The following is a 56133-nucleotide window of genomic DNA, read 5'->3' on the forward strand; positions in this document are numbered from 1 at the left end:
CAGCACGCCGCGCGGGGCCCCGCCGGTGCCGCTGGTGTAGATGATGCAGGCGGTCTGATCCCGGGCAATTCCGGCGATGCGGGCGTCCACCGCCCGGCGCGCCGCGGCCGCGTCGCCGCTGGTCATCTGCGACCAGGCATGACAGCGCAGATTGCCGCTCTGATACGGGCGAACGTGATCGATCGGGATGATGTGCTCGACCAGACCGGTGCGCATGATCGCCGGGATGAGCGGCTGCGCCAGCCGGTCGGAGGAGACTATCGCCGCCCGTGCGCCCGAATTGTCGAGGATGTGCTGGTGATCGCGCTCGGTGTTGGTGGTGTAGGCCGGAACGGTGATGCAGCCCGCCGCCATGATGGCCAGATCGGCGATGCACCACTCGGGGCGGTTCTCGCTGACCAGCACGACGCGGTCCCCGTCCGCCAGCCCCAGCGCGCGCAGGTTCTGCGCCAGGATGCAGACCTGGTCGGCCGCTTCGCGCCAGCTGATCGTTTGCCAGGCACCGCCCCGCTTGGCGCCGAGAAACGGCTGCGCGCCCCGGGCGTCGGCGCGCTTGAGGAACAGTTCCACCAGATTCCTGGCGCCGTCGATGTCTGCCAACATGGCTGCTCTCCACATGGGGCCGGCGTCTGTCGCGCCGCTGGGCGGAGCGTCTAGGCCGCCCCGTGGCGACCATCAAGCGGTGGCGTTGGGGCGCGGCAGAGTTCAGGGGGTGGTGGCCAGCGCCTGATCGAGGCGGGGATCGCTGGCCGCAACCCATCCCTCCGAGGAACGCACCAGCGCGTTCGCCTTGAGACCGACGTCGCGGACCACGGTGCGGCTGTGGCCGAGACGCTGAAGCGCCGGCACCAGCTCTGCCAGCCACGTGCCCTGCTCCACCAGCAGCGTGTCCCCGCTGGTCATCAGGAACGGCAGGCCCAGCGCCTCACGAGCGGGGAGCTGGAAGTCGATCACCCCGATGATGGCGCGCGCCGTCTGCACCGGGATGGTGGGACCGCCCGCGGCACCGATGACCATGAACGGTTCTCCGGCCGGGTCGTAGATCACCATGGGCGCCATGGAGCTTCGCGGCCGCTTGCCGCCTTCGACCCGGTTGGCGACCGGAACGCCATCCCGCTCGGGCGCGAAGCTGAAATCCGTCAGCTCGTTGTTGAGGAAAAAGCCGTTCGTCACCAGCCCGGAGCCGAACGCCGCCTCGATGGTCGAGGTGTAGCTGACCATGGTGCCCCCCGCATCGACCACGGCGAAGTGCGAGGTGCCGTGTTCGGGCGCGGCGTGGCCGGCTCGGACGGACGTCACGGCGCCCGCGGGCTGGCCGGCCGGGGCCTGTGGCATCCGACGGTCCGGTGCGATCAGGGCCGCTCGGCGGGCGAGGTAATCCGGCGCGATCAGCCCGGCGACCGGCACGGCGACGAAGTCGCTGTCGGCGACATAAAGCTCGCGGTCGGCATAGGCGAGCCGCTGCGACTCCGTGAACAGGTGCCAGGTCACCGGGTTGCGGACGCCAAGCCCGCGCAGATCGAAGCGTTCGAGCTGTCCGAGGATCTGGACCACGGCGATGCCGCCCGAGGAGGGCGGCCCCATGCCGCAGATCCGGTATGCGCGGTAGGTGCCGCACACCGGTGCCCGCCGCGCGGCGCGGTAGGTGGCAAGATCGCTGGCGGTCATGCTCCGCTCGCCCGGCGTTGCGGCCCGCACCGTGGCCACGATCCCGGCTGCCGTCGCGCCGCGATAGAATTCGGCCGGTCCCTGGCGTGACAGCCGCTCGAGAGTGCGGGCGAGCGCCGGGTTGCGCACCCGCGCGCCGACCGCGACCGGCGCCCCACGCGCATCGCGGTAGAGTGCCCGCCCCGCGGCGGTGCTGTTCGAGCGTGTGCCGGCGTCACTAAGGGATGCATGCAGCCGCCGGTTCATCACGAACCCGTCACGAGCAAGGGCGATGGCCGGGGCGAACAGCGCACGCCAGGGCAGGCGGCCGCTGCGCCGGTGGGCCTCGGCCGCCAGCGCGATGTTGCCGGGCACCCCGACGCTCAGGCCCGTTCCCACCACCTCCGCATAGGGACGCGGCGCGCCGTCCGGGGTCAGGAACCAGTCGGGCCCGGCGGCCGCCGGCGCCGTTTCGCGCCCGTCGATGGTGTGCACGGCGCCATCGGGGGTGGCATGCACCAGAAAGCCGCCGCCGCCGATGCCCGAGGATTGCGGCTCCACCACCGTCAGCGCCAGCATGACGGCGATCGCCGCGTCGGTCGCGCTGCCGCCTTGAGCCAGGATGGCGAGACCCGCCTCAGCCGCGCGCGGGTCGGCCGCGCTCACCGCGCCGCCAGCCGGCGCAGCGGGCGCGGCCGGACGCGCCACCGGCGCGGACTGGCAGCCGCCCGCGAACAGGGCGAAGGCAGCAAGGATCACCCTGGCAGGACGCATGACGGTGACGCTATTGCGTGCCGACCGCTTGCGCAACCGACGCGAAGCCGTCCCGCCGCATCAGCCGCGCAAGGTCGCGCAGAATCCGGCGCGGGAGTCCGGGTCCGCCGTAGACGAGCGCGCTGTACAGCTGGACGAGGCTCGCGCCCGCACGGATCCGCTCCCATGCGTCCGCCCCCGTGGCGATGCCGCCGACGCCGACGAGGGGGATTGTGCCGCCGGTTGCCTGCCGCATGTCGCGCAGCGCCTGCACAGCCAGGGTGCGCAGCGGCGCCCCCGACAGGCCCCCCGCCTCGTCCCGCCAGCGCGAATGCAGGGGCGGCCGCGACACCGTGGTGTTGGCGACGATCAGGGCGTCGAGCCGCTCCTCGACCGCGACGCGCGCCACCGCGTCGATGCTGTCCGGAGACAGATCGGGCGCCACCTTGAGGAAGATCGGCACCGGCCGCGCTCCCGCCCCTTCCCGCACGGCCGCGACGACCTCCCGCAGGGCCGCCTCTTCCTGCAGCGCCCGCAAACCGGGCGTGTTGGGGCTGGAGATGTTGACGGACAGGTAATCAGCCAGCGGGGCCATCATCGCCGCCATGCGGCGGTAATCGTCCACCCGGTCGCGGCTGTCCTTGTTGGCGCCGATGTTGATGCCCAGCGGTCCGGGTAGCGGCCCGGCGCGCCGCAGCTGCGCCACGGTGCGCTTGGCCGCCGCCCCGCCGGCATTGTTGAACCCCATGCGGTTGACGATGGCGGCGTCTTCCTCGAGGCGGAACAGCCGCGGACGCGGGTTGCCCTCCTGCGCCTCGGGGGTGATGGTGCCTGCCTCGACCGAGCCGAAACCCAGGCCGAACAGGGGCGCGACCGCGACCGCGTTCTTGTCGAAGCCTGCCGCCAGCCCGACGGGGTTGGGGAACATCAGCCCGGCGATGCGCATGCTCAGCGCCTCGTTTGCGACGGGCCGCGTCGCCGCCGGCAGCGCGCCGCGCAGGCGCAGAGCGGCAAGCGTCAACGCGTGCGCACGCTCGGGATCGAGCTGAAAGAGCAGCGGGCGCAGCAGCGGATACATCGCCGCCCCTTGCCACGGGATCGCGGACCGCGACAAGCACGCCGCGAGCAACCGGCTGCGCGGCCGGATGTCGCATCCATACAATCCTCTCGCCCGGTTCTGCGCTAAGAGGACGCCGCGACCCGATGAACCTCGTGCTTTCGTGCGGAGTTCACCAACTCGAGGCGGCTTCGTTCCGGCGGAGCCGCCTTTTTTGTTTAGGCCGCGCCCGCAATGGATTAGTGTCACGTGCGGGGTTTGCGGGGGCGCAGCATTGGCAGACGGCGATTCGGGCGCAAAAGGCGACGGCTCAGCGGAGCTGACCCGCCGTTCAAGCATCAGTCTGACCTACCTGCCCGTCGGCGCCGAGCTGTCTCCATACATCACCACCTGCTATCATTTCCGCTGCGACGAACTGGAGGTGCACGACGTGCAGCCGGCGGCGGTGGGGCAGCTCACCGTGTTTCCGTACGGCAAGGGCTTCATGCGCTTCCGCGACGGGCGAAGCGAACCGTCTCACCGGGTGAACGTGCTCACCCCGTTCAGCGTCGCCGCGCCTTTCCACATGCGCGGACCGTTTCACGCGCTCGGGGCCGTGCTCAGCCCGCTTGGCTGGGCGTCGCTGACCGGGCTGTGCGCCGCCCGCCACGGCAACCGGCTGATGGACGCCTGCGATCTGTGGGGCGACGCCGCGCGCGATCTCGGCGACGTGGTGTGCGACCGCTACACGGCGGCCGGGGCCGATCCGCAGGAGCTGACCCGCCTCATCGGCGCCTTCATCGCCGAGCGGCTGCGCCCGATTGCGCCGGAGCACGCGCAGCTCATCCAGGCGACCAACGCCTGGCTGTCGACCTCGCTCAATCCTCCCGTCGCCGCGCTGTACGACGCGCTGCCCTACAGCCGGCGTCAGGTGCAGCGGCTGGTGGAGCGCTTCTTCGGGCTGCCGCCACGCGCGCTGGTGCGCAAATACCGGGCCCTGCGCGCCGCGGCCTGGCTGTCCCTGCCGCAGCTTTCCGAAGAGGCCGAGGCACAGCTCAGCGAGGCGTTCTACGACCAGTCGCACCTGATCCGCGAGATCCACCTGTTTGTCGGGCGCACGCCGGCGCGGCTGGGCGATGCGGCAACCCCCTACCTCACCGAGCTTCTCGACCTGCGGAATTTCCGCGAGATCTCGGCGATTTGACAGGGGCTGGCGGACGGGGCCAAATGCCGGCCCGCTTCACCTTCTTCGCCCTGCAAAGGATTGTACCGCCCATGCCAGCACGATCGCTGCTCCTGTGCACCGCCGCCGCCATGCTCGCCGCCTGCGCAACGGTGCCCGCGCCCCAGGCCGCAGCGCCCCGGCCCGTGGCCGCGGCTCCCGTCGAGGCGCCGCAGCGGGCGATCAACGCCCTGTTCGAGGACTATGACCGGGCGCAGCTCGCCCTGTCGCCGGTGTCGCGCGCCTACCGGGGAATCCGCGACGACGACTACGGCCGGTGGGACGAATACACCCGGGCCGCGGACGAGCGCCGCGATGCGCTGCTTCAGGACACGGCGGCCCGGATGCGGGCGCAGTTCGATCCGGCAACCCTGCCCGAGGCGGACGCCCTTTCGTGGCGGCTGTTCGACGCCATGGCCCGCCGGTCGGCCAGTCTCGTCCCGTTTCGCGAGTACGGCTACATCTTCGACCAGATGAACGGGCAGCAGAGCCAGTTGCCGGCGTTCCTCATCAACATCCACTCCGTCGGCGACGCTGCGCAGGCGCGCGCCTATGTGAGCCGCATCGCCGGGCTTGGCACCGCGCTGGACCAGCTTGCCGCCGAGTCGCGGCGCCGCGCGGACGCCGGGGTGATGCCGCCGCGCTGGGTCTATGCCCACGTCCTGTCGGACATCCGCAACCTGCTGGACGCGGGCGACGGGAACGCCGTTCTCACCGACTTTTCGGGCAAGGTCGACCGGCTTGACCTGCCGGCGGCCGAGAAGAGCCGGTTGAAGGCGGCGGCCGTGGCGGCGTGGAACGCCCAGGCGCGTCCGGCCTACGAGCGTCTGCGCGCCGAGATGGAACGGCAGCAGGCGCTGGCCGGGACCGATGACGGCGTCTGGCGGTTCCCGCGCGGCGGTGAATATTACAGTGCGCTGCTCGCCAGCTACACCACGACCGACCTCACCGCCGACCAGATCCACCAGCTCGGCCTGGACGAGGTGGCGCGCATCCACGCCGCCATGCGGGCGATCATGCAGCAGGTCGGCTATCGCGGCACGCTGCAGCAGTTCTTCGAGTACACCCGCACCGATCCACGCTTCTATCACACCAGCCGCGAGGCCTATCTCGCGGATGTCGACCGGGTGATGGCGGCCATGACGGCGCGGCTGCCCGACTACTTCGCCACCCTGCCCACGCATCCGCTCGAGGTGCGGCCGGTCGAGGCCTTCCGCGAACGTTCCGCCGGCAAGGCCTTCTACTCCCGCCCGGCGCCCGACGGCTCGCGGCCGGGCATCTACTACGTCAATCTCTACAATCTGCGCGACATGTCGAGGAACGAGCTGGAAGCGCTCGCCTATCACGAGGGGGTGCCGGGCCACCACCTCCAGCTCTCGATCCAGACGGCGCTCGGCGAGGTGCCGCCGTTCCGGCGCTTCGGCGGCGTGACGGTCTACTCCGAAGGCTGGGGCCTGTATTCCGAGGAACTGGGCAAGGACATGGGGTTCTACACCGACCCCTACTCCGACTTTGGCCGGCTCGGCATGGAGCTGTGGCGCGCCGCGCGGCTGGTGGTCGACACCGGCATTCACCACAAGCGCTGGAGCCGCGAACAGGCGATCCGCTACCTTGCCGACAACACTCCCAACCCGCCGGGCGACATCGAGAAGGCGATCGAACGCTACATCGTCTATCCGGGACAGGCGACCGCCTACACCATCGGCAAGCTTGAGATCATGGCCCTGCGCGAACGCGCACGCCGCGAACTCGGGCCACGGTTCAACATCAAGGGGTTCCACGACGCCGTGCTGCTCAGCGGACCGGTGCCGCTCGACATCCTGCGCGAGAATGTCGACCGGTGGATCGCGGCGCAGCGCGCCCGCTGACCTCCACGACAACATGCTAACGACTCGCAACAGGCGGCGGCGAGTTGAAAGGAGGATGCGGCGCGCATAGATGCGAAGCGGAACGAATTGGTCCGATTAGCTCATGCGCCTGTCCAACCTCTGCGATTACGCCGTCGTCACCATGTCGGCCGCCGCCCGCCACTGCGGCGGTGTGCGGGTGTCGGCGGCCGCGCTGGCGCGCGAGACCGGCCTGCCGCCACCCACCGTGCAGAAGGTGGTGAGCCGCCTCACCGCCGCGGGTCTGCTGCGCGGCACCCGCGGGGCGGGAGGCGGGTTGCAGCTCGGGCGGCCGGCGGCGGCGATCACGCTGGCCGACATCGTCGAGGCGGTGGAAGGCCCGATCGTCCTCACCCCTTGCGCCGCCGGCGGTCAGTGCGGCTTCGACCATGCCTGCACCGTGCGCCCGCACTGGCCGATCGTGAATGCGGCGATGCGCGATGCGCTCGCAGGGATCAGCCTGGTGACGCTGGCCCGGGCGCCGGAAACACGGGAAACGACATGACCGATCACGCGACACTGGACGTCCCCCGCGAGGAAATGGACGCCGCGGCACGCGCCGCCGCCGCGCGCGTCGCCGAATACGAGCACGGCTGGTCGAGCGAGATCGAGACCGAGTTCGCACCCAAGGGACTCACCGAGGACACAGTGCGCTACATCTCGGCCAAGAAGGGCGAGCCGGAATGGCTGCTCGACTGGCGGCTGAAGGCGTTCCGCCTGTGGCAGACGATGGACGCGCCCAACTGGGCCAAGCTGAACGTCGCGCCGATCGACTATCAGGACGCCTATTACTACGCGGAGCCGAAGAAGAAGCCGGAACTCGACAGCCTCGATGCGCTCGATCCCGCCATCAAGGCGGTGTACGACAAGCTGGGCATCCCGCTGGCGGAGCAGGAGGTGCTCGCCGGGGTGAAGGGCGCGCGCAAGGTCGCGGTGGACGCGGTGTTCGACAGCGTGTCCGTCGCGACCACCTTCCGCGAGGAGCTGGAGTCCGCCGGCGTCATCTTCCGCTCGATCAGCGAAGCGGTGCGCGAATATCCCGATCTGGTGCGCCGCTGGCTCGGCCGCGTCGTGCCGATGCACGACAACTTCTTCGCCACGCTCAACAGCGCGGTCTTTTCCGACGGCACCTTCGTCTACATCCCCGAAGGGGTGCGTTGCCCGATGGAGCTGTCCACCTATTTCCGCATCAATGCGGAAAATACCGGCCAGTTCGAACGCACGCTGATCGTTGCCGAGAGGGGCAGCTACGTCAGCTACCTCGAAGGCTGCACCGCGCCGATGCGCGACGAGAATCAGCTGCACGCCGCTGTCGTCGAGCTGGTCGCGCTGGAGGATGCGGAGATCAAGTACTCCACCGTGCAGAACTGGTATCCGGGCGATGCCGAGGGCAAGGGCGGCATCTACAACTTCGTCACCAAACGCGGCCTGTGCCAGGGCGCGCGGTCAAAGATCAGCTGGACGCAGGTCGAGACCGGCAGCGCGGTGACGTGGAAGTATCCCTCCTGCGTGCTCAACGGCGAGGACTCCGTAGGCGAGTTTTACTCGGTCGCGGTGACGAACAACCACCAGCAGGCGGACACCGGTACCAAGATGGTTCACAACGCGCCCGGCACCCGTTCCACCATCATCTCCAAGGGCATCTCCGCGGGCAAGTCGAACAACACCTATCGCGGCCTTGTCCGCATGGGCCCCAACGCGGAGAACGCGCGCAATTTCACCCAGTGCGATAGCCTGTTGCTGGGCGAGCGGTGCGGGGCGCACACCGTGCCCTACATCGAGGTGAAGAACCCGTCGGCCACCATCGAGCACGAGGCGACCACCAGCAAGATCAGCGACGACCAGCTGTTCTACGCCCAGCAGCGCGGGCTGGGGACGGAAGAAGCGGTCGCCCTCATCGTCAACGGCTTCGCCCGCGAAGTGCTGAAGGAGCTGCCGATGGAGTTCGCGGTGGAAGCGCAGAAGCTGCTGGCGATTTCGCTTGAGGGGAGCGTGGGGTGAGGGTCGGCGCGTCGCGAACCCCTCCCCTTCAGGAAAGGGGCAAGGGGTGGGGCATGTCAAGGGACACGCTCGCCGTGCTGCAAGAGCGCGCGCGCGCAATGCGCAACAATCCCACGGAACCAGAGAAGCGGCTGTGGCGGCATCTGTCGAATGGCCAGCTCGGGGGCCACAAGTTCCGCCGGCAGGAGGTCATTGGGCATAGGATCGCCGATTTCGCGTGCCCGGTCGCAAAGGTGGTCGTTGAAGTCGACGGCGACGCGCATGATGCGGATGACGATGCTGTCCGCGACGACCGGCTCGAAGCGTTCGGCTATCGTGTCGTGCATGTGAGCAACGCGGACGTGATGAACAACATGGAAGGCGTGCTGGAGCGTATCCGGCAGGCTCTTCCCCACCCCGACCCCTCCCCTGAAGGGGAGGGGCTTGCACGGACCACCCTCCGCCTCCGCTCCCCCGGCGAGCACTCCACCGCCCCCGCGCTCAAGAAAAAGGGTCGCGGGTGGGAGATTTCGGAGTCGCGCCTCGACGCGCTGCACGAACGCGCGCGGGAGATGCGGCGGCATTCCTCGGACGCGCACAAGGCGCTGGCCGCGCGTTTCGCCAAGGCGGACCTTGGGCGCTACACCTTCAAGCGGCACGCCGTCGTCGGCAGCGCGATCGTCGACTTCAACTGCCACAACCTCGGCATGGCCATCGCCATCGACGAGGAGGAGCAGGACGACGCCATCGCCCGGCGCCGCGACAGGAGCCTGGAGGCGGTCGGCATCCGCGTCATGCGCCTCAAGGCCAGCGACATCCTGACCAACATCGACGCGGTTCTGGCGCGGATCACCGCCGGCATGCGGCTCCGCATCGCCGACAAGAAGGAAGCGGCACGGGCGCATCGCGACGCCACCCCGCGCCAGACCTACAACCGTCGAGAGGCGCGGCAGTGATGCCACCTTTCCGCCCCCACTCCGTCATACCGGACTTGATCCGGGATCCCGCTTTTCTTTCTTCCTGCGCCGTACAAGGCAGCGGGACCCCGGATCGGGTCCGGGGTGACGAAACAGGTAGAATGCCATGCTGACCATCGACAACCTCCACGCCGAAATCGACGGCAAGCCGATCCTGAATGGTCTTTCGCTCACCGTACAGGCGGGTGAGGTGCACGCGATCATGGGGCCGAACGGGGCCGGCAAATCCACTCTTGCCTATGTGCTTGGCGGCCGGCCGGGTTACGAGGTGACGCAAGGCAGCGTGACCTTCGCCGGGCAGGATCTGCTCGCCCTCGAACCCCACGAGCGTGCCGCCGCCGGCCTGTTTCTCGGCTTCCAGTATCCGGTCGAGATCCCCGGTGTGTCGAACGTCCAGTTCCTTCGCGAGGCGCTGAACGCGCAGCGGCGGAGCCGGGGCGAAGAGCCGCTGTCGGGCGGAGAGTTCCTGAGGCTCGCGCGCGAGAAGGCCGCCTTGCTCAACCTCGACATGGAGATGCTCAAACGCCACGTGAACGTCGGCTTTTCGGGCGGCGAGAAGAAGCGGGCGGAGATGGTGCAGATGGGCATCCTCGACCCGCGCTTCGCCATCCTGGACGAGACGGACAGCGGCCTCGACATCGACGCGCTGCGCGTGGTCGGCGAGGGGATCAACGCGATCATGCGCGCGCCGGCCAAGGGCGTGCTGCTGATCACGCATTACCAGCGGCTGCTCGACTATGTGCGGCCGGATTATGTCCACATCCTTTCGGGCGGGCGCATCGTGCGCAGCGGCGGGGCGGATCTTGCCCGCCGCCTCGAGGCCGAAGGGTATGACGCGGTGATGGAGCAGGCGGCATGACCGTGTCATCGTCAATCGCCGGAAAGACGCCGGAGGCGGCTTGGCGATGAGCGAATCCGTCATCCTCCCCACCCGCCGCGACGAGGCATGGCGCTATTCCGACACGGATGCGGTTGCGGGGATGGACCTCGGCCGCTTCGACCATTGGGACGATGTCGACGTTCCGGCCGGCGAAACGGTGCGCCGGTGCGTGGTCATTGCCGATGCCGGCGAGCCGTCCGACACTACCGAGCTGCGCCGCCTGCGCGTGCGGGTTGCGGATGGTGGACGCTGCGAGCTGTTCGTCGTGGTGTCCTCCGGCCGCCTCGGGCGGGTGGAGGTGGTCGCCATGCTGGGCGACGGCGCCCATCTGGAACTGGGCGGCGTAACGATCGGCGGGCGCGACACCACGCGCGAAATCGTCAGCCGCGTGGCGCATGAAAAGCCGAACGGAACCAGCAATCAGGTCGTGCGCGCTGTGCACTGGGGGCGCGGCACGGGCAACTTCCTCGGCCGTATCGACGTCGCCAGCGGGGCGCAGAAGACCGATGCGGCGCAGTCGTTCCGCGGGCTCATCCTGGAACGCGGGGCGAGCGTGAACGCCGTGCCGCAGCTGGAGATCTTCGCAGATGACGTGAAATGCGCGCATGGCGCGACCGTCGGCCAGCTGGACGAGCAGGCCCGCTTCTACATGGCGGCGCGCGGGCTGCCGCCAGAGGTTGCCCGGCGATTGCTGGTGCAGGCGTTCGTCGCTGACGCATTCGTCGCGCTGGACGACGCGGACGATCGCGAACGGCTGATGCGTGTCGTGCTGGGCAAGCTGGACAGGCATCTGTGATGGACGCGCCGGTGACAGCTCGCAAGGATGCGGACGCGGAACGGGCGGACGTCATCGTCGCGACAGGCCGCGCGCCTGGCGCGGCGCGGCTAGGCAGCAAGGCGGACTTCCCCGGCCTGCTGATGCCCGACGGGTCGCCCTGGCATTACCTCGACACCGCCGCCACGGCGCAGAAACCGCGCGCCGTGATCGACGCGATGGCGCGGGCGCTGGGCGAGGATTACGCCACGGTGCACCGCGGCGTCTATACGCGGTCGGCCAACATGACGCTGGGGTACGAGGCGGCGCGGCGGCGCGTGGCCCGCTTCATCGGCGCGGACGAGGGCGAGATCGTGTTCACCCGCGGGGCCACCGAAGCCATCAACCTGGTCGCGAACAGCTGGGGCAACGCGAACCTGAAATCCGGCGACCGCATCCTGCTGAGCCAGCTCGAGCATCATTCGAACATCGTGCCGTGGCAGCTGCTGGCCGAACGCACCGGAGCGGTGATCGACGTGTGCCCGCTGACGCCGGACGGGCGGATCGATCTCGATGCGGCGGAGCGGATGCTGACGGCGCGGCACAGGCTGGTGGCGCTGTGCCATGTGTCGAACGTTCTGGGCAGCGTCCTTGACGCACCGCGCGCCGCTGCCCTCGCCCGCTCCGTCGGCGCGAAGCTGCTGCTCGACGGCTGCCAGGCCGCGCCGCGCCTCGCCCTCGACATGGCGGCGCTGGGCTGCGACTTCTACGCCTTTTCCGGTCACAAGCTCTACGGCCCGACCGGCATCGGCGCGCTGTGGGCGCGCGCGGACCTGCTGGAGGCGATGCCGCCGTGGGAAGGCGGCGGGGCGATGATCGACAGCGTGACCTTCGCCCGCACCACCTACGCCCCGGCGCCGCAGCGGTTCGAAGCCGGAACGCCTGCCATCACCGAAGCTATCGCCTTGGCCGCTGCCATCGCCTATGTGGAGGAGATCGGCCTCGACCACATCCACGCGGCGGAACAGGCGCTGGTGCGGCAGACGCGCGAGGGATTGGCCGCAATGAAAGGGGTGACGCTGTTCGGCCCGGAAGACAGCTGCGGCATCGTCAGCTTCTGCGTCGAGGGGGTGCATCCGCACGATCTGGGCACCATATTGGACGAGGAGAACGTGGCGATCCGCGCCGGCCATCACTGCGCGCAACCGCTGATGGCGCATCTGGGCGTGCCGGCCACCGCCCGAGCCAGCTTCGGCCTGTATTCGGACGAGGCGGACGTGGCGGCGCTGATCCGGGGGATCGAGCGCACGAAAAGGATATTCGGATGACCGACGGCACAGACAAGACCTTCATTGCCGCCCCGTCGCCGGCCGATGCGCTGTCGCAGCTCGCCCCGCACCTTCCGCGCACGGATGAGCGTCCCGCCAAACCCCGCCGCGCCCGGGTCGAGGACGCAGTCGATCCGGACGAGGAGACCCCGCGCGACAAGCTGGAGCGCAAACGGGACTATCTCGACGGGTTCCTCGCTCGCAAACCGGAAACCGTCCCGGCCGGAGAACCCGGAGGCGCGCTTTATGAACAGGTGGTCGCTGCGCTCAAGGAAATCTACGATCCGGAGATTCCGGTGAACATCTATGATCTGGGCCTCATCTATGGCGTCGATGCCAGTGACGATGGCGACGTGGTCGTCACCATGACGCTGACGACCCCGCATTGCCCCGTCGCCGAGTCCATGCCCGCGGAGGTGGAGCTGCGCGCCGCCTCGGTTCCCGGTGTCCGCGACGCGCAGGTCAAGCTGGTGTGGGATCCCCCTTGGGGACCGGACAAGATGAGCGACGAGGCGCGCCTCGAACTGGGGATGCTGTGATGCAGGACGCGAAAACCCGCAGCCGTCCTGCCGCCGTGCTGCTGACCCCGGCGGCCGAAGCGCGCATCGCGCATTTGATGGCGCAAGCCCCGGCAGACGCCATTGGCGTCAAGCTGTCCACTCCGCGACGCGGCTGTTCGGGCCTTGCTTACTCGGTCGACTACGTGACGCAGGAAGCCACTTTCGACGAGAAGATCGAAACGCCCGGCGGCACCTTCTATATCGACGGTGCTTCGGTGCTTTATCTCGTCGGCAGCACGATGGACTGGGTAGAGGACGACTTCACAGCCGGATTCGTCTTCAACAATCCCAACGCCAAGGGGGCGTGTGGCTGCGGCGAAAGTTTCATGGTATAGCGGGGCATCATGAACCCCCGCGCACGACTCCGTCAAAAAATGCGCCAGATGGACGCTGCCATGCGTCACGCGAGGGTCGATGATGTAACGTGCCGGATCGTGCTTCAACACTTCGCGCGGCGAACCCGGCGTTCAGGGCGCCGCAAGCCGCCCGAGGCCGGGATCGCAGTGCCGGCTATACCTCCTCGCGGCCCGCTCCCGCTTCAGGGCGGCGCCGAAGCTCCGCTTGATTTCACGCCCTAGCGCCTGAGCGCACGGACACAGGCGGCACGGTCCACCTCTTCCGCGTCACTTGCCCGGCGCGCCTCGACATGGGTGGCGACCGGTTCGGCGCCCTCGCGCAAGGGATAAAGGTAGATGTCGAGCACGCAGCGCGGTCCCGCCCACTGCAGGATCAGCGCATCCCCCTCGGGCACGACCAGCCGCGCCGGACCGAACTGGCGCAGGAGGGCGGCGCGGTTCTGGCCGATGACGCCATCGAGACCCGGCCCCTGCATGACGGTCGGCGCGCGAAAGCCGGAGCGCGGCGGCGCCGGATCGGTGGCCGGAACTCCCGCCGGTGCGCGCGCGGCGGGCGGGGGACCGGACGTGCCCGGCTGCGGCACCACGGTGGCACATCCTGCGGCAAGGGGCAGCAGCACTAGCGCTGCGGCGCGGCGATGGTTCATCGGGCTCCTCTGAAACGGCTTTGGTGAACGAGATGTGTCGCGGCCGCCGCGCCGATCACGGGCGCAAGCAGTCCGGCCACCGGCACCAGCAGCAGCAAGGCGATGACGGCACCGAGAGCGAAGCGCATGCGGGCGGGGATCGGGTGCGTTCCAGCCGCGTGGTCAGGATGGCGAAGCCACACCATGTCCTGCAGCTCCCGTCCGAGCAGGGCCGCGTTGACCAATCCGAACAGGAGCGCCGGACCGATCGCAGTCGGGACGAGCAGCAGCGCGGGGACGAGAACGATGCCGTTCGCGGCGAGCGCGCGGCTGCTGGCCCGCATCGCCTGGGCAAGCTCGCGCCCAAGGGGGAGCGGGCGCATCCGCGCGGCAATGGCGGGATAGTGCCGCCCTTCCACCGCCCGCACCACGTCTTCGGCAAAGAACTGCATCACGGCGAGCGCGACGATGCGGAACAGCACCCAGCCGCCGAGAACGGCAGCGGCAAGGCCCAGCAGCGCACCGGCCTCGCGCGCCAGCGGCATCTGCACCCGGTCGAGCAGCCAGCCGAACCCGGCCGCGACCGCCACGCCGAGCGCAGCGAACGCCAGCACGGTGAGTGCCGCGACCTTGACCAGCACCGCCACGACGCGGCGATCGCCAAGCTGGGCCACCGCCAGCAGCAGCGCGCGGGGAAGGGACATCATCGCTCCGAGAATGGCGACCGCCGCGCTGCGAAGTCAACGCTTCCTCTTGGCCTTGTGACGCGCGGCGGCTAGGGCGCGCCTGTCCCTGATCCTCCCTGTCCCGGAGAACGCATGCCCCAGCCCCGCTACGACGTGATCGCCATCGGCAACGCCATCGTCGATGTCATGGCCCCGTGCGACGATGCGTTGCTGGAGGAGCTGGAGCTGCGCAAGGGCGGGATGACCCTGGTCGACACGGCGCGCGCCCGCACGCTCTATGACGCCATGGGCCCCGCGCGCGAGATTTCCGGAGGGTCGGCCGCCAACACCCTTGCCGGGCTGGCTGCGCTTGGCCTCGAATGCGCCTTCATCGGCCAGGTCGCCGACGATCAGCTGGGCGAGGTGTTCGCGCACGACATCCGCGCCGCCGGAATCGACTTCGACACGCCGGCCCGGGCCGGCGACCCGCCGACCGCGCGCTGCCTCATCTTCGTGACCCCGGACGGCGAGCGGACGATGAACACCTTTCTGGGCGCAAGCCAGTTCCTGCCCCCGGCGGCGCTGGACGAGGACACCATCGCCTCCGCCGCGATCCTCTACCTCGAAGGCTATCTGTGGGATCCCGAAGAGCCGCGCCGGGCCATGCGCCGGGCCATCGAGGTGGCCCGCGGGGCGGGACGGCAGGTCGCCTTCACCGCCTCGGAGAGCTTCGTCATCGAACGGCACGGCGACGACTTCCGCGCGCTCATCGCCGACGGGCTGATCGACATCCTCTTCGTCAACGAAAGCGAGCTGGCCAGCCTGACCGGCAAGGCGAGCTTCGAGGACGGAGTGGCCAGTCTGGCCGGCCAGGTCCCGGTGCTGGTCGCCACCCGCAGCGCCCGCGGCGCGGTGGCGGTGGCCGGGGGCGAGCGGGTCGACATTGCCGCCGAGCCGGTCGACCGGGTGGTGGACACGACCGGCGCGGGCGATCTGTTCGCCGCCGGCTTCCTTTCCGGCCATGTCTCCGGCGCGCCGCTGCGCGAATGCCTGCGCCGGGGTGCGGTCTGCGCGGCCGAGATCATCAGCCATTACGGCGCGCGGCCGGAAGCCGATCTTGCCCGTCTCGTCGCGGAGAGGACCGACAGCTTGCTCCAGGGTTAATGTTCCGTTCCGAAACATCCTGCCAGTTTGCTCGTTTGCCGGACATCCCCTCATTGCGAGCGACCGCTTCATGACCATCCGCACCATTCTCGTCGATGACGAGAAACTCGCCATTCAGGGCCTTCAGCTCCGCCTCGAACCGTTCGAGGACATCGAGATCATCGGCACCTGCGCCAACGGCCGCGAGGCCATCCGGCGCATCAAGACGGACAAGCCCGACCTCGTCTTTCTCGACATCCAGATGCCCGGCTTCGACGGCTTCTCCGTGGTCTCGGGCGTGATGGACATCGAACCGCCCCTGTTCGTCTTCGTGACGGCGTATCAGGAACACGCCATCCGCGCCTTCGAGGCGAACGCCGTCAACTACCTGATGAAGCCGGTCGACGAGGACAAGCTTGCCGACACGGTTGAACGGGTCCGCACCCGTCTCGCCGAGAAGCGTTCGGCCGAGGAGGCTTCCAAGCTGATGAACGTGCTGGCCGAAGTCGCGCCCGACGCAGCCGAGGAGCTGTCCGCCGACGCGGGCGAAAGCGCCGACCGGTTCGAGAAGCTCATCAACATCAAGGACCGGGGGCAGATCTTCCGCGTCGAGGTGAACACGATCGAGCATATCGAGGCGGCCGGCGACTACATGTGCATTTACACCGGCGACAATTCGCTGATCCTGCGCGAGACGATGAAGGATCTCGAGCGCCGCCTCGACCCGCGCAAGTTCCAGCGGGTCCATCGCTCGACCATCGTCAACCTGGACCAGGTGCGGCAGGTCAAGCCGCACACGAACGGCGAATGTTTCCTCGTGCTCGAGTCTGGTGCGGAGGTGAAGGTGTCCCGCTCCTATCGCGACGTGGTGGCGCGCTTCGTCCATTGACGGGGCGACAAGCCGCGGTTGCGCCCGCCGCACGGATGGCGCACGGGTCCGGTGCATGAGCACCTTTGCCCTTGTGGGTTTCGACCTTGACCGCTTCGTCGCCGACACGCTGGCCGAGGATCTGGGCACCGCCCACCCGGACGGCGGCATTGATGTCACCAGCACGGCGGTCATCCCCGCCGGAACGCGCTTTGCCGGAGAGATGCGCACGCGCGAACCCGTCACGGTGGCCGGCCTGCCGCTGGCCGAGGCGTTCTTTCGCGCGCTCGACCCGTGTGTGCGGTGCGAGCTCCGGATCGCGGAGGGAGAGGAGATCGCCGCCGGCACGGTCCTGCTGCGTCTCGAAGGAGACGCACGGGCGCTGCTGACCGCGGAACGCAGCGCGCTCAACACAGTGCAGCACCTTTCGGGCATCGCGACGCTCACCCGCCGCTACGTGCAGGCAATGAACCGCGCATCCTGCACCCTGCTCGACACGCGCAAGACCCTGCCGGGGCTGCGGGCGCTGGAGAAATACGCGGTGCGCATGGGCGGCGGGGAGAACCACCGCATGGGCCTGTGGGACGCGGCGATGATCAAGGACAACCACGTGCTCGTCGCCGGCTCCGTCGCCGAGGCGGTCCGGCGGGCGCGGGAGGCCGGCATTGCCGACATCATCTGCGAAGTCGACAGCCTCGACCAGATCGAGCCGGCGCTGCGCGCGGGAGCGACCCGCCTGCTGCTCGACAACATGGATGCGGACACGCTGCGCGAGGCGGTGGCGCGCGTTGCCGGCCGCGTGCCGACCGAGGCGAGCGGCGGCATCACGCTCGACACCATTGCCGCCAAGGCCGCCGCCGGCGTCGACTACATCTCGGTCGGCCGGCTGACGCAGAGCGCGCCGGCAGCCGACATCGGCCTCGACTTCACCCCGCTGTAAGGCTGCACGCGCGGGCGCCGCTTTCAGCCGGCGAGCAGATTGACCGACAGCGACAGCACGCCGAGGTTGAACACGAAGGCGAACAGCCCATGCCCGGTGACCACCCGGCGCAGCGCCTTGCCGGTGATGGCGATGTCGGCCGTCTGGCACGTCATGCCGATCACCGCCGCGAAGTGGACGAAGTCGGCGAAATCGGGAACGGCGGTGCCGGGGAACTCCAGCCCTGACCCGTGGCCCTCGTTCCAGAACAGGCGCGCATAGTGGAGGGCGAAGATCAGATTGGCGAAGACCCACGCCGCGGCGAGCGCCACGAGCAGCAGGATGCGCTCGAGCGCAGCGAGCGAGGCGCGCTCGAGCAGCAGCAGCGACAGCGCCACGAGCACCGTGCTGCTGATCGTCACCGTGAGCGCGAGGAGCAGCAGCCCGCCGGCATCGTCGCGTCGGGCCTCGCGCCGCAGAGTCTCCGGATCGCCTCCCCGCCACAGCGGGATGAAGGAGAGGGCAAAGACCAGCACGGCGATGCTGAAGCCGCAGAGAAGCGCCAGGCGCGTAGGCAGCACCAGCGTCAGCGCCGCGCTGCCGACCGCGCAGGTGACGAGAAACAGCAGATAGCGCGGGTGCTTCAGCACCGCCTGCCCGCAAAAAACCGGCGCAGCAGCGCGGCGCTCGCGCAGGCGCCGATGCCGCCGTAAATGTCGGGGCGGTGCAGCGTCTGGGGCTGCGTGAACAGCCGCGCGCCATGTTCCACTGCGCCCCCCTTCGGGTCGGAGGCGCCGTAATACAGCCGGCGGATGCGGGCGTGGGCGATGGCGCCGGCGCACATGGCGCACGGCTCGAGCGTGACCCACAGGTCGCACTCGCCCAGCCGTTCTGCGCCCAGCCGCGCGGCGGCCTGACGCAGCGCGAGGATCTCGGCATGGGCGGTCGGGTCGCTCAGACCGCGCGGCGCGTTGTGCGCCGCGGCCAGCACCTCGCCGCTGCGCACGATCACCGCGCCGACAGGCACCTCTCCTGCCGCGGCGGCCCGCTGTGCCTGCGCAAGCGCCTCCTCCATGGGCGCGGGCAAGGGCCAGCGCTCGGCACGCCGTCCGTTCCCGCTCCCGTGTGCACCGGTCATGCCCGCCTGCTAGCGCATGGCCGGTACGGGCGATAGTGCCGCATCGGCTTGACCTGACCGCCCGCCGCCGCTAAGCGCGCGGCTTTCCCGGCAACGCCGTCCTTATTCAGATTCGAACGAGAGCAACCATGTCGCGCATCTGCGAACTCACGGGCAAGGGCCGTCAGGTCGGCCACAATGTCAGCCACGCCAACAACAAGACGAAGCGCGTGTTCCTGCCCAATCTGCAGAACGTCACGCTGATGAGCGACACACTTGAACGCGCGTTCAAGTTTCGCGTGTCGACGCACGGGCTGCGGTCGGTCGAACACAATGGCGGGCTCGACAACTGGCTGCTTAAGACCGCGGACGACAAGCTGTCGGCCAGCGCCCTCAAGGTGAAGCGCGAGCTCAAGAAGGCGGCGAACACCGGCTCCTGAGAGCGGAGCCTCCGGCTTAGCGCGGAGGCACGAAAAGCAGCGGGTCGAGCCGCTCGCCATTCCACGTCAGACCCCAGTGCAGGTGCGGCCCGCTGGCGCGTCCGCTCGCCCCGACTGTGCCCAGCACCTGTCCCTGCCGCACCGTCTGCCCCTCGCTCACCGCGAGACTGTCGGCATGGAGAAAGGCGCTGCCCAGCCCCTGTCCGTGGTCGATCAGCAGGAGCTTGCCCTCGAGGGTGAAGTCCTCGCGCGCCGCCAGCACCACCACCCCGTCCGCCGGAGCGGTGAACGGCGTTCCGCGCGGCGTGGCAATGTCCAGTCCCGTGTGGTAGGAGCCCGGCTCCCCGCGATAGATCCGCTGCGCGCCGAACAGGCCTGAAATCCTTCCTTCTGCCGGCCAGGCGAACACCTGTCGCCACCCCTGCGCGCCGGTCCGACGTGCGCGGGCGGCGGCGATCCGCTCCAGCTCAGGGCGTCTGCGGGCAAGAAAGGTCTCGCTGCTCCCCGGCGGGCGGATTGCGGCATTGACATGCTCGATCCGCCATTCGCGCCGCTGCAGGACGACCTCGCGCCGCAGGGCGTCATCCTCGCCGTCGACGCCGATCGCCAGACGCAGGGGCGCATCACGGTCGAAGCCGGCGAAGAACTGCCCGTCTGCCTCCGGCTCGATGCGATGCCGCCCGAGCAGCACCGCGCCCGTTCCACGTGGAACCCGGCCGCGCATCCAGCCGCCCTGCTCGAACACACCGGAAAAGGTCAGGGCAGACTCCGCCGGACGCGGTGCCGCAGAGGTGTCGGGCGTGGGAGGAGGCGTCGGCGGCGCCCCATCCGCTGCTCGCCGCTCGGCCGCCACGCAGCCGGCCAGAATGGCGAGGCCGCCAAGACCGGCGGCCAGACGTGCGGCGCGGCGAAACTTCACGCCTGGCCTGTCATGCGCCGCGTCGCGAGAATGGCCGAGGCGTAGGGTTCCTGCGCCTCGACACTCCAGTAGCGCAGCTCCGCCAGCGGGATGGGCATGCCCGACACGGCACAAGTGACGTAACGGCCCGGTCTGAGCACCCGGAACCCGTTGGGTCCATAGGTCAGCTTGGCTTCTTCATCGGTCGCGTTCATCAGCATGCCCGCATGCCTATCACCTGCCGCTCAGCCGAACAAATCTTCCTGCGCGCCTGATGCTGGCGAGGGATGCGGCGGGCGCTCGCGAACGGACACGGGAACGGCCTCCACCCGGCCATCGGCGAATTCCAGCCACAGCCGCCGTTCGCGTTCCGCCTGTGCGCGACCCGTGACCACCCCGCCGCGGGCGCCGCGCACGAGCGCGAAGCCCCGGGCCAGCGGCGCGCGCGGATCGAGCGTCCGGTGTGTGCGGGCAATGGCGGCGAACCGCTCCATCTCCCTGCCGAAACGGCGCTCCAGCAGCCGCGGGTGCAGCGGCACACGGCCGAGTGCGGCCGCCCGGCTGCGCCACATCTGCCGCAGCAGCGGAAGCGACAGGCGGCCGGCTTGGCGCTGCAGCCGGTGGCGGGCGACGATCACCCGGTCCTGCAGGCCGCGGCGCAGCCGCTCGGCCAGCTCGTCGAGACGCTGCGCCTGGGGCTGAAGGACGCTTTCGAGGCGGGGCAGGCGCCGCGCCCGGGCCTCGAGCCGCTCCGCGCCCAGCGCAGTCAGGCGCAGCACCGCGCGCCGCATCCGCCCCGTCGCCTCCAACAACCCGGCCGCAAGATCGGCGCGCACGGGCACTGCCATTTCCGCAGCCGCCGTCGGCGTGGGCGCCCGGCGGTCCGCCGCGTGGTCGCACAAGGTTGTGTCCGTCTCGTGGCCGACCGCGCTGATCACCGGGATCGGGCTTGCCGCCACCGCGCGCACGACGGCCTCGTCGTTGAAGCTCCACAGATCCTCGATCGAGCCGCCCCCCCGCGCCACGATCAGCAGGTCGGGACGCGGCAGCCCTGCGCCAGGGCCGAGAGCGCCGAAGCCGCGCACCGCGGCGGCAATCTGGCGGGCGGCATCGGGCCCTTGGACGAGCACCGGCCAGACCAGAACCTCGACCGGAAACCGCTCCGTCAGGCGGTGAAGGATGTCGCGGATCACCGCCCCGGTGGGCGAGGTGACGACGCCGATCACCCGCGGCAGCAGCGGAAGCGGCCGCTTGCGTGCGGCGGAGAACAGTCCCTCCGCCTCCAGCCGCAGGCGCGTCCGCTCGAGCAGCGCCAGCAGCGCGCCCTCCCCGGCAAGTTCCATCGCGTCGATGACGATCTGGTACTTGGATCGGCCGGCATAGGTGGTCAGCCTGCCGGTCGCGACCACCTCCAGCCCGTCCTCAGGCTGGAAGGCGAGGCGCTGCACACCCCCGCGCCACATGACCCCGTCGATCACCGCCTTGTCATCCTTGAGCGCGCAATACAGATGGCCCGAGGATGCGTGTTTCACTCCGGACAGTTCGCCCCGCAGCCTGACGAGGCCGAACCGCTCCTCGATGGTGCGCTTGAGCAATCCGGCAAGCTCCGAGACGCCGAGCGGCTCGGCGTTGCCGCCCGGCTGCGGGCGCGCTACCAGCCGGGCGGCACTCTCGCCGTCGGTACGGGGATCGGAAGCAGGCATGAACATCCTTCTGGTGGGCGGCGGCGGGCGCGAGCATGCGCTCGCGTGGAAGCTGGCGCAATCCCCGTCGCTGACGACCCTGTACGCGGCGCCCGGCAACCCCGGCATCGCGCAGCATGCGCGGACCGTGCCGCTGGACATCGACGATCATGCGGCGGTCGGCGCCTTCTGCCGCGCCCACGCCGTTTCGCTGGTGGTGATCGGCCCCGAAGCCCCGCTGGTCGCGGGCCTTGCCGACGCGCTGCGCCGCGATGGAGTGGCCGTCTTCGGGCCCTCGGCGGCGGCGGCACGGCTCGAGGGCAGCAAGGGCTTCGCCAAGGACCTGTGCCAGCGGTCAGGGATCCCGACTGCCCGCTATGTCCGCACGGCTTCGCTCGAGGAAGCCCGCCGCGCCGTGCTGGCCTTTCAGGCGCCGTTCGTCCTCAAGGCCGACGGGCTGGCCGCGGGCAAGGGTGTGGTGATCGCCGAGACGCTTGCCGAAGCCGAGCTCGCGCTGGCCGATCTGTTTGCCGGTCCGGGCGGCGCGGAGGTGGTGATCGAGGAATATCTGCACGGCGAAGAGGTGAGCGTCTTTGCGCTGACCGACGGCACCCGCATCCTCCCCTTCGGCAGCGCGCAGGACCACAAGCGCGTGGGCGACGGCGACACCGGTCCGAACACCGGTGGCATGGGCGCGTACGCGCCGGCGCCGGTTCTCACCCCTGAGCTGTGTGAACGGGTTTACAGCCAGATCATCGCCCCGACGGTCGACACCCTGCGTGCGGACGGGAACCCCTATGTCGGCGCTCTCTACGCGGGAGTGATGCTGACGGCCAGCGGACCGCGGCTGATCGAATACAACTGCCGCTTTGGTGACCCGGAGTGCCAAGTGCTGATGATGCTTTACCGCGGCGATCTGGCCGCCCTGCTGCTCCGCTGCGCGCAGGGCGAACTGGACGACGCGCCGGCACCCGATGCTCATTTTGCGTCGCGATCGGCGCTGACGGTCGTGGTGGCGGCAAAAGGGTATCCCGGCCAGCCGCGCCTTGGCGGGCGTGTCGAGCTTGGCGGTGCGGAAGACGGCGGCGCCGTCGTCTTTCAGGCCGGCACCCGGCGCGAGGGCGATCACCTCGTCGCCAGCGGCGGGCGGGTGCTGGCCGTGACCGCAACGGGCGACACACTGCCGGAGGCGCGCGACGCGGCGTACCGCGCCGTGGAGCGGATCGGCTTCGCGGACGGGTTCTGGCGCCGCGACATAGGCTGGCGCGAGCTGCGGCGCGCGGCGTTGCGGAGCCGCTGACCCGACAATCAGGCGGGTTGCGCGGCGACGGGCCGGGCGGGTGCGGGCTCGCGCGGCGCGGTCTCGAACGGCAGTTCGATGGTCACGGCAAAGCCGCCTTCCTCGCTCCGCCCGATGGCGAAGCTGTGGTCCTCGCCATAGCCCTGCTCGAGCCGGTTGCGGATGTTGACGAGTCCCACGCCGGTCGACGTGCGCGCACGGTGGCCGAGTTCGGCCGCGGTCAAAGGCCCCGCAGCGGCCGGTCCCGGCCCGGTGTCGCTGACCTCGATCCGCAGGCGGTCACCGCGGCGCTGCGCGTCGATGGAGATGCGCGCGCCCTCTTCCTGCGCGCTCACTGCGTATTTGATGGCGTTTTCCACCAGCGGCTGCAGCAGCAGCGACGGGATCAGCCCGTCGGCAGCCTCGTGACTGACCCGGAAGGAGGTGCGCAGCCGTTCCTCGAACCGCATCCGCTCGATCTCGAGATATAGCTTCAGTGTCTCGACCTCCTGCGCCACCGTGTGCTTGGCGCTGGGCTGCGCGACCAGCGTGTGCCGCAGGAAGGCGGACAGGCGCGTCAGCATCGCGTTGGCCGGATCGGTCTGCTTCAGCAGCACCAGCGTGCTGATCGAGTTGAGGGTGTTGAACAGGAAATGCGGGTTGAGCTGGTAGCGCAGCATGGCGAGCTGGGCATTGGCGGCCTGAGCCTCCAGCCGCAGCAGCCGGTCGGCCTGCTGCTCGATCTTGAGGAAGAAATTGATGGCGAAATAGAGGCCCGACCACGCGCCAAGGAGGGTCAGCGGATAGATCAGGATGCCCACGAACAGCTGGGCAAAGCCGGTCGTCGACTCCGGCCGGTAGAGCGTGATCACCCAGGCGTCGATGGCGGTGAGCACCGTGACCGCAACCACCAGCGCCAGGACGGCGCCCGTCCACAGCAGGATCGGGCGCAGCTGCATCAGGTGCCGGTAGATGACCGCCAGAATGAGGCTGATGGAAAAGCCGCTCACCATCTCGATCAGCGTGATGATGAGGAAATCCCATTCCTGCCGGCCGGCGATGGCCGAAGCCGAGCGCAGCACGAAGGCGCCGGTCCAGCCGGCGAACTGGAGCTGCCAGAAGGCGCGGTTCTTGTTCTCGAAGAACGGAACGGGCTTGATCGGCAGGGCAACCATGGCTGCGGCCGGTCATAGCGCAATTGTGCCGGCGCTCGCCAGCGCGTAGTGTCCGGCTGCGGCGGCTGGAGACAGGGCGATGGACGAGGGCAACGACAGCGGGAAAGGCGCCGCGCCGCCGCGCGCGCGCTTCCGCGAAATGAAGGAAGGAACGGCGGCCGACTGGGCGATCATCGCCGGCGAATATGGCCGCTTTGCCAAGGGACTGCCGGACCGGGTGCTGGACCACCTGCGCCTCCTCGAGGGGGATTTCGGCGGTTTTCCGGTCTGCCGGCTGGAGCACTCCCTGCAGACGGCCACGCGGGCGTGGCGCGACGGCCGCGACGAAGCCTACACGGTGATGGCCCTGCTGCACGACATCGGCGACACGCTCGGCAGCTACAACCATCCCGACGTCGCGGCGGCCATCCTGCAGCCGTTCGTCTCGGACGAACTGCACTGGATCTGCAAGCATCACGGCGCCTTTCAGGGGCACTACTACTTCCACTTCCTCGGCATGGACCGCGACGCGCGCGACGCGTTTCGCGAGCACCCGCACTACGAGGCCTGCCGCACCTTCTGCGAACTCTATGACCAGGCAGCCTTCGACCCGGACTATCGAAGCGAGCCGCTGGAATTCTTCGAGCCGATGGTGCGCCGCGTGCTGGCGCGGCCGCTCCGCTCGCCGCTTGCCCGAGCGCTCGACGCCTAGCGGATGGGGGCGGGATCGGCGGCTGCGGCGGCGGGAAAACGCGCCCGCCAGTCGGCAGCGCCGGAACCCTCACGGGCCGCCGCAATGAGCGGCAGCTCGGCAGCGATGGCAGCCGCACGCTCGTCCCATCCGTCATGGGTCCGGCGCCGCATGATGCCTCCCAGCGCGCCCGCGGCGCTGCGCGGACCCCATTGGCGCATGAACTGCACCGCCGCCTCGGGAGGATAGCCGGCGTTGGCGAGAAGCCACGGCATCATCCGGTCGGCCTCGCGCTCGGTCGCACGGATCTTTGCCTGGCTGCGTCCGTTGGCATCAAGCCAGGCCCGGTGGCCCAGCAGGTTGTGCGCAACCTCGTGGGCGACAGCCGCCGCGAGCAGCGGGTCGGGCAAGGCAAAGCCGCTGAACCGGCGGCCGATCAGCACCCGCTCGCCATCGGCCATGACCCGGCGCCCGTCATGCAGCAGCTCGAACCGGCTGACGCAGGCCGGCACACCGGCGATGCGCGCATGCGCGGTGGCGCCATCCTGCCGCCGCCACGCGAGTTCCGCGACCCCGTCACGGCGCAGCGAGGCGTCGATGGCCTCGTTGATCCGCGCCATCCGCTGCCAGGCGGCCGTGTCCGCAGCCTGTTCCAGCGGCAAGGATTCGCCGTCCAGCGCCAGCACCGCATCGTTCGCCCGCAGTCCGGCAGCCTCGGCCGGCGAGGCGGGCGCAACCGCCTGCACCCCGATCGGCCCGGCAAGGCCCAGCGCCGCACGCACAGCAGCGGGATCGGTGTAGCTGCCCGCATCGTGCAGCAGCAGCCCGAGCGCCGGGTTCCGGCGGGCGCAGAAGGCCGCATTTCCCGAGACTATCTGCCAGCCGATGCGGTGAAGGCGGGCCTCCTGCTCCTGCCACGCCGACAGCGGCGCCGCGAGCGGAGCGCCCGGCCCGGTGTCATCGGTGTGAGCCACCACGGGAGCACTGGCGAGCACGCACGCCATCAGCATTATTGGCGCAGGCGTTCGCCGCCCGGATCGTGTCATCGCGCCGCCGTCCGCGTGCCCGCCAAAGCCGCCGCGAGAGCACGCTCGCCCACGGCTCCCTGGATCAGCTGGTCTCCCGCCACCCAGCTCGGCGTGCCGGTGAAGCCCAGCTGCGCGGCGAAGGCGCGCGTGCGTTCCAGCTCCTGCTCGATCTCGGGAGAACGCAGGGCGAGCCGGGCCGCGTCGAGATCGAGCCCCGCCGCGCGGGCGGCCGCAGCGATGCTCGCGTCATCGACCCGTCCGGCCGCGAACATGGCGTCGTGAAAGGCTGCGAACCGCCCCTGCCGCGCCGCCGCCAGCGCCCACCGCGCCGCTTCCTCGCTGCCGGGGAAGATGGCCCATTCGCGGATCACCACCTTGAGCTCGGGATCCGCGGCGACGAGACGGGCGACATCGGCGACGCTCGCCTTGCAGTAGCCGCAGGCGTAGTCGGTGAACTCCACCAGCACCCGCGAGCCGTTCGGATTGCCGAGCACAGCGCCGGGAAACGGGGTGGCAACGTCGTCGCGGATCGACTGGAGCCGGCTTTGCGCCTCGCGATGCTGCAGGTTCTCGACCATGGCCGGAAGCAGTTCGGGATGGTCGAGCAGATAGGACCGGATGTGCCGATCTGCAAAGCCGCCGGCAAACCACAGCATGGTGCCGCCAAACCCGGCCGCCAGCGCCAGGACAGCTCCCGCCGCCCAAGGAAGCACACGACGCGCGAACGTGCTCATGTCAGCGCCGCGGCCGTGAACGCTCGCGCTCCAGCGCCGCCTGCGCCGCCATGCCGATGTCCTGGGCGCGCAGCCAGTCCGGCGAGCCGACCGGCAGACCCGCCTCCGCCCCGCGGGCGTTGCGCAGGGCCGCGGCGTGGTCGCGTCTCAGCGCCTGCTGCTCGGCGCTGGCCAGCATGGCGCGTGCCTGATCCCCCTGCTGGGCGTAGATGACGCCGAGCTGATGCCAAGCAAAGGCGTTGGCGCGATCGCGCGCCACGGACGCGCGAAGCACCCTCAGCGCTTCCTCGTGATAGGCCGGATCTTCCGCCGCGATCAGGGCATGGCCGTAGATCGATCCGATCAGCGGCGCATTGCCTGTCAACCGCGTCGCCTCGCGCAGCGGCGCGATCGCCTCGCGCGGGCGCCCCGATTCCAGCAGCACCTGACCCTTCAGCTCGAGAAAATACGGATTGTCCGGCTCCTTCGCGAGCAGGGCACGCGTTTCGGCCAGCGCCTGCTCGATCCGCGCGTCCTTGTGAAAGGCGTAGGCCCGGGCATAGTGCGCCGCCACGCTCGTGTCGCTCGGGGGGTAGGCGCGCAGGATCTGCTCGGGCTGGCCAAGATAGCCGGCGAGCTTGGCCTTGACCGCTTCGAAGCGCGCCTGGAGGCGAGGATCATCCGGCGCGTCCCAGGCCGGGTCGGCGACATAGGTCTCGCGCAGCCGCTGGATCCGGTCCACCGACAGCGGATGGGTCTGCAGGAATTCCGTCTCGTCGTTGCGGCGATAGCCACGCATCGACAGCTCGCCCTGCAGCTTGCGGAAGAACGACAGCGACCCGCGGCCCGAAATGCCGGCAGCCGACAGATATTGCGCGCCGGCGGCGTCGGCGCTCGCTTCCTGGACGCGGCTGAAGGCGAGGAAGCTCCCGATGGCGGCCCGCTGTCCGGCCATCATGATCCCCGGCGCGACTTCGCCCGCCCCCGCAGCCGCCGCAGCAACGCCGAGAAGCAGCGACAGCAGGCTGACCCGCGCCGCATTGCCCATGCCTTCGTGGAGGCGGTTGATGTGGCCGCCGGTGATGTGGCCGAGTTCGTGGGCGATCACGCCCTGCACCTCGTTGGCCGTGTCGGCCGCTTCGATCAGGCCGCTGTGGATGTAGATGATCTGTCCGCCCGCGACGAAGGCATTGATCGACGGGTTGGCGACCAGCACGATCTGCACATTGCCCGGCTCGAGCCCCGCCGCCTTGACCAGCGGTGCGGCCATGTCGTTCAGCAGGGCCTCGGTCTCCGTGTCGCGCAGGATCGACTGCGCCAGCACCGGCCGGGCGGTGAGCATCAGCAGCGCAAGGCTGGCGAAGGCCGCGGCAAGCAGGCGCAGGGCGGTCGGGATGCGGTTCATGGCCGGTGCAACGCTAAGATGCCCCGGCATGAATGGGCGCTGAAGTGCCGGGCGAGGACGGGTCCGGGCGGTGATCGGGGACAAGGGCACGGTGGGCAGGGCCATCTGCGCCGAGCCCCAGCATCTCGAGGAAGCCGTGTGCGGCGGCGTAGTCCGGCCCCTGCCACAGCGGCACGCCGGCAGCGGCGATGGCGGTGGCAAGCGGTCCGTCGGCGGCGCGCGGCGGCCGTCCGGTTGTGCGGATGAAGATCCCGCGCACGCGGCCGGGATGCTCCTCCACGAAGGCGCCGAACGCGGGCAGGTCGTCCTGCGTGTCGTCGCCGACAAGAATGAAGGCAAGATCGGGGTAGAACGCCGCCAGGTGGCGCAGCGCATCCCGCTTGTGCGCGCCATGACCTGACCGGCCGAGAGTGGCGCGGTTGAACCCCCAGTCGCGCAGCAGCATGGGTCCGGGCGGCAGCGCCCTGCCCGCCTTGAAGGCGGCGAGATAGGGAAACAGGTTCCAGGGGCTGGAGGAGATGTAGAACACCGGATTGGCCGGCGCGGCCAGGCGGGTGCCGCCGGGAACTCCGCCGTGCCCCTGATCCGCGCTCCGGCTGCCGAGCGCGGCGTAGAACGCGTCGGCACCCGGGACGAGCAGGCGTTCGCCGGGCCGCTCCAGCAGCACGCGCCGCCAGTTGCGCGCGAGCGATCGCCAGCCCCCGGTGATGCCGGTTTCGATGATCGTGTCGTCGATGTCGGAGACGATGGCGGGGCTGGCGGCGCCGGGCGCGAGAACGAACGCCGTGCTGCGGCGCTCGTGCCGCCCGTCCCGCCAGCGCAGCGTCACCGTTTCCCAACGCGGAGAGAGATCCGGCGGCTGTGGCACGGGCGCGGGGATGTCCCACACGGCGAATCCTTCGTCATCGGTCGTCGCCTCGTGCACCGTGCGGGCCACCCCGTGCCCGAGTTCCAGCCGCACCGGAAGGCGAGGGACCTCGCGCGACAGGTACTGGCCGGCCATCAGCCTCAGCGTCCGCCAGCGCCCGGCGCGCGTGGCGTCGAAATCCGGCGGCGCGGCGCGCAAGGCCCGGGCGCGCAGCCGCAACCGCTCCGCGTTGCGATATCCGTGGAAGGGGTGCAGGCAGATGGAACGCAGCAGCAGGTCGGGCACCAGCCTCCCCTAGCCGCAACGATGCCGGGGAACCAGCGCGCCGACGGGCCGTCAGAGCATGTTCGCCAGCCGCCGCAGCAGCGTCATGTCCTCGGCGGCGCCGCCAACAACGGACACCGTGCCATCCGCATTGCGTCGCAGCATGGCGACAGCGAATTCCGCGCCGTCGTTCAGCACGTCGAGCGGGTCAAGCGCGGCGAGCGCCCGCAGCCGGCATATGGTTTCCTGAGGCAGCGCCGCGGTGCGTCCTCGGGCGGCATCCTGCCCCCGGCGCAGCGCCCGTTCCTCCGCGACGAGGCCCTTGAGCCCGCCCGCCGCGCCCTGCAGCAGGCCGGCAAGCTCGCCCTGCCCGACCTGCCGCCGCCGCGCGTGCATCAGCACCGCCGCGTATTCCGCAAGGCGTGTCTTGTCGTAGTCGGCGCCGAACACGAGCTTCACCACCGGGGTCATCGGCGCGCGAGGCGAGACGGCAAGGCCGCTGTCGGCGAGCAGTTCGCGCCACTCGTCCGGCGCCGCCTCGGCGGCGATGCTGACGTCGTAGGCACGGCTGATCGCCTGGTAGAGCGCCTGCCTCGTGCGGTCCTCGCTGTTGCGCGCGGCATGGGCAAGCTCGCGGGCGGAGGCGAGGCAGTCGTGAAGCCCGTCCGGCGCATCCGGCGATGCCAGCGCCGCCGCAATCCGCTCGATCATGGCTGCGGGAGAATCCGCCGGCGGTGTGGACAGGGCGGGATGCGCCTGCGCAGGCCCGGCGAGTGCCAGCGCAGTCTCAGACGCGCCGTCCGCGGGCACGGGAAGCGCGTGGACGACCGCCGCTTCGTGGGACACGGCGGCCGCATCGTCCGTGCTGTCGGCGTCGGGAAGCAGGGCCGCTTCGGCATAGTCGTCGAAGAGGGGCATCGGCGCGTTGACCGCATAGCGCGGCATGGCGCCCAGCGCGCCTCCGGCCGCGATGACCGGTGTCTTGCGCAGCCGGGGCCTGCTCCCCGGAGCGGCGGTCGTCGGCGCGGCGAGCGCCAGCACGGCGGCCGGTTCGCACCCCGCATCGGGCTCTTCGTCCTCGTCTGCTGCCGCGCCGCCGTTCTCCTCGCCGCTGGCCGCCGGCGCCGAAGCGGCCGTGTCGGGCTCGGTCACGAGCAGGTCGAACGAGGCGAGATCGAGCACGTCGGCGTCGCCATCGGTGCGGGCCGGTTCGGGATCGGCTTCGAGACAAGGTTCGCGCACGGCGAGCGCAGTCGTCAATTCATCGAGGAGCGCGTCAGCCGTCTGCGGGTCGGCCAGCTCCTTCCAGTTGATGACCCCGTAGATGAAGTCGATCGTCTCGTCGTCGCTCGAAAAGGGCAGCAGGATGCCGCGATACAGCACCGCGACTCCGCGCTCGTTGGTGAACTCCGCCTCGAACCCGATCGGCGCCTGGTTGGCGAGGATCTGCATGTAATGGTCGGTGATGCGGCTGAGGAGGGAGCGGCTCGGCACGTCGCCGAGCTGCGCCACCGTTCCTTCGGCGCCGCATTCGGCGGCAAGGCGGGCGCCGAGAAAGGCGACCAGGGGATCGTCGATGCCGCGGCTGAAATCGAGCAGGACGCTGTTCGGTCCGAAATCGGGCAGATTCGCCGGATCGAGATCATCGATCGAGGGGAAGTTCCGGTCGCCCAGCATGCTCGCCCAGTGATTGTAGGCGCGCACCTGCATGCGACGCTCGTCCTGCCCGACCGGCGAGGGCGGCGGGTCGCTTGGCGCGGCGTGATCCTCTTCTTCCGCGTCACTCCGGGCGATGAGGTCGGCGGTTGCGGACAGCGGGGGAGAGGCTTCGCTCCACTCGCCTGCGTCCGCTGCGCCGAACCCACCGAAAAATCCGCGCCAGCCGTCCATGCCGTTTTCCGCCCCTGCATCCGCGAGTCCATCGCCTGTGTGGAGGGGCGTGGTAAACATTTCGTGAAAATCGTGGCCGCTGACGCCGTGGCGGCTCGGCTGTTCAGAGCATGTAGCGCACCGTGATCGCCAGCCGCGTCTCTCCGCCGGAGGTCGTGAATGCGGCATCGTCGAACCGGGGCGGACCCATGCGCACCGGAGCATCGCGCGAAAAGCCGAATCCTTCGCGCGGGATCATGCCGAGCGACCGGTCCGCGCGGCCATTGCCGTTCTCGTCGTGAAGCAGGGCGACGGCGTAGCGTCCGGGTGCCACGTTGCGGAAGACCAGCGCGTGCCCCCTGCCCGCGGGGACGACGAGCCGCTGTGCGTTGGGATCGTCGTTGCAGCGCGGGAACGTCACCGGGTCTCCGGTGAGGCAAGCCATGACGCTGCCCCTGGCCGAACGCAGGTCGCTGACCGCCACCTCCACCCGGCCGCTGCCCGCCATGGCAGGCGGTGCCGGCGCGTGACCCGTGGCGGGCGCTGCAAGGAGTGTCGCCGCCAGAACGGCGGGCGCGATAAAGGCGCGTGTCGTCGAGTTCATCCCTTCTCCTCCCCGAGGGCGGCCGACAACCCCCGGTCGGTTCCGCACCATCGATCCCAGTGCCTGAAATACAGGCCGTAATTGCAGCGGTAGTTCTCGTGATGCCGCTGGTGGTGGCTGGCGGTGATGACCCATCGCCCGACCGGTCCTTTCACCAGGCGCCCCGGAAAGATTTCCCAGCCCAGGTGGTTGGTGGCCCCAAACACCGTCATGATCGTCAGCACCAGCCCGAGCACCGCGACGTGGACCGGCACCACGAACACCAGCGCGGGAAGGATGGCCGCACCGACGAGCGACTCGCCGGGGTGGAAGCTCATCGCCGTCCAGGCCGTCGGCCGGCGTCCCGCATGATGCACCGCATGATAACGGCGAAACAGCGCCGGCCGGTGCAGCAGCCGGTGGGTCCAGTAAAACCACGTGTCGTGGACCAGAAGATAGACGGCCAGCGAGAGCGGCGCATACCACCAGGGGAAGGCGCTCCAGTCGGTGTAGATGCGCGTCGCCCCAAGGTGGTGCCAGGCCCACAGCATCAGCCCGCCGAGCGCCCCGTAGATCGCGGCGGCGCTCATCGACCAGCCGATCTCGCGGCGGATCTGCGCGCCGAGGTCCGCCACATGGCCCGGCCGCAGGCGCAAAGTCAGCCAGTGCAGCGCACCGCTGACCAGCAGATAGCGGACCGCAACAATCACTGTGGTGGCAAGCAGAGCCACGAGCAGGGCAGCCGGCGTCGACATCACGGCTCAGCCTTATGCGCCGCGGCCGATGGACGCGAGGTTAAACTGAAGACGGAGGCTGGGGCGGTGGCGGGCCGCGCCGCCCGGTCGCCCGGCGCGCCGCCGCCAGTTTGCTCAGCCCGTCTCGCCATGCTCGGCGCAGGAGGGATCGGCGGCAAAGCACAGCCGCCGCATCGCCGTGCGGGCGAGGCGCTCGACCTCCTTGCGCCGCCGCGCCGGAGCCAGCGGCACGGATGCGGCGGGCCGGACGATCTCCGCGTCATAGCCGTCGGACACGATGGTTCCGCACCGCTCCGGCAGGAACGCCGCATCGTCCAGCGGCCCTCGGCACAGCGTCGGCGGCAATCCCCAGTAGAAGCGGTCACAGTACGCGAGGTAGTCGGCCCACTTGCAATCGCCCAGAAGATCGGCGCGGCTGACCTTGATCTCGACGATGATGACGCAGCCTTTCGGGTCGATGCCCATCAGGTCGGCGCGGCGGCCGTTGCGCAGCGGCATTTCCGGCAGGCACCAGATGCCGTTGCGGGCGAACAGCCGGGCGATGCCGCGCGCCACGCGCAGCGCGTCGACCGCTCCCGCGCCCCCTTCGGGCAGGTCGCGCCGATGTGATTCATCGGAGGAAACGGTGGCGGAGGAGCGGGGCGTCTCGAGCATGCCTCCCGCCCTGGAACACAGAGGGAACAAAAGCAAGGCAGCAATGACGCGCCCCCCGGTGCCCAAATCCCGCTGGCGCGGCGTCGCCGCCTTTGCTAGAGCACCGCCCTCACCGGCACCCGTAGCTCAGCTGGATAGAGCGCTGCCCTCCGAAGGCAGAGGTCACAGGTTCGAATCCTGTCGGGTGCGCCATAATTTCAGTGACTTCCGCCACAGCGGCCACGAGCTAGACACTTCCGGATGGCCGAAAGGGGTCTTCTTAGGGGTCTTTCTGCCTGATGTGTGACTCCCGCGCTGTTGGTGGACTGGGCTAGGCAGGAGCAGGAGACTTGCCAACCTGCGTGCAGCCGTTTGCGTTCTGCGATCCGCCAACGCCAACGTGTCCGGCGCGCGAGCAACAAACTGTTTGGCTACAGCTCCGACTTTCGTAAGGAGTATTTTGTCGAATTAGAAACCGCGCGCCCCGCTGGCGCGCAGGGGGGGCCGCGTGGCAGGTTTGTTTGATCGCTTTGAATGGTTTCACGAAGGCGCACACGGGCGCATTTTTCATGGCGATTCGTATCACCTGATTTCCAATCTGCGCGCCTCATCCGTCGATCTTTTCGTCACAAGCCCGCCCTTTGGTCTCGTACGTGAAAAGGAATACGGCAACGTCCAAGCCGACAATTACATCGACTGGTTTCGACCATTCGCCACGGAACTACACCGGACTTTAAAGAACACGGGCAGTCTTGTAATCGACATCGGCGGCACTTGGAACAAGGGATTGCCAACGCGTCACCTTTACCACTTCAAGCTTCTCATCATGCTCTGCGAAGAGTTCGGCTTCCACCTAGCGCAAGATTTTTATTGGTGGAATCCGGCTAAGCTGCCGACCCCGGCCGAATGGGTGACTGTCCGGCGCATCCGCGTGAAGGACGCCATCAACAAAGTTTGGTGGCTGTCGAAAACGCCGTGGCCAAAGGCCAGCAACAAGCGCATTCTGCAGCCGTACAGCGATCACATGAAAGACTTGCTGAAGAATGGATATCAGCCGAAAATGCGGCCTTCGGGTCATGACATCAGCCAAAAATTTGGAACCGATAATGGCGCAGCTATTCCACCAAACTTGATCGCTGTCGCCAACACCGAGAGCAACAGCAGCTATTTGCGCTACTGCCGGGCAAATGACATCAAGCCGCACCCGGCCCGCTTTCCCGTTGAGTTGCCCGAGTTCTTCGTTCGAATGCTCACAGACGAAAATGATCTTGTGATCGACCCCTTTGCAGGGAGCTGTGTTACTGGCGAAATCTGTGAACGATTGAAGCGGCGCTGGATATGCGCTGAATTGCGACGCGATTACGTTCAAGGTGCAGTCGGCCGCTTTTTGACCGACGAATTTCCGCCAAACGTGGCCAATCGTAACGCTGAAAATGTGAGCTACCGCATCGCGCGACCCGGTGCGAACTGGACGGACAGGACCACCGACCAACTTGATGCAACCGGCGGCCAATCCGCGAAAGCGGTGGCAGCTTCCCCGGTCAAGCGCCCAGTTGGCAGACCAAGGAAGGTCCGGCCATGAGCGCGCCGCCCGGTGCTGGCTGGAAGGTCAAATACTCGCTTCGCGCGTGGCAGCAGACTGCGAGCCAAAAGTGGCGCGACAAGCGAAAGGGCGTCGTGTCGGTTGTGACCGGCGGTGGAAAGACCGTCTTTGCCGAAACATGCCTCGCGGAGTTTTTCGATGCGCATCCCGATGGGCTGGCTGTCATCATCGTGCCAACAAGCGCACTTCTCGATCAATGGTATCTCTCGTTACAAGACGAGTTAGGCGTTGAGAAAGAAGCAATCGGGGTGCTTGGTAGCGGCGAGCGCCCGCATGAGGACGCCAAGATAGTTATCGCGGTGATTAACTCCGCTCGACGCGTCGCGGGCAAATGGGCGCAAGACGGCCGCCCGGTGATGCTGGTTGTCGATGAGTGCCACCGCGCTGGATCGCCTGAAAACGCAAAGGCGCTAGAGGGCGTGTTTTTGGCGACGCTTGGGCTGTCCGCAACGCCCGTCCGCGAATACGATGATGGCTTCGCAGCATATATCGAACCGGCGCTTGGGCCGGTCATTTACGAATACACTTACGTAGAGGCCTATGCTGATGGCGTTATTACGCCGTTCGAACTGCACAACGTCCGCGTGGCGATGCTCGAAGACGAACAAGATAAATACGACAGGCTCAACAAGCGGGTTCGCACGGCTTTTGCGCGAGGCGCATCGGCCGATGACGATGAAAGTTTGCGGCGGCTTTTGCAGCAGCGCGCGGCGGTCAGCGGCACAGCTCTTATGCGCATCCCAGTCGCGGTGAAACTAATTGAGGATCATCGTGGCGAGCGGGCGATCATCTTCCACGAGCGAACTGACGCCGCCGATCATATCCTCAAGCTGCTTCAACAGCGCGGCCATTCGGCGACAGTCTACCATGCAGGTCTTGCGCCTGCGCTCCGCCGCGAGAATTTGAGGCTGTTCCGGCGCGGCGTCTTCGATGTGCTCGTCTGCTGTCGTGCGCTTGACGAAGGCATGAACGTTCCCGAGACCAGCGTTGCCGTTATCGCCAGCTCGACCGCGAGCGAGCGGCAGCGCATACAGCGGTTGGGGCGAATCTTAAGGCCCGCAAAGGGTAAGGCCGCCGCGACTGTTTACACGATCTTTGCAACGAACGAGGAGCATGACCGCTTGGCAGCCGAGGCCGACAAACTGAGCGGCATTGCCGCCACTATTTGGCACGAAGGCAGGGCTGCTGTTCGTGGCTAGGCTACGTTTCAAGAATGATTGGTTCTACCCGCTCTCGCCAACCACATTAAGCGAGATGCAGTTTGAAGACCTGCTCATCCAGAACTCGGAAGTTTTTCGGGCATCAAGCTGGATCGTGCGGTTCAAAAAGGCTATTTACGCCGCCGAAAGCTCCGCGCGGGCTGATCTTGCGATCATCGACCGAGACTACAGAGAATGGTTTGTGGTCGAGGTCGAGATGACCAGGCACAGCCTGTACGGGCACGTGCTGCCGCAAGTGAGGACACTTCGCGACGGCTTCTACGGCCAGCCGGAAGCAGAATATCTTTCGGAGCGGCTTCCCGCTGCGGACCCGGCGCGCGTCGCGGACTTAGTGCGCGGCAAGAGCCCCCGTATTGTCGTGATCGCTGACCGCGCCTCGCAGGACTGGGGCAAAGTGCTGGCCGGGGCCGATGTCGAGTTCATAACCCTCGAAGTTTATAAGTCCGAACTGAATGCCTACATTTTCTCGGTCGATGGCGGTCTGCCGCAGCGAGCGCACGATCTCGTGAGCTATTGCACCATTCACCCCATGCTGCCGCGCCAACTGATCGTTGAGTCTCCAGCGTCACTTGGCATTGCCGCCAACGAGCGGCTGTCGGTATTGTGGGAAGGCCAGATGATTGAGTGGGTCCGAATGGATTCTGGCGATAGCTGTTACTTGCGCACACGGGGGCCGGTGAGGCTAAAGACGGGAATTCGTTACGCCCTTCTGGTTGTGGAAGATGGCCAGATTGAACTAAAAGCCGTTGGCAAAGAGGGGATTGAGTCATGAGCGTGAAGTTCGGGATCGGGAACAACACGATTCGATCCTATCGACGGCTGGCCTACACACCATGGCACGCGATGGCCGAGTTTGTCGACAACAGTAGCCAAGCGTACTTTAACAACAAGGCTACGCTAGACGAGGCGTATGCGGCAGCTGGTGAGAAGCTGCATGTTCATATTGCTTATGATGCCGATGAGGGTGTCTTAAGCATTGCTGACAACTCCATCGGCATGAACCTTGAGGAGCTAGCTCGCGCACTTCGCGTCGGAATCCCGCCTGAGAACGCAGACGGTCGGTCGCGCTACGGTATGGGGATGAAAACAGCGAGTTGCTGGATCGGTAACGTCTGGACTGTTGAAACCAAAAAGCTCGGAGAGGACACTGCCTACCGGGTAACGATTGACGTTGAGAAGGTGGCCGATGGCGAGGAGGATCTGCCGATACAGACCTTCTCCAAGCCTGCCGACCTTCATTACACACTCATCCGCATCACAGCGCATAACCGCCGCTTCCACGGCCGCACCCTTGGCAAGATCAAGGAGTTCCTTAGTTCTATGTATCGCGAGGATTTCCGTGCCGGCATAATGGAGCTGCGCTGGCAGGGTGCCATCCTTTCTTGGGATGAGATCGATAACCGCCTCCTGCGCGACAAATCAGGCGCGCTTTACAAAATGCCCTTCAATTTCGAGATCAATGGGAAGAAGGCTAGCGGTTGGGCAGGCGTTCTTGAAACCGGCGGCCGAGCTTACGCCGGGTTTTCGATCATTCATTCTGGTCGCGTAGTTAAGGGCTATCCCGATTCATGGCGCCCCGAGAAAATCTACGGCGGTGGCGGAGGCAGAAATGATCTGATCAACCAACGCCTCATTGGTGAAATTCATCTAGACGACTTCGACGTGTCTCACACGAAGGATGATATTCTTTGGTATAACGATGAGGAAGAACAGGTCGAAGCGAAGCTCGAAGAAGCAATCAAGGACTACATCGCTGCAGCTCGCCAAGTGAAAAAGAACCGCTCCGGCGATGGACCATCAGAAGGCGAAATCGATGCAGCCCTTGCAGCTTTGAAGCAGGAACTCCTCTCCAAGGAAATGATTGACTTAATCCAAGTTGATGTTGTTCCATCTGAAGAGGACATAAAAAATGCCCGGCACGCTATCGCCGCTGAAATCATAGGCACTGAGCCTGATTTTATCGCTAAGATTGGGGAACAGCTTCAGGTCGCCATATTTATTGAAGAAGGCATGAGTCTGAACGATCCTTACGTGATTTATGAATCCGCCAAACCTGATCAGGTATGCGTAATCATCAATCAGAACCATCCGCACTTTAGTCAAATTGAGGGTACTGAGGGCGTAGCTAACTATTTTCGGCACTGCATCTATGATGCGATTGCGGAATGGCAGGCCGCTAGGAAGGTGGGCTCGATAGATCCAGACACGATCAAATCGTTCAAAGACGGTTTGCTGCGCGTGGGCATTCGAATTGAGCAGTCAGACCCTGCTGCTTGATAGATTGCGACGCGGAGTCGAGTTTAGCATCTAACTTGGGCGTGTTGCCCCCCCCTGCATCACATTTGGCTTTGAGGGGTAAGTAAAGATGAATGCATTCCGTGAGGCGCTGACGCCCTTGGCCCAACGATTGCCCCGCATTGCGCGGGAGCACGAGATACTGCGCTTTGCGGCAGATTTGCCGACCGTTGGTAATGGTGCCAACGCGGCGGTGATCGCGCGCCAGCAGATTTTGCAATGGGCTCAGAAACGAAGTGGCGGCTCGTTTCCAGCAATGGCCTTTGCCGGTGAAAGTTTCGAACATCTTGCTGCTGGTCGAAACAGTGCTGCCCTCAGGCTTCAAACAAATGATCTCGATATATGGGCAATCCGCCAAGATGATCCCGATAAGCAGGTTCCGGGTCGGATTTGGACCACGGAGGCGGTTGTCTGGAAATCAAAGGACGACATTGCTCATGTTGCAGGCCGATTGCTGGTGGGAACGAGCGAAGCGCAAATAGATATTGCGCCCGCTGTGCCTGGATTTGCGATGCAGCTTGTCGAGCATTGCGGGATTTGTTCGGCTGGCCACCCCGTTCGCTCAACACCATGGTATATCAATTCACAGGGCGATCAGGACGATTTTCTTGATTTATTGACAGACCAGAGAAGGCGGCTCCCGATCGTCGTCATCACCACCATTGACGAGAACGAAACGCGCACTCTGGTTGACCCGGCAGTTCTTGCCCGTGCGCTAACTGGATTGGCGTTTGTAGTAGCGATTTTGCCGGCCACATCATGGGAGATAACACAACGTTTCGATAAGCGCCGCTCCGTGTTCGGCGGAGCTGCCCGCGTGTATATGCCGGGCTTCGATGAAGATTCAGACGCGTATGCTCATCCGTTGCTTTTGGCCACCAGCCTGAACACGGTTGAAAAAGGAGCATTGGGCGAGCGGCGCATCCGGGAGATGGTGTCGCAGTTCAGTTTGCGTGCTGTGCGATTGGGCGAGCACGTGATCCCCTTTTCACGGCTCCGCAGCCTTGCACTGGAAGCCAAGCAAGAAGTGCTGACCGCAGAAGGGGCGGCCGACGAAGATCAGCTGGCGGCGTCTAATGAACGAATTGCGTCACTAGAGGTGGAATTGCACGAAGCCAGGGAAATCGAAAGGCTAGCTATCGAAGAATCGGCAATGGCCGAAGAGCGTGCGCGATTGGCGGAGGCGCAAAGTGCCAACGCGGCGGCGAGGGTTCAGCAACTCCTACAACAATTGAAGGAACGCGGAATTGATCCAGACGACGGCGCGCAGCTTCCCGAGCAGTGGGGCAGCTTTGTCGATTGGTGTGATGAGCAGTTGGTCGGCCGGGTTGTGCTCACTGGGGCAGCGCGAAGGGGATGCAAAAAGGCTATCTTTGGCAACGTTCAGCTAGTTGCGCGCTGTATGCTTTGGCTCGCGACGGAATGCCGATCACGCTTCATGGAAGGCGGCGGGTCGTTGCGCGATGAGGCGCTGGAATCTGGTATTCGCAATGCGCCCTGCGGCAGTGATGCGTTTGATAGCATTTGGATGAGCGGCAAGATCAAGATCGACTGGCACATTAAGACGGGCGGCAATTCTCGCGCCCCCGAGAATTGTTTGAGAATTTATTACGGATGGGACGACGCAACCCAACAGATTATCGTGGCAGATATGCCTGCGCATAGGACCACTGCCGCGTCTTGAGTGCCCTCTGCCTTTGAAGGGCGGCGCTCATAAGGAACAAGCGTCCCAGTAATCACTATACGCCAGTATCTTACGGACAGCGCAGTGCAATTCGAACGTGCCGATCAGTTGGAAAAGGGTCTATTCGGGGGTCTCCATGCTCGGTTGATCCTGATCGTACCCTGTTGGCAGGCCGCTAGACCTAGGCCGTGAACTCATAAACGTTGTATCCCGGCACGCATTTGAGAGGCCCGTCACGAGTGAGCAAGCGCAGTGGCGGTAGCAGAGCTACCGCCACTGCGCCGCGAGCGCTGTGCCGGGCCTCTCAAATGCGCCCTGCGGGTGGAACGCGGCCAAATGGCGTCGTTGCGTGGCCTTGCCGGGGGGGCGAAGCCCCGCCTGCGGCCCCGCGCCTAGCCATTTGGCCGCCTCAGTCCATGACGGGGCACGACGTTTATGAGTTCACGGCCTAGTTCTTGACCAGTTATGTGGCGCTGCCGAAGTTTTGCTCCCACTCGAACCGGTCCCACTTGGCGGCGGAAATCAGGTGGGGCGCAACTTGGCAAATGCGCTTCACCTCGTCGGCCTCGACAGAGAGTTCGAGTTCCGTCGCGCCGTCCGCACCTGCCAGCGGGCCGGGACCGGGTGGCCAGACGATGAGGGTGAACAGGCGTTCCCCCAATTCCTTGCGGGGCGGCTTCACCCGAATGTAGCCGATGCTGGGCAGATCGATGCCGCCGATAATCATGGGTAGCTTCCTTCAGCTTGTGGCCCTTCGGCCCCGGCGCTGAGGCCGGGGCCGGGCGGGCGGGTGCGGAGAACGGGTGCACCCCCAGCCGCCGGGCAAGGGCGGAACCATACCCCGCCCGGCAAGACGAACTTGGGCGTCAGAGCCTCACCGCTTGTTGGCGGGCGTAGGCTCGGACTGGAGATTGGCCGGGTCCGGCGCGTCGATGACATGCCGCCGGGTGCCCACCTCCACCGGCAGGATGCCCGGCGTCCTCGGCTGGCGCAGGTCCATGGGTTCGAGCGCCTCGTAGGTGTAGCCGCCCTTGCCGTCCGGGATGGCGATGTTGGCAGGCGGCACGACCGGCGGTTCGGTCTCGTGCGGAGGCTTTGTGGTTTTAGAGTTCATGATTTGTTCCTTTCATGGTTAAAGTCCGAGTTCGGCCACAAGCGCCGCGCTCTTGTCCGGCCCGAAGCCGTCGCCAACGACCGTGGCGACAAATTTCGAGATGTCGTGGAAGCCAGCACCTTCAACGCGGAAGATGGGCTGCCCTGCGGTTTGGGCCCAATGCCAATGTTCTTGCGGCAGCCGCGCCAGCAGGGACTTGTGCAAGGTGGCGATGCGTGCGGCCTCCCGAGTCTGCGCTTCCGCCGCCGCGTGCAGTGCCGAAAGGACGGCCCGCCATAGCGCTTCCCGCAGCGGCTCCACCTCGGCCAACAGCCGGGTGTGTTCCTCGCGCAAGGCATTCACGCGCTGCTCGGCCTCGGCAATGTCGCGGGCATAGCGGCTGGCGGCAAAAGTGTGCTGGTCGCGGGCGGTGCTCCATTCCTCTGCGCTGGCGTAGGCCTCCGGCGTGGGTTGCGGCCCCAGCCGGACCTGCCCGTCCGCCAATGCCGACAAGCGGGCAGATGCCGCGTCCAGTTCGGCGCGGGCAAAGGCGGCAGCCTTCCGCTGCGCCGCATCGAGCGCTGCCCTTCGCGCGGCGAAGTGCTGCCGGGCCTGTTCGTCGAATAGATCAATCATGGTGCCGCTCTCCTCAGTCAGCATGGACAGGCCCCGAAAAGGCCCCGATGGCCCCGAAAGCCCCGATGTTTAGGGTCTTGCGAACGAATAATTCCTGGGTGGGAATTAACTTCGTCTAAGGGTCGATTTGGCGGGGCCTGCGGGGCCATCGGGGCCTTTTTCGGTCTGGCCATGGCTACATGCCCCCCAAATCGTCCGGCGTGCGCCGATATTGCCTCAATTCGGCCCAGCCCCGGCCTGCCAGCGGGCTATCGCCAGACAGCGGCAGAGTGGCAGCGATGTATTGGTTGCGCCCGTCCACCTTTGGGCGCTCCTCGTGCTTGCAGACGTGCAGCCCGGCGCTGGCCAGCCATCCACGGATGACATGCGCTGGCACGTCGCTGCCCGCGCGGCGCTTGCCACCGGCAGCGCGCACCCATGGCAAATAGTCTTGCTCCACCAAGATGACCGGCTGCCCTTGCGCCTTGGCCATTTCGGCCAGATCGAGCGCCGCCCGTTCTTCGGCAGAACGGCTATCCTCGATGAGATGGCTCTTCCGTTTGGTGCCCGGTGCCGTCTCGCCGGGGCGAACAGCGTGGCCCTTGCCCTTCACGAACTCCTGCGCCCAATGCACGATTGCGCCATGGCCGCCGCTGGCCAGCCAGCCGTGGAAGCGCGCCCAAAAGCCCGCATCGCCATCGGGATGCTTGGCCTCAGTCACGCGCGGTACCAGCCACCGCCGGTCGCTCTGCTCGATCATCAATGCGCGCTCGGAGTTTGACCCAAGCAGAAAGTGCGCCTGATTGCGGACGTTGTAGGTCGCGGTGAACTTCTCATTCACCAGCAGCAATTCGTCTGTGATGGCGGACTTGAGCCGGTTGTAGGCCTTCCAGCTTCCGCCTTCGTAGATTTCATGGACGGCGACCAGCCGCTTGCGCGCCAGCCAGCCGTTGAAATCCGAGTTGACGATGAGGGAGGCCGAAGGCGTGCTGCAATTCTGCAATCCGACCAGCGCACACACTATGTCGAACAGCGTGGACTTGCCGACGCCTTGCATGACCGACACCAGCAATACGCCATACATCATCCGCACGCTCGGCAAGGCGACGAGCGTGGCGAGCCACCGGCAGAACTCGTGGCGATCCTCTTTGTCCGGGAACAGGTGCGCAAGGAACTGCTCCCAGATGCCGCTGGTGTCTTTCCACGGCGCAATGTGCGGCGGCATGTGCGTATTCAGCACCCGCTGCCCGCCCAGATTGATGATGCCCGGCAAGCGCCCCGGCTCGTAGGCAATGCCATGCACGATCGACTTGTAGGCCTGTGCCTCGAACACTTCGGACAGGCGGCGCACGTGACTGAATACCCGGTTGATCGCGTCGAACTGCTGCGGATTGAACAACAGCGCCGGGTTGTGCTTCGGCGCGAACATCGTGCCGCTCGGCGTCACGATCTGAATCCAGAGCGCCGCGAACTCCTGCCGCAAGATTATTGGTGGTGTGCTCGGACGGCCCCGGCCAGTGGCAGGGGGCGGATTGCCGAGGCGCGTGGCCTGCGTTGCGGGCAGCGTGCAGTCGCGCATGGTAGGCCCGGCATAGCGCGGTGGCCCGTCGCCAGCCTTCTTGAACAGCTTCGCGGGGAACGGGTCGGCCAAGTCGAAACTCAACGGCCATTGTTCGGTGGTGAACCGCACCGCCTCGACAGTGACCGGATATGCCGCCAGCAGCCGCGCAATCTTGGGCACCGCGTCGTGCCCCGGCCCGTCATTGTCGGCGACGATGACAATGCGTTCGGCATTGGCCAGCGGCGACCAATCCGTCCTGTGCGGGTTCAGCGCCCCGCCAATCCAACCCAAGTGCGCCGCGTGCTGCAATTCCTTGCCCCACGGATGGGCGGCGAGCGCGGCCTTGGCTTCCGGAGTGGCCGCCTCCACCATGCGCCGCACGGCGCGCGCGGCCTTCGCCCCTTCGTGCAGAAAGACGATGCTATGCGTCTTGAGTTGATCGAGACCCCATAGGGGCAACAGCCCTTCCGGCTCCAAGCGCCGCCACTGGTTGTCGTCCCAATAGGTCCAAGGTAGACAGGCCTTATCGCCGTTGGCTCTATAGACCCGCTGTTCGAGCATGATGATCTGACTGTGCCCGGCGGCGTCGGGAATTGTGCGGAACTCGAACAAGTCACCAGCCTTTTGCGCTTCTCGCAGCGCGTCGGGCAGGTATCTTGCTTCCCAAGGGGTGACGTGCTCTGGCCAGAGCGCCGCCGCCGCCGCTGCGACAATGAGCAGGCGCTCGCTATCTGTGGGCTCGAAATCCGCGGCATTCTCGCCTTCCGCCGCGCGGACAGGCATCCGCCATTCTGCACCCTCTTTGGTCAGCCTAATGGTGGCGCGCGACTGCACATATTTGCCGTCACGTTGCTCCACCCGCGCTGTGCGCATGCCGGTCACTGTCGCACCGATGCGGTCGAGATATGCGCGCACGGGCGGGAGCCACCCCCAATCTGCGATCATGTGCCGGGCGTCCGCCGCCGGGCCGCTCCCGTCGCCGCTCGCCACAGAGGCGGCGTCGCCGGTAGGTTCGCCCTCGTCCGGTCCCGGCGGTGCTCCCTGAGGCTGCAAACCGGCTGCCCTGGCGTCGTGCTCCGGGTCGGTCGTCACGCGGCGTCGTCCGGACGAACGGCACCCATGCGAGCTTCAACCGCCGCCTCCATGTCCGCGAGACGCCAGCCGAACACCTTGGGACTGAAAGTCACACGCGGGGGGAGCTTGCCATCCGCTTCCAGTTCCCGAAGTGTCTTGGGCGTGATGCCGAGCATAGCCGCCGCCTCGATAAGGCGGACGAGCGTATGGCCGCTGAGGCGCTTGGCGCGTTCGCGGGCGAGGTCCATCTGTTCAACGCGCCGCTGCTTGCGGGCTTCCCATTCAGCTAGATCGGCACCGTCACGGTGCTTGCGTGCAGGCATAGGTCACCACCCTTCTCAACCGCCAAGCGGCTAAATGTTGGATGATGCCGAGAGCCTTTACGCCGGTTTGATGGGGTGTCCGGTCCCCCCGCTCTGGCAGTCAAGATCGCGTTCGAACGCCAATACATTCGAACGCAACCTTTATGCCTCGACTCGCCGGTGAAGAAAACAACTTTTCTTTCCCGGCCTATGCGACCCAAAAAGTTGTAATTTGAGCGAGAGCTTAGCTCCTTTCTTTTCCGTCTCCGCGCCAATTCAAATTTCTGGTAAGATGGACGCATGTTGTTTTGGTGCTTGCGCGCTCACCGAAACGACATCTGAACTACGTTTTCGGCTGCCGTCCCCTCCACAATCGTCAACAGTTTGCGGCTCCACCACTCCAGCAGCTCGCGCTTCCTCAGGCGGTAGCGGCGCTGGAGGTCGCCGTGGTCATAGACGCGAGTGACACCAGCGGTAATTTCGTGGTTCACGGTCGCTTGCAGCACGTCGAGCGGGGCGGACCATGTGATTTCGCCTGCCGCATTCTCTTCGCCGTCGCGGCAGCGGGTTATGAAAGTGTGCCGCAGGTCGTGTAGCCGCCATGGCGTCACCGGGGTCGCGCCGATCTTGGCCAAAGCCTCCGCCTTCAACTTCCGGGTGTCGGGTCGCAATGCGCCGCCCGCGCGGATGGACCGCCATTCGGCGTCTGAGAGGTTGGCGAGCTCGCCTTGCACGGTGCGGTTGAGCTTGGCGCGAAGCGGGGTCCAGCCGCTGATGGGCGTGTCACCTGCCTCTGAGGGGAACACCAAGCCGGACTTGTGCCCTAGCGCCTCGTAGGCCTCCTGCATCTCCCGCAGAATGGCGAGCGCCGGGGCGGTCAGCGGCACTTCATGTGTGCCCGCGCGATTCTTCACCCGGTCAGCCGAGATGATGAGCAACTGCCGGTCCCAATCGACCTCATCCCAACGCAGCTCTGCAATCTCCGACCGGCGCTGGCCCGTCAGCATAAGCATACGCACGACCGCGCCGAACGAACCGCCCTGTCGGTTCGTAGCGCGCCAGATGGCGCGCAATTCTTCGTCAGCGAGAGCCCGAACCTCCTTCACTGGCGCTTGCCGCGCCGTCATGCCGGACGTGGGCAATTGTCCGTGGAACAGACCGCGCGACTGGGCGAAGCGGAACACCATGCGGACGTTCTTCAAAGCTGCATCGACCGGGCCACCGTCTTTCTCAATGCACGACAGAAGGCGGGCAATCATAGCCGGAGTGATCTCATCCAAACGGGTGTCGCCCAGCGTCGGCAGCACCAGCCGGGTTAACAGGCTTTCGCGCCCAATGGCGGTGCCCGGTGTCACTGGCCGCTTGCGACCGCCCACCAGTTTGCTGGCCTTCATGGCCGCCACATATTCCTCGGCCACGTTCGCGAAGGATTGCGCTCGACGGTTTGCTTCTTCCCGCTCCTCAGCCCTGCGCTCCTCAGCGGCTTTGACCTCTGGGTCGATGCCCTGGGCAGCAAGGACCATAATCTCGTTAGCCGCCTTGCGCGCCGACGCGACGCCTATAGCCGGAAAGCGCCCCAAAACCATTTTGCGGCGCTGACTGCGCTTGCCAGCGGTATCGGGCAGCCGGAAGATGGTGACCCAACTCTTGGTGCCGTTCGGCGTGATCCAAAGGAACAACCCCGGCTCCGTGTCAGATACTTCCGTGCGGCCCTTCGCTGGGCGGCGATAGCGCTCGACTGCGGTGTCGGTCAGATGCGTCTTGGCCATGCCTTTTCTCTGTCGGTTTGCCCGCGAGGGGTCTTTTAGGGGTCTTTCCGTCCGTTTTTCAGCGGTCGGCTCCGTTCGCTATCCCCTACGCTTCTCGCTCCAAAACGACAAAAAGAAAAGCTAAAATAACATCTTAGATGGGACCAAAGGTTGCCTGCGTTCGCCTCCGTTTGTCATGCAGGCCGCCCTCCGAAGGCAGAGGTCACAGGTTCGAATCCTGTCGGGTGCGCCAGCTGCTTTGAGTCCAGGCGACGATCCCGCTCCTCGGGGTGCGTGTTCGTCAGCGACCCGCAGCAGATCCCCACCAAGGCTGCATTCGGAGCGAACGGCGCCATCGAAACAAAGTCCCGTTCGGTGTCGAACCTGCTGCCGGGCCGGTTCCTCGGCAAACGCGCCCTCCGGCATCAAGGGCAAGGATGGTCTGATGCAGCATGGCGTCGTGCGAAGAGCCGTACACGTCGTCACCAGTCCCGCACCCGTTACTCCCCCGCCGCGCCGCGGCGGCGCTGTCGCCAGCCGGTGCGTGGCGAGGCCGGTCCTAGAAGCTCACCCGTCCGGTCACGCCGAAGTACCGGTCGGCCTCGCGCGGGATGATGTAGCGGTAGCTTCCACCCGGTCCTCCCGACGTGATGGCGGCGGCGAAGCTCTGGTCGAAGAGGTTGCGGACCTGGAAGGCAAGGCGGAAGCGGTCGCGCGCGTCGATGACGGCCAGCGACAGGTCGACGAGCGCATAGCCGTCGATCGTGGTCGCCGCGCGCACCGCCGGATTGGCGTCGAACTGGCTGATCTGCTCGGACTGCCACGAGGCGATGGCATTGACGCCGAAATCGACTGCCCCGCCGGTGCGCAGACGCCAGTCACCGGCGAGCGAGGCCTTCCACTCCGGCGCATAGGCAAGGCGCGTTCCCGGCGGGATGACGCCGGTGACATTCCCTGCCGGCTGGCGGAACTGGTCCACGCGGGCGTCGGTGTAGGCGATGCCGCCCGACAGCGACAGGTCGCGGGTGGGGGCGAAGATCAGGTCGAGCTCGGCTCCGCGAGTCGAGATGCGTCCGGCATTGGTAAACCGGGTCACGACCACCCCCGCAACCACGTCGGGATTGTTGGCCTGGAAGTTGTCGTAGCGCGCGTAATAACCGGACAGGTTCAGCACCAGACGGCCGTCGAGGAAGCTGTTCTTGATCCCCGCCTCGTAGCTGTCGACCGTTTCCGGCTCGATGACATTGGTGCCGGTGCTCGCCAGATTGAAGAAGATGTTGAAGGCCGGCCCCTTGTAGCCGCGCGTCCACGTCGCATAGAGGACGTTGTCCGGCGTCAGGTCGAACTGCGCGCCCGCCATGCCGGACCAGTTGTCGTTGGTGGTCTTGGCGGTGAAGGGCACGCCGTTGGAGGCGGCCACGGCCTGTCCTTGGGCGATGTTAGGCGCCACGCCCGCGGCGACGAGCTGCTGGTAACGGTCGAACACGCCCTGATCGAAGTTCGGCTGGATTCCCGGACCGGCGAGCGCGGTGCGGCGGATGTGGAACACGTCGAGCTGGTCATGCGTGAACCGAAGACCGCCCAGCAGGCGGAACTGGTCGGTGATGTTCAGCGTCACCCGCGCGAACGCGGCCAGGTTCTTGAAGGTTGAGCCGAACGTCGCTGTGCCCGACGGCCGGGTGACGACGATGCCGGGCGCGTCGCAGGCCGTGAGGACGGGCTGCGCCGGCGTGCACAGCACCACGTCGCGAGTGAAGGTGCGCTCCGTGTCCGCCCAGCTGTAGAACAGCCCGCCGACATATTCGAGCAGTCCGCCCTGCGGCGATGTCAGGCGCAGCTCCTGGGTGAAGGTCTTGCCGGTCTGCGGCCCGACGTCGTGCAGCTCGTTGAGGCCGGCATTGGCGAAGGGTCGCGGCAGCCAGTCGCCGTCGCGGATCTCCTCGTTGTCGTAGCGCCGCCACGAGGTGATCGAGGTCACGGTGTTGGTGCCCAGCGTGGCGTCGATCTGGACCGAGGCGCCGTAGGACTCCTCGTTGGTCGCGGTGACGAGGTTCTGCCGCACGCGGCGGGTCGCGTCCCCCTGCGGCGCGGGCAGCACCTGGGCGGCAAGGTTCGCCGGAACGGTGCCGATCGCCTCGGCGCAGCAGTCGTCCTTGGCGCGGCGGTAATCGGCAATGACGGTGATGCTGAGGTCGGGCGTGGGCTCGATCACCGCGAGGCCGCGCACTCCCCAGCGATCATAGCCGTTCACCCGGCGTGAGACACCGGGCGCCTCGTTGAACAGGTTGCCGTCATAGTCGCTCACGAAGCCCGTGAGGCGCAGGCCCGCGCCGGCGCCCAGCGGAAGGTCGAGCGCGGCGCGCACCCGGTACTCGTTGCCCTCCCCGAAGAAGTAGCCCGCGTCGACATAGCCGCCCAGCGTGTCGCCCGGCCGCCGGCTGACGATGCTGATCACCCCGGCGCTGGCATTCTTGCCGAACAGCGTGCCCTGCGGCCCGCGCAGCACCTCGATCCGCTCGATGTCGACGAGGTCGCTGAAGGCCTCGCCCGCGCGCGAGAACACCACGCCGTCCACCACCGTCGACACCGACGGCTCGCCGGCGATGGAGAAGGTGGAGGTGCCGACCCCGCGCAGGAACAGCGACTGGTTGATGCTCGTCCCCGATTTGCGGAAGTTCAGCGTCGGCACGAGATACTGCGCATTCTCGAGATTGATGCCGCCCTGCTGTTCGACGAGGCTGCCGCCGACGACGGAGACGGACAGGGGCACGTCCTGCAGCCGCTCCTCCCGCTTCTGTGCGGTGACGATGATTTCGGTGCCGACGGTCGTGTCATCCCGCTGTTCGGGCAGTGCCGCCTGTCCCGCCTGCGCCTGGGCCGGTGCCGGCGCGGCGACCATGGCGGCCAGCGCGATGGTGGCGGCTCCTGCGAGCGAGCCCTTGTCGATTGCCTTCATCCCCGTTCCCCCTGTCTTGGTCCCCTATACACCCCCCGGCGCCGGCAGAGAAGCGAACCCTCAGGCCGACAGGGCCGCATGGCGTCCCTCCCCCGGCATGACCAGCCGGAGCCAGCCAAGCGCGAAAAGATACGACACCGCGGCAAACAGGAACAGCGGGGTGTAGCCGATCTGCGCCGCCAGCACCTCGCCCGCCACCCAGACCATCGCCATGCCGCCGATGTTGCCGAAAAACGCGCCGAACGCGGTCACGCGCCCGACCTTGGCGCGGGGCACGACGTCGGTGATCGTGCCGAAGATGCTGAGCGAAAAGCCTTGATGCCCGGCCAGCACCACGGCCATCATCACCGCCACGGCCCAGAAACTGTCGAGCTGAAGCACCAGCGGAACGGGCAGAACCACCAGCGCCGAGGTGAGCATCACCGACTGCCGGACCTGACGGGCGCTCCAGCCGCGCGCCAGCAGGCGGCCGGAAATCCACCCGGCGAACAGCGCCCCCAGTCCCGATCCGGCGTAGGCGATGGCGAGCGGCAGCGCGAGCTCCTGCGTCGACAGGTCATAGGTGCGGCGGTAGAAGTCGGGCAGCCAGAAGGCGAGCAGCCACCAGGTCGAATCCGACAGCGCCTTGGCGATGACGATGGCCCAGGTGCGCCTTTCGCGCAGGATCGGTCCATAGGGGCGGCCATCATCGGAGAAGTCGAGCGCGGGATCCTCGGCCCGGTCGGCGAACACCACGCCGCGCGCCGCGATCCACCAGAGCGCCAGGATCACGAACCCTCCCAGACCCGCGAACAGCAGGGCGCCGCGCCAGCCATAGCTCGCCGCGAGCACCGGGATGAAGAAGGGGAACACGATGGTGCCGAACGCCGCGATCAGCGTGCCGACCCCGATGGCCAGGCTGCGCAGCCGCGGTCCGAACAGCGTCGCCACCGTCTTGATCGTGAGCGGCGTCTGCACCGCCTCCGTCGCGCCCAGCCCGAGCCGCGCCGCCACCACCTGCCACCCGCTCACGGCCCAGCCATGCGCCATGGCGGCAAGGCTCCAGGCCGTGACGCCGACCGCCATTGACCGCCGCACGCCCAGCCGGTCGATCATCCAGCCGGTGAACAGGAAGGAGCAGGCGGCGGCGAACTGCGTCACCGCCGCCAGCCGGCCGAAATCCGCATCCGACCAGCCGAACTCTGCCGACATGTCGGGCTTGAGGATGGCGATGATCGGCCGGTCCATGGCGTTGAAGATGCCGGCCGCGCACAGCAGGCCGAACAGGAGCCAGGCCCGCCACGGCCGCACCACGCCGGTCAAGCGTCAGACACCGAGCGGGGCATGGTCGAGCCGGGGCAGCACATGGCGGGCGAACAGGTCCGCCTCGGCGGCGTGGGGGTATCCGGACAGGATGAAGGCGTCGATGCCTTCCGCGCGGTACGCCTCAAGCTTGGCAAGCACCTGGTCCGGATCGCCGACGATCGCCGCGCCGCAGCCTGACCGGGCGCGGCCGATGCCCGTCCATAGATTCGCCTCGATATAGCCGTCCTGCCGCGCCGCCTCCTCGCGCAGCTCTGCTTGACGGGCGACCCCGGCAGACTGGCTGTCGAGCGACTTCGCGCGGATCGCCTCCCCCGTGGCCGCGTCGAGCCGCGACAGCAGCCGGTCGGCCGCGGCCCGCGCCTGTGCCTCCGTCTCGCGCACGATGACGTGCACGCGGAAGCCGAACCTCAGCGTTCTTCCGAAGCGGGCGGCGCGCGCACGCAGATCGGCGACGATGCCGCGCACGCCTTCCAGCGTGTCTGGCCACATCAGATAGACGTCGCATCCTCGCGCCGCCGCGTCCCGAGCGGCCGGAGACAGGCCGCCGAAATAGAGCGGCGGACAGCGTCCGGAAAGCGTGCCGACACGAGGCGGATCGAGGTCGAAGGACCAGAATTCGCCGCGGTGAGACAGGTGTTCGCCGTTCAGCAGGGTGCGCAGGATGTGCATCGCCTCGACCGTGCGGGCGTAGCGCGGTTCGCTCGCCAGCGTTTCGCCGGGCAGGTCGCTGGAGATGATGTTCACCGTCAGCCGCGGCAGGCCGCCGATCATCCCCAGCATCCGGTCCAGCGTCGCGATCTGACGGGCAAGCTGCGGTGGCCAGCTTTCTCCGACCCGCACCGCCATCAGCATCCGGATGCGCCGGGTGAGCGCGGCCATGCCGGCGACGAATGCGGTCGTGTCGATGCCGAGCTGGTAGCCCGAGGGGCACAGGATGTTGTCGAACCCGCCGGTCTCGGCCTGAAGAACGATGTCGCGGCAATGGTCCCAGGACGACTGCAGCCGCGCGTCCGGCATGCCCAGAAACTCGTAATCGTCATCGCACAGCGCCGCAAACCAGCTCACCTCGCATGGTTGCAGCGCCGTGGTCATGGCAAAGGCTCCCCCGTTCCCGCCTGCAGCACCGCGTACCACTGTTCGCGCGTCCATTCCACCTGCAATGCCGCCGCTGCGCCCCGGATGCGTTCGGGCTGCTGGCTACCGACGATGGGGATGACGCGGGCGGGATGCACCATCAGCCAGCTCAGCGCGGCAGCGGTGGCGTCGGCGCCGAAGGCGGCACCCTGCCGGGCGAGAAGGTGCCCCGCCGGATTGCCGTCCGCGAGCAGCCGGCCTCCGCCCAGCGGCGACCATGCCAGCACCGCCATCCCCTCGGCCATCGCCTGATCGAGGGTGCCGTCGTACAGCGGCGCCGCGCGGAGCGGCGAAAACTCGGGCTGAGTGGAAACGATCGGCAGGTCAAGGAAGGTCTTGAGCGCCGTCACCTCGGCGGGGGCATGGTTGGACACGCCGAGCGCCCGCACCTTGCCAGCCTCGACCATCCGCGTCAGCGCCGCCGCAACCTCCTGCGGATGGGTGAGGAAATCCCGGCGGTGGATCTGGTAAAGCTCCACGCGCTCGGTCCGGAGCCGCCGCAGCGATGCCTCCAGCGCCTGCGCCAGATAGCTGGCGGCCGAATTGTAGGGGACCGGCGGGGTGATGCCGCCCTTCGTCGCCAGCACCACCTGCTCGCGCAGGCCGGGCGCCTCGGCGAAGGCCTCGCCCAGCAACTCTTCCGCGCCGCCGAAGCCGAGCGGCGACCCGTAGCCGTAGATGTCGGCCGTGTCGAACAGGGTGATCCCGGCATCGAGGGCCGCGTCGATGCGCGCGCGCACGGCCCGCACGTCGCCGTCGAGCCGCCACATCCCCCAGGCCAGCGGGCTGATGGTGATGCCGCTGGAGCCGAGCGGGCGAGGCTGGCGCGGCGGGACAAGTTCGGTCATAGCTCGCCTTGTAGAGCCTCAGGGGGAAGACAGGCAATCATGCGCTACGGCATCGTCGGAACCGGCATGATGGGTGTGGAGCACATCCGCAACATCCTGCTCCAGGAAGACGCGCAGATCGTGGCGCTGGCCGATCCGGTGGACACCTCGCTCGGCTGGGCGAGGGCGGCTCTTGGCGATGCCGCCGGCGAGGTCGTGTGCCATGCCAGCGCCGCGGAGCTGGCGCGCGCGGCGCCGCTCGATGCGGTCGTGGTGGCCTCGCCCAACCACACGCATCGCGCGGTGCTGGAGCCGCTGCTCGACACCGATGCCGCCATCCTCTGCGAGAAGCCGCTCGCCACGACGGTCGAGGACGCGCGCTGGATCGTGGACGCTGCCGCCGGGCGCGCCGCGCCGTTCTGGTGCGGCATGGAATACCGGTTCATGCCGCCGGCCGGTGCGTTCATCGAGGAGGTTCACGGCGGACGGGTCGGCACGCTGCGCATGCTGTCGATCCGCGAGCATCGCTTTCCCTTTCTGCCGAAGGTCGGCGACTGGAACAGGTTTGCGCGCAACACCGGCGGCACGATGGTCGAGAAATGCTGCCACTTCTTCGACCTGATGCGGCTGATCGTGGGGTCGGAGCCGGTGCGGGTGTTCTGTTCGGGCGCGATGGACGTCAACCATCTCGACGAACGCTATGACGGCAAGCGCCCCGACATCATCGACAACAGCTTCACCACCGTCGAGTTCGCTAACGGCGCGCGGGCCATGCTCGACCTGTGCATGTTCGCCGAAGGGACAGAGCACCAGGAGGAGATGTCCGCCACCGGCGAGCGGGGACGGCTAGACGTGCTGATCCCGCCCGGCGATCTCGTGTGGAGCCCGCGCGTCCCGTTTGGCAGCCCCAAGGCGGTCGAGCGGCGGCATGTGCCCGTCGACGTCGCGGCGATGGCGGCCGGTTCCCATCACGGTGCCAGCTTCTACCAGCACCGGGCCTTTGCCGCCGCGGCGCGCGGCGAGGCAGAGGTGCAGGTGTCCGCCGACGACGGGCTTCGGGCCGTTGCAATGGGCGTTGCCGCCGAAATCAGCGCGCGCGAGCACCGCGTGGTGATGATGGAGGAACTTGGCCTGTGAACGGCGGGCAGGCCCGCCGCGACGGGTCGGACGTGCTGATCGTCGGCGGCGGCGCTTCGGGCACCCTGCTCGCGCTCAACCTCCTGCGGTCGGGTACGCTCCGCGTGACTTTGGCCGAGCGGGTGGACCGCCAATGGGCGCGCGGCATCGCCTACTCGGCGGCCGATCCCGTGCACCTTCTCAACGTCCGCGCTGGCGGGATGAGCGCCTTTCCCGACGAGCCGGCGCACTTTGCCCGCTGGCTCGAAGCCCGTGCGGCGGGCGCTGCGGACAGCTTCGTGCCGCGCACCCTCTATGGCGATTACCTCGCCGACCTGCTCGAGGGGGCACAGCGTGCGCAGCCGGACCGGCTGCACCGGCTCGGCCGGGCCATCACTGCACTGGAGCCGGTGCCCGGCGGGTGGCGCGCGCATGCGCCGCCATGCGCGCCGATGGTCTTTGCCCATGCGGTGCTGGCTCCCGGCAATTTCGCCCCGCTCGCCCCGCCCGGTCTCGACCCTGCCGCGCTGGGCGCGGACCTGTATTGCGGCGACCCGTGGAGCGACACGCTGGCGCAAGGACTGGCCGCGGGGGACACGGTGCTGCTGCTGGGAACGGGGCTGACCGCCATCGACGCGGCGCTGCTGCTCGCCGCGCGGGGGTTTGCCGGCACCGTCATCGCCCTCTCGCGTCGCGGCCTCATGCCCCGCGCGCACGATCCGGCGCAGCCGCCGGTCGAGCTGCGGCGCGATGTGCCGGCAGGACCGCTCTCCCGGCTGGTGCGGGAGGTCAGGGCCGCCGCGGCACGGCAGGGATGGCGGGGCGCCGTGGATGCGCTGCGTCCGGTGACACAGCCCCTGTGGGCCGCTGCCGACCCCGCCGCCAGACGCCGCTTCCTGCGCCACCTGCGGCCCTACTGGGACGTTCACCGGCACCGCGTGGCGCCCGAGATCGCCCGGCGCGTGGCGGAGATGGAGGAAAGCGGGCGCCTCAAGGTCGCTGCCGGCCGGCTGCTGGCGACCGAGGCGCAGGGACGTCACGTGGCGGTCACGTGGCGCGCCCGCGGCGGCGGCGAGCCACAGCGCCTGCGCGTGCGCCGCATCGTCAACTGCACCGGCCCGCAGGGCGACCTGCGCCGGACAGACGATCCGCTGCTCACGCAGATGCTTGCCGAGGGGCACATCCGTCCCGATCCACTCGACCTCGGCATCGACGTGACGCCTGCCCTGCAGGTCATCGGCCGCTCGGGATCGCCGGTTTCGGGACTGCACGCCCTCGGCCCGGTGACGCGCGGAACGTTCTGGGAGACGGTGGCCGTGCCGGACATCCGGGTGCAGGCGCAGACGCTCTCCGTCCGCCTTGCCGGAGCCGAGGTTCCCGCTGTCTGAGGCGGCCTGCGCCGCCGGCTCTGCTCAGCGCGGCAGGGCGTACACCACGACGTGATCCCCCGGAGTCGTCTCGAAACGGTCATGCCCCGTGGCGGTGACGGCGACATACTGGCGGCCGTTGTGCTCGTAGGTCATCGGCCCGGCCTGCCCCCCGGCGGGAAGCCGTCCCTGCCACAGCAGCCGGCCGGTGGCCGTCTCGAAGGCGCGCAGGAAATTGTCCTGCGCGGCGGCGATGAAGGTGACGCCGCCGGCCGTGACGAGCGGCCCGCCCAGATTGGGGGTGCCGGTCGGGATTTTGAGACGGGTCGGAATGCCGAGCGGACCGGTGTCGAAGCCGGTGCCGAGCGGCTTCGACCAGACGAGTTCCCCCGTGTCGATGTTGATGGCCGAGATGAACCCCCATGGCGGCGAGTTGCAGGGCATGCCGAGGACCGACAGCCAGGTCGGCCGGGTCACGCCGAACGGCGTGCCAAGATGCGGCGCGATCGCCTGATCCGGCCGCGACCCGCCGGACCCGATCGCCTTGTCCTCCACCTCCTCGCGCGGGTGAAGCACCACCGAGTTGGGAAAGCGGGTGTTGTTGACGATCAGCAGCCGCCGCACCGGGTCGAAACCGCCTCCGCCCCAGTTCATGCCCCCCACCGTGCCGGGGAACAGCAGCATGCCCGCCTTCTCGGTGGTGGGCGGGGTGAACATGCCTTCGTAGCGGTGCCGGTGGAAGCTGATCCGGCACAGCGCGGCGTCGATGGGCGACAGGCCGAAGGCGTGGCGGGCGTCGATCTCCTCCGGCTCGCGCTGAGGGATGCCGCCGATGTTGGGAAAGAAGCTCGACTGCGGCTGCCATGGTGACACCCAGTCCCCGGGCGCCGGCCCTTGCGGCGTCGGGCGGCGCTCGACCGGGCGCAGCGGCTGACCGGTGAGCGCGTCGAGCAGGAAGATGTTGCCCGTCTTTGTCGCCTGCATGATCGCCCGTCGCGGGGCTCCGTCGATCACCACGTCGAGCAGCATCGGCGCGGCGCCGGTGTCATAGTCCCACACGTCGTGGATGACCGTGGTGAACACCCAGCGCGTCTGCCCGGTTGCGAGATCCACCGCGACCACGGCGTCGGTGAAGCGGTCCTCCTCGGGCGTGCGGTTGCCGCCCCACTGGTCGGCGCCGGCGTTGCCGGTGCCGATGAAGGCAAGGCCCAGCCCCTCGTCCGCGGTGATGACGTTCCAGGCGTTGGGGGTGCC

Annotated in this window: 53 protein-coding genes and 1 tRNA gene (2 of these 54 running past the window's edge); 24 read left to right on the forward strand and 30 right to left on the reverse strand. The window is 67.6% G+C overall.

Annotated elements, in window-relative coordinates; all coding sequences use genetic code 11:
- The 3 genes from ETO60_RS02615 to ETO60_RS02625 form a co-directional block, all read right to left on the reverse strand.
- Positions 1–603: the beginning of an AMP-dependent synthetase/ligase gene (locus tag ETO60_RS02615; RefSeq protein ID WP_130002410.1), read on the reverse strand. Its footprint begins 1200 nt before the window's first position; 603 of the gene's 1803 nt are visible here — the first part of the coding sequence; its start codon is at positions 601–603; its stop codon lies beyond the left edge, outside the window.
- Between the two features lie 102 nt (positions 604–705).
- Positions 706–2421 carry a gamma-glutamyltransferase gene (ggt, locus tag ETO60_RS02620; RefSeq protein WP_130002412.1) on the reverse strand — a complete coding sequence of 572 codons (1716 nt, stop codon included), beginning with the start codon at positions 2419–2421 and terminating at the stop codon, positions 706–708.
- 10 nt (positions 2422–2431) lie between these two features.
- Positions 2432–3478: a quinone-dependent dihydroorotate dehydrogenase gene (locus tag ETO60_RS02625; RefSeq protein WP_130002413.1), complete on the reverse strand. Its 1047-nt coding sequence runs from the start codon at positions 3476–3478 to the stop codon at positions 2432–2434.
- 253 nt (positions 3479–3731) lie between these two features.
- On the opposite strand from ETO60_RS02625, the gene ETO60_RS02630 reads away from it, so the two are divergent.
- The 10 genes from ETO60_RS02630 (at position 3732) to ETO60_RS02675 (ending at position 13358) form a co-directional block, all read left to right on the forward strand.
- Positions 3732–4640: an AraC family transcriptional regulator gene (locus tag ETO60_RS02630; protein ID WP_130002415.1), complete on the forward strand. Its 909-nt coding sequence runs from the start codon at positions 3732–3734 to the stop codon at positions 4638–4640.
- Between the two features lie 71 nt (positions 4641–4711).
- Complete coding sequence (locus ETO60_RS02635) at positions 4712–6526, forward strand: DUF885 domain-containing protein (protein WP_130002417.1); 1815 nt, start codon at positions 4712–4714, stop codon at positions 6524–6526.
- Between the two features lie 103 nt (positions 6527–6629).
- Positions 6630–7049, forward strand: coding sequence for an RrF2 family transcriptional regulator (locus tag ETO60_RS02640; RefSeq protein ID WP_130002418.1), 420 nt, complete (start codon positions 6630–6632; stop codon positions 7047–7049).
- Positions 7046–8545 carry a Fe-S cluster assembly protein SufB gene (gene sufB, locus ETO60_RS02645; protein WP_130002420.1) on the forward strand — a complete coding sequence of 500 codons (1500 nt, stop codon included), beginning with the start codon at positions 7046–7048 and terminating at the stop codon, positions 8543–8545. The genes ETO60_RS02640 and sufB overlap by 4 nt, the downstream gene beginning before the upstream one ends.
- A 53-nt stretch (positions 8546–8598) precedes the next feature.
- The gene (locus ETO60_RS02650) at positions 8599–9480 is read left to right on the forward strand and encodes an endonuclease domain-containing protein (RefSeq protein WP_130002422.1); all 882 of its coding nucleotides are present in this window, start codon (positions 8599–8601) and stop codon (positions 9478–9480) included.
- A gap of 127 nt (positions 9481–9607) precedes the next feature.
- Complete coding sequence (gene sufC / locus ETO60_RS02655) at positions 9608–10360, forward strand: Fe-S cluster assembly ATPase SufC (RefSeq protein ID WP_130002423.1); 753 nt, start codon at positions 9608–9610, stop codon at positions 10358–10360.
- A gap of 46 nt (positions 10361–10406) precedes the next feature.
- Entirely contained in the window at positions 10407–11177 is a 771-nt protein-coding gene (locus tag ETO60_RS02660; protein ID WP_130002425.1) for a SufD family Fe-S cluster assembly protein, read from the forward strand.
- Between the two features lie 122 nt (positions 11178–11299).
- Complete coding sequence (locus tag ETO60_RS02665) at positions 11300–12463, forward strand: aminotransferase class V-fold PLP-dependent enzyme (protein ID WP_234026317.1); 1164 nt, start codon at positions 11300–11302, stop codon at positions 12461–12463.
- Complete coding sequence (locus ETO60_RS02670; protein WP_130002429.1) at positions 12460–13002, forward strand: SUF system Fe-S cluster assembly protein; 543 nt, start codon at positions 12460–12462, stop codon at positions 13000–13002. The genes ETO60_RS02665 and ETO60_RS02670 overlap by 4 nt, the downstream gene beginning before the upstream one ends.
- Complete coding sequence (locus ETO60_RS02675; protein WP_130002431.1) at positions 13002–13358, forward strand: HesB/IscA family protein; 357 nt, start codon at positions 13002–13004, stop codon at positions 13356–13358. The genes ETO60_RS02670 and ETO60_RS02675 overlap by 1 nt, the downstream gene beginning before the upstream one ends.
- Before the next feature lie 239 nt (positions 13359–13597).
- Here the strand turns inward: ETO60_RS02675 and ETO60_RS02680 are convergent, their stop codons facing one another.
- The gene (locus ETO60_RS02680) at positions 13598–14026 is read right to left on the reverse strand and encodes a hypothetical protein (RefSeq protein ID WP_130002433.1); all 429 of its coding nucleotides are present in this window, start codon (positions 14024–14026) and stop codon (positions 13598–13600) included.
- Positions 14023–14709 (reverse strand): EI24 domain-containing protein, encoded by a 687-nt coding sequence (locus ETO60_RS02685; protein WP_234026283.1) that lies wholly within the window; start codon positions 14707–14709, stop codon positions 14023–14025. Before ETO60_RS02685 ends, ETO60_RS02680 begins: the two co-directional genes overlap by 4 nt.
- 114 nt (positions 14710–14823) lie before the next feature.
- Between ETO60_RS02685 and ETO60_RS02690 the strand changes: the two genes are divergently transcribed.
- From ETO60_RS02690 to nadC, 3 genes are all read left to right on the forward strand, one after another.
- A complete protein-coding gene (locus tag ETO60_RS02690; protein ID WP_130002437.1) occupies positions 14824–15834 on the forward strand; it encodes an adenosine kinase in 1011 nt (336 codons plus the stop codon).
- A 70-nt stretch (positions 15835–15904) separates the two neighbouring features.
- The gene (locus ETO60_RS02695) at positions 15905–16702 is read left to right on the forward strand and encodes a LytR/AlgR family response regulator transcription factor (protein WP_130002439.1); all 798 of its coding nucleotides are present in this window, start codon (positions 15905–15907) and stop codon (positions 16700–16702) included.
- Between the two features lie 55 nt (positions 16703–16757).
- Positions 16758–17621, forward strand: a complete 864-nt coding sequence (nadC, locus tag ETO60_RS02700) for a carboxylating nicotinate-nucleotide diphosphorylase (protein WP_130002441.1) — start codon at positions 16758–16760, stop codon at positions 17619–17621.
- A 23-nt stretch (positions 17622–17644) separates the two neighbouring features.
- Here the strand turns inward: nadC and ETO60_RS02705 are convergent, their stop codons facing one another.
- Together ETO60_RS02705 and ETO60_RS02710 are read right to left on the reverse strand one after the other, a co-directional pair.
- Positions 17645–18250: a DUF1345 domain-containing protein gene (locus tag ETO60_RS02705; RefSeq protein WP_234026284.1), complete on the reverse strand. Its 606-nt coding sequence runs from the start codon at positions 18248–18250 to the stop codon at positions 17645–17647.
- Positions 18244–18675 (reverse strand): nucleoside deaminase, encoded by a 432-nt coding sequence (locus ETO60_RS02710; RefSeq protein ID WP_130003038.1) that lies wholly within the window; start codon positions 18673–18675, stop codon positions 18244–18246. Before ETO60_RS02710 ends, ETO60_RS02705 begins: the two co-directional genes overlap by 7 nt.
- 191 nt (positions 18676–18866) lie before the next feature.
- Between ETO60_RS02710 and rpmB the strand changes: the two genes are divergently transcribed.
- On the forward strand, positions 18867–19157 hold the full coding sequence (gene rpmB, locus ETO60_RS02715; protein WP_130002443.1) for a 50S ribosomal protein L28: 291 nt from the start codon (positions 18867–18869) through the stop codon (positions 19155–19157).
- A 16-nt stretch (positions 19158–19173) separates the two neighbouring features.
- Here the strand turns inward: rpmB and ETO60_RS02720 are convergent, their stop codons facing one another.
- The 3 genes from ETO60_RS02720 to xseA are packed head-to-tail and all read right to left on the reverse strand — an operon-like array spanning position 19174 to position 21758.
- The gene (locus ETO60_RS02720; protein WP_234026285.1) at positions 19174–20076 is read right to left on the reverse strand and encodes a M23 family metallopeptidase; all 903 of its coding nucleotides are present in this window, start codon (positions 20074–20076) and stop codon (positions 19174–19176) included.
- Entirely contained in the window at positions 20073–20276 is a 204-nt protein-coding gene (locus tag ETO60_RS02725) for a DUF2093 domain-containing protein (protein WP_130002445.1), read from the reverse strand. Before ETO60_RS02725 ends, ETO60_RS02720 begins: the two co-directional genes overlap by 4 nt.
- Positions 20277–20300: 24 nt before the next feature.
- Positions 20301–21758, reverse strand: a complete 1458-nt coding sequence (gene xseA, locus ETO60_RS02730; protein WP_390612474.1) for an exodeoxyribonuclease VII large subunit — start codon at positions 21756–21758, stop codon at positions 20301–20303.
- On the opposite strand from xseA, the gene purD reads away from it, so the two are divergent.
- Positions 21757–23037 carry a phosphoribosylamine--glycine ligase gene (gene purD, locus ETO60_RS02735; protein WP_130002449.1) on the forward strand — a complete coding sequence of 427 codons (1281 nt, stop codon included), beginning with the start codon at positions 21757–21759 and terminating at the stop codon, positions 23035–23037. The genes xseA and purD overlap by 2 nt on opposite strands.
- 8 nt (positions 23038–23045) lie before the next feature.
- Here purD and ETO60_RS02740 read toward each other — a convergent pair whose 3' ends face one another.
- Complete coding sequence (locus ETO60_RS02740) at positions 23046–24191, reverse strand: sensor histidine kinase (RefSeq protein WP_130002451.1); 1146 nt, start codon at positions 24189–24191, stop codon at positions 23046–23048.
- Positions 24192–24270: 79 nt separating this feature from the next.
- Here ETO60_RS02740 and ETO60_RS02745 point away from each other — a divergent pair, with 79 nt between their 5' ends.
- Positions 24271–24882 (forward strand): HD domain-containing protein, encoded by a 612-nt coding sequence (locus ETO60_RS02745; RefSeq protein ID WP_130002453.1) that lies wholly within the window; start codon positions 24271–24273, stop codon positions 24880–24882.
- Here ETO60_RS02745 and ETO60_RS02750 read toward each other — a convergent pair.
- From ETO60_RS02750 to ETO60_RS02785, 8 genes are all read right to left on the reverse strand, one after another.
- Positions 24879–25871 (reverse strand): PDZ domain-containing protein, encoded by a 993-nt coding sequence (locus ETO60_RS02750; protein ID WP_130002455.1) that lies wholly within the window; start codon positions 25869–25871, stop codon positions 24879–24881. The two genes, ETO60_RS02745 and ETO60_RS02750, sit on opposite strands and share 4 nt — an antisense overlap.
- Positions 25872–25903: 32 nt before the next feature.
- A complete protein-coding gene (locus ETO60_RS02755) occupies positions 25904–26623 on the reverse strand; it encodes a DsbA family protein (protein WP_165362093.1) in 720 nt (239 codons plus the stop codon).
- Between the two features lies 1 nt (position 26624).
- A complete protein-coding gene (locus tag ETO60_RS02760; protein WP_130002457.1) occupies positions 26625–28007 on the reverse strand; it encodes a M48 family metalloprotease in 1383 nt (460 codons plus the stop codon).
- Positions 28008–28020: 13 nt separating this feature from the next.
- Positions 28021–29160 carry a phosphatase domain-containing protein gene (locus ETO60_RS02765; protein WP_130002458.1) on the reverse strand — a complete coding sequence of 380 codons (1140 nt, stop codon included), beginning with the start codon at positions 29158–29160 and terminating at the stop codon, positions 28021–28023.
- A 51-nt stretch (positions 29161–29211) separates the two neighbouring features.
- Positions 29212–31029: a PAS domain-containing protein gene (locus tag ETO60_RS02770; RefSeq protein WP_130002460.1), complete on the reverse strand. Its 1818-nt coding sequence runs from the start codon at positions 31027–31029 to the stop codon at positions 29212–29214.
- Positions 31030–31132: 103 nt separating this feature from the next.
- Positions 31133–31612 (reverse strand): DUF2141 domain-containing protein, encoded by a 480-nt coding sequence (locus ETO60_RS02775; protein ID WP_234026286.1) that lies wholly within the window; start codon positions 31610–31612, stop codon positions 31133–31135.
- Positions 31609–32346 carry a sterol desaturase family protein gene (locus ETO60_RS02780; protein ID WP_130002462.1) on the reverse strand — a complete coding sequence of 246 codons (738 nt, stop codon included), beginning with the start codon at positions 32344–32346 and terminating at the stop codon, positions 31609–31611. The genes ETO60_RS02775 and ETO60_RS02780 overlap by 4 nt, the downstream gene beginning before the upstream one ends.
- 114 nt (positions 32347–32460) lie before the next feature.
- On the reverse strand, positions 32461–33000 hold the full coding sequence (locus ETO60_RS02785; protein WP_130002464.1) for an MmcB family DNA repair protein: 540 nt from the start codon (positions 32998–33000) through the stop codon (positions 32461–32463).
- 115 nt (positions 33001–33115) lie between these two features.
- Here ETO60_RS02785 and ETO60_RS02790 point away from each other — a divergent pair.
- The 6 genes from ETO60_RS02790 (at position 33116) to ETO60_RS02815 (ending at position 39781) form a co-directional block, all read left to right on the forward strand.
- Positions 33116–33192, forward strand: a tRNA-Arg gene (locus tag ETO60_RS02790).
- A 295-nt stretch (positions 33193–33487) separates the two neighbouring features.
- The gene (locus tag ETO60_RS02795; RefSeq protein ID WP_130002465.1) at positions 33488–34561 is read left to right on the forward strand and encodes a DNA-methyltransferase; all 1074 of its coding nucleotides are present in this window, start codon (positions 33488–33490) and stop codon (positions 34559–34561) included.
- The gene (locus ETO60_RS02800; protein ID WP_130002467.1) at positions 34558–35781 is read left to right on the forward strand and encodes a DEAD/DEAH box helicase; all 1224 of its coding nucleotides are present in this window, start codon (positions 34558–34560) and stop codon (positions 35779–35781) included. Before ETO60_RS02795 ends, ETO60_RS02800 begins: the two co-directional genes overlap by 4 nt.
- 55 nt (positions 35782–35836) lie before the next feature.
- A complete protein-coding gene (locus ETO60_RS02805; RefSeq protein ID WP_130002468.1) occupies positions 35837–36574 on the forward strand; it encodes a hypothetical protein in 738 nt (245 codons plus the stop codon).
- Positions 36571–38079: an ATP-binding protein gene (locus tag ETO60_RS02810; RefSeq protein ID WP_130002470.1), complete on the forward strand. Its 1509-nt coding sequence runs from the start codon at positions 36571–36573 to the stop codon at positions 38077–38079. Before ETO60_RS02805 ends, ETO60_RS02810 begins: the two co-directional genes overlap by 4 nt.
- Positions 38080–38167: 88 nt before the next feature.
- A complete protein-coding gene (locus ETO60_RS02815; RefSeq protein ID WP_130002472.1) occupies positions 38168–39781 on the forward strand; it encodes a hypothetical protein in 1614 nt (537 codons plus the stop codon).
- Between the two features lie 463 nt (positions 39782–40244).
- Here the strand turns inward: ETO60_RS02815 and ETO60_RS02820 are convergent, their stop codons facing one another.
- From ETO60_RS02820 to ETO60_RS02870, 10 genes are all read right to left on the reverse strand, one after another.
- On the reverse strand, positions 40245–40508 hold the full coding sequence (locus ETO60_RS02820) for a hypothetical protein (protein ID WP_130002474.1): 264 nt from the start codon (positions 40506–40508) through the stop codon (positions 40245–40247).
- Positions 40509–40655: 147 nt separating this feature from the next.
- On the reverse strand, positions 40656–40895 hold the full coding sequence (locus ETO60_RS02825; protein WP_130002476.1) for a hypothetical protein: 240 nt from the start codon (positions 40893–40895) through the stop codon (positions 40656–40658).
- 18 nt (positions 40896–40913) lie between these two features.
- Complete coding sequence (locus ETO60_RS02830; protein WP_130002477.1) at positions 40914–41534, reverse strand: hypothetical protein; 621 nt, start codon at positions 41532–41534, stop codon at positions 40914–40916.
- A gap of 151 nt (positions 41535–41685) precedes the next feature.
- Entirely contained in the window at positions 41686–44142 is a 2457-nt protein-coding gene (locus ETO60_RS02835; RefSeq protein ID WP_130002479.1) for a primase-helicase family protein, read from the reverse strand.
- Positions 44139–44447, reverse strand: a complete 309-nt coding sequence (locus ETO60_RS02840) for a helix-turn-helix transcriptional regulator (RefSeq protein WP_130002481.1) — start codon at positions 44445–44447, stop codon at positions 44139–44141. Before ETO60_RS02840 ends, ETO60_RS02835 begins: the two co-directional genes overlap by 4 nt.
- A 302-nt stretch (positions 44448–44749) precedes the next feature.
- Positions 44750–46195 (reverse strand): tyrosine-type recombinase/integrase, encoded by a 1446-nt coding sequence (locus ETO60_RS02845; RefSeq protein ID WP_130002483.1) that lies wholly within the window; start codon positions 46193–46195, stop codon positions 44750–44752.
- A gap of 538 nt (positions 46196–46733) precedes the next feature.
- Entirely contained in the window at positions 46734–49130 is a 2397-nt protein-coding gene (locus ETO60_RS02855; RefSeq protein ID WP_130002485.1) for a TonB-dependent receptor, read from the reverse strand.
- A gap of 60 nt (positions 49131–49190) precedes the next feature.
- Complete coding sequence (locus tag ETO60_RS02860) at positions 49191–50423, reverse strand: MFS transporter (RefSeq protein ID WP_234026318.1); 1233 nt, start codon at positions 50421–50423, stop codon at positions 49191–49193.
- A gap of 12 nt (positions 50424–50435) precedes the next feature.
- On the reverse strand, positions 50436–51527 hold the full coding sequence (locus ETO60_RS02865; protein ID WP_130002488.1) for an LLM class flavin-dependent oxidoreductase: 1092 nt from the start codon (positions 51525–51527) through the stop codon (positions 50436–50438).
- Complete coding sequence (locus ETO60_RS02870; protein WP_130002490.1) at positions 51524–52417, reverse strand: aldo/keto reductase; 894 nt, start codon at positions 52415–52417, stop codon at positions 51524–51526. The genes ETO60_RS02865 and ETO60_RS02870 overlap by 4 nt, the downstream gene beginning before the upstream one ends.
- Positions 52418–52456: 39 nt before the next feature.
- Between ETO60_RS02870 and ETO60_RS02875 the strand changes: the two genes are divergently transcribed.
- A complete protein-coding gene (locus tag ETO60_RS02875; RefSeq protein WP_130002491.1) occupies positions 52457–53533 on the forward strand; it encodes a Gfo/Idh/MocA family protein in 1077 nt (358 codons plus the stop codon).
- On the forward strand, positions 53530–54900 hold the full coding sequence (locus tag ETO60_RS02880) for an FAD/NAD(P)-binding protein (protein WP_130002493.1): 1371 nt from the start codon (positions 53530–53532) through the stop codon (positions 54898–54900). The genes ETO60_RS02875 and ETO60_RS02880 overlap by 4 nt, the downstream gene beginning before the upstream one ends.
- Positions 54901–54924: 24 nt before the next feature.
- Here the strand turns inward: ETO60_RS02880 and ETO60_RS02885 are convergent, their stop codons facing one another.
- Positions 54925–56133, reverse strand: partial view of a pyrroloquinoline quinone-dependent dehydrogenase gene (locus ETO60_RS02885; RefSeq protein WP_130002495.1) — the final stretch only. 1323 nt of this gene lie beyond the right edge of the window; the window shows 1209 of its 2532 coding nt (coding positions 1324–2532); the start codon falls outside the window, past its right edge; the stop codon is at positions 54925–54927.

Source organism: Qipengyuania thermophila, from assembly GCF_004153605.1.
GTDB classification, from domain to species: domain Bacteria; phylum Pseudomonadota; class Alphaproteobacteria; order Sphingomonadales; family Sphingomonadaceae; genus Qipengyuania_B; species Qipengyuania_B thermophila.

What these genes read in the sequence shown, in the direction of transcription:
- ggt (WP_130002412.1), bottom strand. Translation starts at nt 2,421, where the DNA reads ATGCGTCCTGCCAGGGTGATCCTTGCTGCCTTCGCCCTGTTCGCGGGC.
- ETO60_RS02625 (WP_130002413.1), bottom strand. Translation starts at nt 3,478, where the DNA reads ATGTATCCGCTGCTGCGCCCGCTGCTCTTTCAGCTCGATCCCGAGCGT.
- ETO60_RS02635 (WP_130002417.1), top strand. Translation starts at nt 4,712, where the DNA reads ATGCCAGCACGATCGCTGCTCCTGTGCACCGCCGCCGCCATGCTCGCC.
- ETO60_RS02640 (WP_130002418.1), top strand. Translation starts at nt 6,630, where the DNA reads ATGCGCCTGTCCAACCTCTGCGATTACGCCGTCGTCACCATGTCGGCC.
- sufB (WP_130002420.1), top strand. Translation starts at nt 7,046, where the DNA reads ATGACCGATCACGCGACACTGGACGTCCCCCGCGAGGAAATGGACGCC.
- ETO60_RS02650 (WP_130002422.1), top strand. Translation starts at nt 8,599, where the DNA reads ATGTCAAGGGACACGCTCGCCGTGCTGCAAGAGCGCGCGCGCGCAATG.
- sufC (WP_130002423.1), top strand. Translation starts at nt 9,608, where the DNA reads ATGCTGACCATCGACAACCTCCACGCCGAAATCGACGGCAAGCCGATC.
- ETO60_RS02660 (WP_130002425.1), top strand. Translation starts at nt 10,407, where the DNA reads ATGAGCGAATCCGTCATCCTCCCCACCCGCCGCGACGAGGCATGGCGC.
- ETO60_RS02665 (WP_234026317.1), top strand. Translation starts at nt 11,300, where the DNA reads ATGCCCGACGGGTCGCCCTGGCATTACCTCGACACCGCCGCCACGGCG.
- ETO60_RS02670 (WP_130002429.1), top strand. Translation starts at nt 12,460, where the DNA reads ATGACCGACGGCACAGACAAGACCTTCATTGCCGCCCCGTCGCCGGCC.
- ETO60_RS02675 (WP_130002431.1), top strand. Translation starts at nt 13,002, where the DNA reads ATGCAGGACGCGAAAACCCGCAGCCGTCCTGCCGCCGTGCTGCTGACC.
- ETO60_RS02680 (WP_130002433.1), bottom strand. Translation starts at nt 14,026, where the DNA reads ATGAACCATCGCCGCGCCGCAGCGCTAGTGCTGCTGCCCCTTGCCGCA.
- ETO60_RS02685 (WP_234026283.1), bottom strand. Translation starts at nt 14,709, where the DNA reads ATGTCCCTTCCCCGCGCGCTGCTGCTGGCGGTGGCCCAGCTTGGCGAT.
- ETO60_RS02690 (WP_130002437.1), top strand. Translation starts at nt 14,824, where the DNA reads ATGCCCCAGCCCCGCTACGACGTGATCGCCATCGGCAACGCCATCGTC.
- ETO60_RS02695 (WP_130002439.1), top strand. Translation starts at nt 15,905, where the DNA reads ATGACCATCCGCACCATTCTCGTCGATGACGAGAAACTCGCCATTCAG.
- nadC (WP_130002441.1), top strand. Translation starts at nt 16,758, where the DNA reads ATGAGCACCTTTGCCCTTGTGGGTTTCGACCTTGACCGCTTCGTCGCC.
- ETO60_RS02710 (WP_130003038.1), bottom strand. Translation starts at nt 18,675, where the DNA reads ATGGAGGAGGCGCTTGCGCAGGCACAGCGGGCCGCCGCGGCAGGAGAG.
- rpmB (WP_130002443.1), top strand. Translation starts at nt 18,867, where the DNA reads ATGTCGCGCATCTGCGAACTCACGGGCAAGGGCCGTCAGGTCGGCCAC.
- ETO60_RS02725 (WP_130002445.1), bottom strand. Translation starts at nt 20,276, where the DNA reads ATGCTGATGAACGCGACCGATGAAGAAGCCAAGCTGACCTATGGACCC.
- purD (WP_130002449.1), top strand. Translation starts at nt 21,757, where the DNA reads ATGAACATCCTTCTGGTGGGCGGCGGCGGGCGCGAGCATGCGCTCGCG.
- xseA (WP_390612474.1), bottom strand. Translation starts at nt 21,758, where the DNA reads ATGCCTGCTTCCGATCCCCGTACCGACGGCGAGAGTGCCGCCCGGCTG.
- ETO60_RS02740 (WP_130002451.1), bottom strand. Translation starts at nt 24,191, where the DNA reads ATGGTTGCCCTGCCGATCAAGCCCGTTCCGTTCTTCGAGAACAAGAAC.
- ETO60_RS02745 (WP_130002453.1), top strand. Translation starts at nt 24,271, where the DNA reads ATGGACGAGGGCAACGACAGCGGGAAAGGCGCCGCGCCGCCGCGCGCG.
- ETO60_RS02750 (WP_130002455.1), bottom strand. Translation starts at nt 25,871, where the DNA reads ATGCTGATGGCGTGCGTGCTCGCCAGTGCTCCCGTGGTGGCTCACACC.
- ETO60_RS02755 (WP_165362093.1), bottom strand. Translation starts at nt 26,623, where the DNA reads ATGAGCACGTTCGCGCGTCGTGTGCTTCCTTGGGCGGCGGGAGCTGTC.
- ETO60_RS02760 (WP_130002457.1), bottom strand. Translation starts at nt 28,007, where the DNA reads ATGAACCGCATCCCGACCGCCCTGCGCCTGCTTGCCGCGGCCTTCGCC.
- ETO60_RS02770 (WP_130002460.1), bottom strand. Translation starts at nt 31,029, where the DNA reads ATGGACGGCTGGCGCGGATTTTTCGGTGGGTTCGGCGCAGCGGACGCA.
- ETO60_RS02775 (WP_234026286.1), bottom strand. Translation starts at nt 31,612, where the DNA reads ATGAACTCGACGACACGCGCCTTTATCGCGCCCGCCGTTCTGGCGGCG.
- ETO60_RS02780 (WP_130002462.1), bottom strand. Translation starts at nt 32,346, where the DNA reads ATGTCGACGCCGGCTGCCCTGCTCGTGGCTCTGCTTGCCACCACAGTG.
- ETO60_RS02785 (WP_130002464.1), bottom strand. Translation starts at nt 33,000, where the DNA reads ATGCTCGAGACGCCCCGCTCCTCCGCCACCGTTTCCTCCGATGAATCA.
- ETO60_RS02800 (WP_130002467.1), top strand. Translation starts at nt 34,558, where the DNA reads ATGAGCGCGCCGCCCGGTGCTGGCTGGAAGGTCAAATACTCGCTTCGC.
- ETO60_RS02805 (WP_130002468.1), top strand. Translation starts at nt 35,837, where the DNA reads ATGCAGTTTGAAGACCTGCTCATCCAGAACTCGGAAGTTTTTCGGGCA.
- ETO60_RS02810 (WP_130002470.1), top strand. Translation starts at nt 36,571, where the DNA reads ATGAGCGTGAAGTTCGGGATCGGGAACAACACGATTCGATCCTATCGA.
- ETO60_RS02815 (WP_130002472.1), top strand. Translation starts at nt 38,168, where the DNA reads ATGAATGCATTCCGTGAGGCGCTGACGCCCTTGGCCCAACGATTGCCC.
- ETO60_RS02820 (WP_130002474.1), bottom strand. Translation starts at nt 40,508, where the DNA reads ATGATTATCGGCGGCATCGATCTGCCCAGCATCGGCTACATTCGGGTG.
- ETO60_RS02825 (WP_130002476.1), bottom strand. Translation starts at nt 40,895, where the DNA reads ATGAACTCTAAAACCACAAAGCCTCCGCACGAGACCGAACCGCCGGTC.
- ETO60_RS02830 (WP_130002477.1), bottom strand. Translation starts at nt 41,534, where the DNA reads ATGCTGACTGAGGAGAGCGGCACCATGATTGATCTATTCGACGAACAG.
- ETO60_RS02840 (WP_130002481.1), bottom strand. Translation starts at nt 44,447, where the DNA reads ATGCCTGCACGCAAGCACCGTGACGGTGCCGATCTAGCTGAATGGGAA.
- ETO60_RS02845 (WP_130002483.1), bottom strand. Translation starts at nt 46,195, where the DNA reads ATGGCCAAGACGCATCTGACCGACACCGCAGTCGAGCGCTATCGCCGC.
- ETO60_RS02855 (WP_130002485.1), bottom strand. Translation starts at nt 49,130, where the DNA reads ATGAAGGCAATCGACAAGGGCTCGCTCGCAGGAGCCGCCACCATCGCG.
- ETO60_RS02865 (WP_130002488.1), bottom strand. Translation starts at nt 51,527, where the DNA reads ATGACCACGGCGCTGCAACCATGCGAGGTGAGCTGGTTTGCGGCGCTG.
- ETO60_RS02870 (WP_130002490.1), bottom strand. Translation starts at nt 52,417, where the DNA reads ATGACCGAACTTGTCCCGCCGCGCCAGCCTCGCCCGCTCGGCTCCAGC.
- ETO60_RS02875 (WP_130002491.1), top strand. Translation starts at nt 52,457, where the DNA reads ATGCGCTACGGCATCGTCGGAACCGGCATGATGGGTGTGGAGCACATC.